Source organism: Rhizobium sp. SVR5-9E (assembly GCF_056755095.1).
This window is the reverse complement of sequence record NZ_JBNDHS010000023.1, coordinates 1-55,005: the sequence shown is the minus strand read 5'-3', so window position 1 is coordinate 55,005 and position 55,005 is coordinate 1. Positions and strand designations below refer to the sequence as shown.

Sequence of the window (55,005 nt, the reverse complement as noted above, 5' to 3'; positions counted from 1 at the left end):
AGGAATTCGGCCTGACGCTGATCTTCATCAGCCATGACCTCTCCGTCGTCCGGTTGATTTCAGACGACGTGCTGGTGCTCTATCTCGGCAAGGTCGTGGAAGCCGGCGATTGCCAGACGGTGTTCGAAAGGCCTGCGCATCCCTATACGCAGGCCTTGTTTTCGGCCGCACCGATCCCCGACCCGAAGCTTGCCCGCCAGCGTACGCGCATCCGCCTGCAAGGCGATCCGCCCTCACCTCTCAACCCGCCGAAAGGTTGTGTCTTCTCGCCGCGCTGCTGGAAGGCGACGGACATCTGCCGCACCGAAATGCCACCGACCGAACAGGTGCGGCCAAATCAAACGGCGGCCTGCTACCACATGGATCGATAGCTACGCGTCTAAATGGCTAGGTCGCTGGCGACATGCGACCTAGGTCCAATGCGCCCTTCCGAGCGGAACAATTTGAGCGCCGGGGCAGTTGTTTTTGCGTAGTGCGCGGGGTCTGGATAGGGCGCGAAAGGAGAACAAAATGCTCAAACTGATTGCCAAGACTGGCCTCGTACTGGCACTCACTCTCAGCGGCGTGGCAGCGCCGATATCCTTTGCTCAGGCTCAGGACCTTCAGTTCCGCATCGGTCCCGATGGCGTCCGTATCTATGATCGCGACCGCGATCGATACGATCGATACGATCGCTACCCTGACTACCGCAGAGGCTGCAGCCCGCGCGAGGCAGTGATGGCCGCTCGTGACTCCGGATTACGCCGTGCGGAGGTCGTTCGTGTTACGGACCGCAGCGTAACGGTTCGTGGCTGGACGCGTTATGGTCCCGACCGTATCGTCTTCGCCAACCGTCGCGGCTGCCCAGAAATCGGCTAAGGTTGCCTCGCCAACAGGCGTGTCAGCGCTTGCCTCCAAACGCCTGTCCGCGTAATCAGCAAACACGGAATTTCAGGAGGCAACTTTGGGCGGACGTTTTCTGTCGATCGGCGAATGCATGGTGGAGCTTTCTCAGGCAGGCCGCGGCCTGCTGAGAAAGGGCTTCGCCGGCGATACCTTCAATACCGCCTGGTACGCGCGTGCCTGCATGCAGCCGTCTTGGAACGTCGACTATTTCACGGCGCTCGGCGACGATGCGATGTCGGAGGAAATGATCGCGTTCTTCAAAGACGCGGGCATCGGCACCGGCTTTATCCGCCGTATCAGGGGCAAGGCGCCGGGTCTCTACATGATCAGCCTGAAGGACGGGGAGCGCTCCTTCAGTTACTGGCGCGACAACTCGGCAGCCAAGCTCCTCGCCGCCGATCCCGATCGCCTGCGCGAAGCCATCGAAGCATCGGACGTGGTGTATTTCTCAGGCATCACGCTGGCGATCCTGCCGCGCGAAGATGCCGACACGCTGCTGGCTGAAACCCGTCGCGCCAAGGCGGCCGGCAAGTTCGTCGTCTTCGATCCGAACATCCGCCCGCGCCTCTGGTCGAGCTACGACGTCATGCACACGACCATCAGCGAAGGCGCCCGCTCCTCCAGCCTCGTCATGCCGAGCTTCGATGACGAAGCCTCGCATTTCGGTGACGATTCCATCGAAGCCACCATCCGCCGCTACCGCGCTCTCGGCGCGCCAAACGTCCTGATCAAGAATGGTGCGGAAGGCGCGACCCTGAACTTCGCTGGCCAGGAAAGCTTCGTGCCCGCCGAAAAGGTCGAGACCGTCGTCGATACAACCAGCGCCGGCGACAGCTTCAACGGCTCCTTCCTTTCAAAATATCTCGATACGAAGGATGCGGTAGCCAGCGCGCATTTTGCGGCGAAAATCGCCGCTCGGGTCATCGGCGAACATGGGGCGCTGGTGGCGAAGGACAAGCTCGGTCTATAGGCAACAGCCGAAAGCCGTCCTGTAATAAATCCATCATGGAAAAGCCTCAAAATAGGCATGCGGGAATCACGTTCCGTATGCCCGCCGGGGTTAAAGCCGCCGCAATCCCATCCGGTGCGGCGTGGATGGAAAACAGGACATGCTGCAACGTCCGTCGAAAAGCTATAGCGGCGAGGCCTGGGCGAATGCTGCGCCGGGAAGCCTGCCGGAGCGGCTGGTGATCGTCACCGACGCATGGCATCCGCAAGTGAACGGCGTCGTACGCTCGATCGAAAACACCAACCGCGAACTTGCGAAACTAGGGGTCGAGGTGTCGATGGTGACGCCCGAGCGCTTCAACAGCTTTCCCTGCCCGACCTATCCGGAAATTCGTCTCTCGATCGCCAATTACAGCCGCGTTGCCCGCGAGATCGAAAACCACAACCCGTCCTATGTGCATATCGCCACCGAAGGCCCGCTCGGCCTGACGGCACGGCGCTGGTGCATCAAGAACCGCATGCCGTTCTCCACGAGCTATCATACGCGTTTTCCAGAATATGTTTCGGCCCGCCTCCCCGTGCCGAAGAGTTGGCTCTATGCCTTCGTGAGATGGTTCCACAATTCCGGCGCCGGCTGCATGGTGGCAACCCCTAGCCTTGCGCGCGAGCTGTCCGAAAAGGGCATCCGCAACTTGATGCCCTGGAGCCGCGGCATCGACGCCACGCAGTTCCGACCGGCGGAGCTGGAAGAGCGGCCGTTCGGCCTGCCACGCCCGATCTTCATGACCGTCGGCCGCGTTGCGCTGGAAAAGAACCTGCCGGCCTTTCTCGACCTCGACCTGCCCGGCTCAAAAGTCGTCGTCGGCGATGGCCCTGCCCGGGTCGAGCTGGAGAAGCGCTATCCCGATGTGCTGTTCACCGGGCTTAAATTCGGCGAACAGCTCGCCAGCATCTACGCACAGGCCGATGTTTTCGTCTTTCCGTCGCAGACCGACACGTTCGGCAACACGATCCTGGAAGCGCTGGCCTGCGGCGTTCCGGTTGCCGCCTACCCCGTCACCGGCCCACTCGACATCATCGGCGAGGATGGTGAAGTCGGCGCGTTGAACGAGGACCTGCGGACCGCCTGCCTCGCCGCCCTTTCGGCGTCGCGTGAAAAGGCGCGTGAACTTTCGCTGCAATATTCCTGGGAAGCGGCAACGCAGCAGTTCATCAACAATATCCGCGCCGCCAATGGCGTCATCACGCCGAAATGGAAAAAGGCCTGGCAGTTTGCCGCCAAGTCGCTTCCGAAAAACAGGAAGCCCGGCGAAACCGCCGGGCCTCTCTCTTCCGGAACCTGAGCCTTCTATTTGTGCAAGGCGCTGCGAAGCGTATCGTTGGCGAGCTTGATCGCGCCACGGACGGCCGGCGTTTCGCTGATGGCATTCAGAAGCACGAAATCATGGATCGTGCCGTTAAAGCGGACCGATGTGACGTTCACGCCGGCCTGCGACAGCTTACGGGCATAGGCCTCGCCTTCGTCGCGCAACACGTCGTTCTCATCGACGATGATGAGTGCCGACGGCAGGCCGTTCAGCTGTTCCAGCGATGCCTGCAGCGGCGATGCCGTCGGCTCCTTGCGCTTGGCTTCGTCCGGCAAATAAGCATTCCAGAACCACTTCATGGCTTCCTTCGTCAGCCAGGGTCCATTGGCAAACTCATTATAGGAGCCGGTCTCGAAGTTGGCGTCGGTAACAGGGTAGAAGAGGATCTGCTGGCCGATCGCGGGACCGCCGCGCTCCTTGGCAAGAAGCGTTACGGCAGCCGTCATGTTGCCGCCGACGCTATCGCCAACGACAGCCAAACGGCTCGTATCGACCTTGAACTCCTTGGCATGCTCCGCGACATATTTGGTGGCGGCATAGGCCTGCTCGATTGCGATCGGATATCGGGCCTCCGGCGAGCGCTCGTAATCGACGAAGACAACCGCCGCATCGGCACCATTGGCAATCTCGCGAACGAGGCGGTCATGCGTATCAGCATCGCCGAGCACCCAGCCGCCGCCATGGAAATACATAACGACAGGCAGCGTACCCTTGGCGTTTTCCGGACGAACGATCCGAAGCTTGATGCTGCCGGTCGGGCCGGCCTTGATGACCTTGTTCTCAATGGACGCCGGAAGCTTCTTCACGTCGATCTTCTGCGCGCCTGCCAGAACGTCGCGAGCATCAGTAGGCGACAGCGTGTAGATCGGCTTGCTGCCGGCAAGCGCATCGATGAATTTCTGCGTCGTCGGTTCGAGCACCGGATCGGCAGCGGCGCCAAGGGTCGAGGCTGCCAGGATGGTTGCTGCTGAAAGTGTGGTCTTGATGGTCGACATCGTCTTGTCCTCTCGGGTTGCGGTTCGTCCTGAACACGCCTATTTATATCGCGAACGATTATTTATTGAGCAACCTATACTTTGGGCATAGCTGCCATGCATACAAAAGCGCTTCCGATTCTTTATCGTACGATGTAAGTTTATGCATTTTCGGAGACAGGCCATGAATGACTACCAGCTGAAACTCGACGGTTCCATCTGTTTCGCCATATACACGGCCGGCCACGCGATGAATCGCGTCTACAAGCCGTTGCTGGACGCGCTTGGCCTAACCTACCCGCAATACCTGGTAATGGTCTCGCTCTGGCAGGAAGACGGACAGACCGTCGGCGGCCTTGGTGAAAAGCTCTTCCTGGAATCGAGCACTCTCACCCCGCTGCTGAAGCGCCTCGAAGCCGCTGGCTATATCCGTCGCGACCGCAGCAAGGTGGATGAACGCGTCGTCATTGCCCGCCTGAGCGACGAAGGGATCAGACTGAAGGAGAAAGCCGCCGCGATCCCGAACTGCATCGCAAATGCTACCGGCCGGGATGCAACCGGTCTTGCGCGCCTGGAAGCCGAGATCGTGGCGCTGCGTGAGGCGCTGAACAAGAGCGCAGTTTGACTACTCGGCGGCAGCTGTCACCAGTTTCGGCTTTTGGATCGAGGCGGATGTTGCCCCGACGGTCCCCTGAGATGGAACTCCCAGGTTCCTGCCAGCACTCTCAATGGAGGAGAACGCCCCGGTCGGCGCTTGGGCCGTCGGGCAGCCGTCCCGCAGTTTCCGCCACGTCAGGACATTCAGGTTCATTTCGCAGCGAGCGAGATAAGACACTTCGCCTACCCTGATGCAGGCGATCTGGCCAAGGGTGTATTTCGAGCCGTCCTTATTGCGGCAGGCGCAACGCACCTCCGGCTCTGCCGCAGTAGCGCTATCGGCAGCCACGGCGGCGGCTGCCAGCAACAACATTGCCACCAGTTTGGCGTGCCGGCGTTCCATTCGCTAAGCATAGCGCAAATTGGAAGCAACGAGAACGCGCGGCGACGGCCATCCTCGCGCCCGCCCTTGTGCAGATCTATTCCAGTTCACTTTATACTTGAGCCTTCAGAACAAGTCCTGCGGTCCATTTCAGTCACCGCGCCTTTGCATCGCCGCTTCCCGCAATAGAGCTGCGCAGAAGGGGTTCCAACTACACAAAATAGCCGCCGGTTATCATCGTGATTGGACTTCCGCGGCGGCAAGAGTCAATCTTACGTCAGGGCAAGAAGTAAGGGGGCGAAGCAGCCATCGTCTGAAACGGAGGCAGAAATGAAACATCAGGCGCTTGACCAACTGCGTACTGTCGCAAATGTCAACCAAGACCATATGCGCGCACCGATGTCGCGTCGGGACCGTCTGCTACGCTGGGCAGAAGTTCTCGAGCAGTTTCCCAACCGGCACCTCTCGACACTTCACCAGACAGAGTATCAGTCAGAAGCCGGACGCGAAATCATGCGCGCCGACAACTCACCGATCACCGTCGCTTTCAAGGATCCTGTGCTGCGTGCGGCCGGGATGGAAAACGACACTTATGGTGAAGCGAAGCGGTTCTTCGAGTTGACCGACAGGGAACTGCACAAGGTCATCTGCTACTGCCACTTCGGCGCCACGGTGAATGCCGCGACGGCCGCCCGGCACATCCGCTCTTTCGCGACTGAAGGAAAGCGGAGCATGTTCGAGCGATTCCGGACGACGTTCCTCGAGTAGGGTCGCCGAGGTTTCGAAGGATCATTGCCGAAGCGGCTCGTGCCGCAAGGACTGTCATGGAATGGACGCTGCTGCTGGCCGTTTGCTCGGCATCAGCAGCTCCAGGCGTTTGCCATGTGCATAGCCTGCGCATGGCATAAACGCACAGCTGCCGAGCCTTAGCGCTTCTTCCTCGACTCGTAGGGATTGTCCGGCGAGCGGTAGTGGATGCGGATTGGCACGCTCGGCATGTCGAAATCCTCGCGCAATCCATTGATCAGGTAGCGCGTGTAGGATTCCGGCAGCGCGTCGGAACGCGTGCAGGAAATCATGAATGCCGGTGGACGGGCTTTCACCTGCGTCATGTACTTCAGTTTGATACGCCGGCCGGAAACAGCCGGAGGCGGATGTTGAACCTGCTGCTGTTCGAGCCACCTATTCAAGCGCGCCGTCGAAATGCGCTTGTTCCAGACCTTGTCTGTATCGATGATCGACTGCATAAGCTTGTCGAGACCACGGCCCGTCTGTCCGGAAATCGGTACGGCGCGGATACCGCGAGCCTGCGGCAGCAGCCGGTCGGTCTTCTCGCGCAGGTCGGCGAGGACCACTTGCGGGTCCTCGATCATATCCCACTTGTTGAAGGCGAGTACCGCAGCGCGGCCTTCGCGCAGCACCAGATCGACGATGTGCAGATCCTGCTTTTCGAAGGGGATCGTTGCGTCGAAAACGATGACGACGAGTTCGGCAAAGCGGATCGCCCGCAAGGTATCGGCAACGGAAAGCTTTTCCAGCTTTTCGATGACCTTCGCCTTGCGGCGCATGCCGGCGGTGTCGAACATCTTGATCGTGCGGCCGCGCCAATCCCATTCGACGGAGATGGAATCGCGCGTGATGCCTGCTTCCGGACCGGTCAGCAGCCGGTCTTCTCCGAGAAAGCGGTTGATGAGCGTCGACTTGCCGGCGTTCGGGCGCCCGACGATCGCAACGCGCAGCGGCTTCGTGTCGTCGTAGACCGGCTCCTCGTCGTCCTCGCTGTCGACGCCCGTCTGCGGCACATCCACGTCGGTGACGGCAACGTCTTCCTTCGGCGGAAAGGCGCGCTCCTCGCCGAGCGCTGCCACGATCGCATCGCGCAAGTCGAGCATGCCCTGCCCGTGCTCGGCGGAAATCGGCGTCGGCTCGCCGAGCCCTAACGAAAAGGCATCGTAGAAGCCGCTGTCCGAGCCCCGCGCTTCGGCTTTATTGGCGACGAGCACGACCGGCTTGCCGCGGCGGCGCAGCATTTCGGCAAGCGCCGTATCGACCGGCGTCAGGCCCGTCTTTGCATCGACGACGAAAAGCGAAAGGTCCGCATCATCGATTGCCGCTTCCGTCTGCGCACGCATGCGGCCTTGAAGGCTTTCGGCGTCCGCCTCTTCCAGACCGGCAGTGTCGACGATCGTGAACTTGAGATCGACGAGCCGCGCATCGCCCGGACGGCGGTCGCGGGTGACGCCCGGCGTATCATCGACGAGCGCCAGCTTCTTTCCAACCAGGCGGTTGAAAAGCGTCGACTTGCCGACATTCGGGCGACCGACGATGGCGACCGTGAAGCTCATTATAGATCCTTAGTTTCAGCCTTGAGCAGCTGGTGCCTTGCCGGATGCGGTGATGTTATCAAGCATCATCTGGGCGCGGTTTGCAACGTTGCGCGGGCTGGCGGCATCGTCGGCGATCGCCTGGAACCACTGACGGGCCTGCGCCATGTTGCCTGCCTTATAGGCAGCAAGGCCGAGCGCTTCGCGCGCCGAGTGACGGAAGGCGCTTGCCGGAATGGCCAACTCTTCGACGGCTGCAGAAACCTGCTCATAGGTGCCGTTGTCGATCAGCAGCCATCCCGCGCGAATCTTCGCGGCATCGCGGACAGCTTCCGGAACGGCCTGATCCTTGCCGATCGCTTCGAAGGCGGCGACGGCGGCGGCGGTGTCGCCCTTCTGTGCCTGGACGGTCGCCGCACGCATGCGCGCGAGAACCGGATAGGCGCCGTGGCCATCCTTTTCCAGTTTTGCGAGAGCGGCAAGCGCTTCGTCGCTCTTGTTCTCGTCGGCAAGCTTCATGGCCGCCAGGAACTGATCGCCGGTGCCGGAAGACTGGTTCTCGTCCCAGTATTCATAGGCCACCTTCGCAGCCGTCCCGAGCACGATCAGAACAGCGGCGGCGATGACATACCGGCCGAACCTGTGCCACGCGCTCTTCATCTGGTCGGAACGAAGTTCCTCGTTGACTTCACGGATGAAGCTGTCGTCGTTGAATACCATTCTCGTCTCCGGCGCGGATAAGCCCAGTCCATGCGTTCCCGCATATTCTGCGGCCTTCTACTCCATTTTGCAGCACTTGTAAGGGGGATGCCAAAGATTCGTCACATAGCGAGCGGCGAAACGCCGATCAGCCACTCGTGCACCCTCCAGATCAACAACGCCCAGGCAATGGCGCCGATGACGATGGCGTAGAGATCGAACTTGCCGGAAACGAAGGGCCGGAGCTTCAGCTCGCCTGCCCGCTGGCGCCGCTTCAGCGAGATACGGAGAATGACGCCCCAGGCAAGGAAGGCACCAAACAGCAGCACCGACGAGGTCTCGCCGTTCGCCAAAAGATGCGCGAATGCCCAGATCTTCACCGACAGCACCATCGGATGCTTTGTCTTGACCGCAATGTGACCCGCGGGGAGCAGCGAGGCGGCAAGACAGATCAGCGCGATCAGCATCAGGGTGATGGCGATATGCGCCATCCACACCGGCGGATTGTACAGCATGCCGGTTACCTGCCGCGCCTGGCCGAACCCGTAGATCAGCACGATCAGCGACAGAATGCTTGCGACCGAGTAGGCGATCCTCCAGCCGTTCTCTCCGAGACTTGCGATCATCGATTGGCGAAATCCGGGCGCGATCACCCTCACCAGATGGAGCCCGAGAAAAAGTATGATGCCGATGATAAGCAATGCCATGGCGCGTCTCCTGTCCGTTTACCGAGGCTTAGCGGCAGCTGTCGAAAAACGCCAGCGAGACCGCAGCTTTGCCGCAATTCTGTAACAGGAAAACCGCAAACAAATTATCACGGTATCCATGCTTCATCCTATTTTTCCTGCCTCGCTGGCGCTTTGCCTTGTCGCTTCCCTCCCCGCGCTGGCCGCTGACCAGCCGCCGAAGCAGCTACTGATCGTTTCCTTCGACGGCGCGCATGACAACGCGCTCTGGCAGAAGAGCCGCGAGATGGCTGCCCGGAACGGCGCCCACTTCACCTATTTTCTCTCCTGCACCTTCCTGATGAATCAGGCTGCGAAGAAAGCTTACCAAGCCCCTCATCAGAAACGCGGAAAATCCAATGTCGGTTTTGCGCAGAGCGACGACGAAATCCGCGAGCGGCTCGGCAACATCTGGCATGCGCATCTCGAGGGTCACGACATTTCCAGCCACGCCTGCGGCCATTTCGACGGCCGCCAATGGAGCGAGGCCGATTGGTCCCAGGAATACGCGACATTCAAGGCGACGCTGAAGAGCGCATGGAAAAGCGTCGACCTCGAAGAGCCGCAAGGCTGGCAGGATCTGGTCGAGCATGGCATCAAGGGTTTTCGCGCTCCCTACCTATCTGCAACGGCGGGCGGCGACATGGTTGCTGCGGAGAGGAAAGCCGGCTTTTCCTATGACGCCAGCCTGGTCACCAAGGGTCCCGCGATGCCGGTGATGGAAGACGGCGTCGTCCGGTTCGGTCTGCCTCTCATTCCCGAGGGACCGAATGACAAGCCGGTCATCGGCATGGACTACAACCTGTTCGTCCGCCAATCCAAAGGCAAGGAAGACAAGGCCGACAGCAAGGCCTTCGAAGAGCGCTCCTATGCCGCGTTCAAGAACGCCTTCGACAAGCAGTATGCCGGAGACCGCATTCCCCTCCAGCTCGGCTTCCACTTCGTGGAAATGAACAGCGGCGCCTATTGGCGGGCGCTCGACCGGCTGGTGAGCGACGTCTGCCACCGCGCGGATGTCGCCTGCGTCAGCTATTCGGAAGCGACCCCGATGATCGAGGCGCGGGTGAAGCTGAAAGAACAGACGCAGACGTCGGGGCTTTAGGTCGTCCTTCTGCACCTATCCCGCGGAATGAAGGGGAGCGGCGAATAACGCCGCTACCCGTCACAAGATCAGCACACTCCGCTTAACCGTCGACGTGGATGATTCCCGCTTCGCGCTCCAGATAGCGCTGGTCGATGTCAGGCAATGGCTCGCCTTCTATCGCGGATTCGAAGGTGCGTAGGCGCTTGTAGATCGACAATAGCTCAACGATCGTCGTCCACGAATTGACCAGATATTGGAACGAACCGCGCACCTGATCGAAAACGTTGTTGATTTGCGTCAGCAGGCCGAGCGTCAGCTTGCCGGCCACGATCGAAGGAACGAGCACGATCAGACTGAAAAGGTTGTCCGCCTGCAGGTAGAAGATGCGGGCGACGTTGAAATACATGTAATGGAAATAGAGACGAAAGTAGTTGCGCCGCACATTGGCGAAGAGCTCCGCCACTGTCGGCGGCGTGGCGCGGTCGGCGTGGTCTTCGCCGTAAACGAGTTCCTTGCGATAAGACGCTTCGACGCGCTGGTTGCGGAATTCGAGTCCCGGCAGCTTGAAGCCGACAAGACCGAGGAAGACCGTTCCAAAGATCGACCAGAAGAGCGCCGCCCAGACAAGCGCATGCGGTACCTCGCCGATCAGCGGCAGTTCGGTGATGCTGGCGCCGATCTTGAAGAGCACCGGCAGAAAGGCGATCAGCGTCATGACCGAGCTGACGAGGCTCACGCCGAGGCTTTCCACCGTGGACGAGAAGCGCATCGTGTCTTCCTGAACACGCTGTGAGGCGCCTTCGATATGACGAAGCTTCGGCCAGTACGACATATAGTATTCGTTCATCGCCGTGCGCCAGCGGAAGATCCAGTGGCTGACGAAGAAGAGATTGAGGACGCCGACGGTGATCGCCACGAAGGCGATGCCGGCGAAACCCAACATGCCGAGATAGAGTTGAGATGCAGTCACCGGCGCCGTCTTCGCGAGAGCCTGCTGGATCAGATCGTAGAACGGTCCGTACCAGGCATTGATGGCCACGCTCACCTGAACCGAGAAATACGTATTGAAGATGATCAGCGCAGAACCGAGCACTGACCACATCTGCCAGCGGTGCGGGCTGTAGGTGAACCAGAAGGCGGCAAAGAGCGCGACCGCCAAAACATAGTAGACGTAAAACCACAGGAACGGTGCCGACCAGAAGACCGAGACGCCGATCGGCGCGTCCTGGCCCGGGGGCAGCGGCGGCAGGCCAATCAGGGATCCGAGTCCGGAACCCACGAAATACCAAACGAGAACGGCCACAAGCGCCCAAGCTACAGCTGAGGTGAAGAAAAGCCTGGGCTTGGGAAAATAGGATACGAACACGGGAGAGCTTGCTTTCCTGAACTGGAGTTTTCGGAGTCTCTAAACAGACCAATTGCGGCGAAAACTACGGCAGTTCGCGAGGTGCGGCAATGGGCTCACCCCATCGTTACGTAATTGTAACGGCCTAGTGCAACCTCTTGATCACCGGCAGCACGAGCGCTGCGCACAGAATGAGAGCCGCTGCGGCGATATAGGTCGGCACCGTGAAGCTGCCGGTTCGCTCGGCGATCCAGCCGGCGACGATGGGGCCGATGATCTGGCCGAGACCGAAGGCCGCGGTCATTGTTGCAAAGATGCGGCGCGCGCTTTCCGGCACCAGCTTGCGGCCGATCTGAAGTCCATAGGCGGTAATGGCGAGGAAGGTTACGCCGAAAAGAGCTCCGCCGATGAGCGGCGCTATCGAGTGCGGCAGAAGCACCGTCGCGAGAACTCCCACCGCCTGCACCAGAAAAGTGGCGACATAAACCCAGCCAAGGCCGAGCGGACGCACCAGCGGTCGCCACGCAAAGAGCGCGACGGCTGCGGTCAGGCCGGCGATGAACCAGCAGAGAAATTCGACCGTCCGCCCTGCGGCATCCATGCGTGCGATGGTGACGAGGAAGGTCGCCGTGATCACGTAGCCGAATCCGAAGATGCCATAAGATAGCGTCAGCAGAACCGTCGGCAGCTTCCAGGCTATCGGCGGCTCCTTGCCTGAATTGCCCGCGCGCACCGGCTCCAATGGCAGCAGGGCCCAAACGGCCACGAGGCTGAGCGCCGAGAACAGCGCGCCGGTAATCCAATCAGCACGCCAGCTGGCCCCGTCGGCAAAGATGAGACCGATCAGCATCACGATGACGGAAGAGAGCGCAATACCCACCCCGGGACCGCCGAAGTGCGCCGCCTGAACGTGATCGTTACCGGCGGCCATGCCGTGGCTCAACACGATCGACGAGGTGAAGATCATCGCAAAGGCGCTTGCCAATCCGGCAAGAAAGCGGATTACCGCGAAGACGAGCACGGAATCGGTCGCGGCCATTGCAGCAAGCAGCAGGGCGTTCGCCAGAAGCGCCAAAAGGGCAATCTTTCGTTCACGCCCTGCGGCCCAGCCGTAGGCGGCGAGCACGGCACCCGCCAGGTAACCGGCAAAATTTGCCGAGGCGATGAACCCTGCATCCGCCGGAGAAAGAGGCACGCCGCTCAACATGCCGGGTAGGATCGGTGTGTAGGAAAACCGTCCGAAACCCATGGCCGCCGACATCGCGATCATGCCGGCAAGCGCCGTCCCGAACAGGCTCACTGATTCATTTCCGCTGCGTGCCAACATGCGTGGCTTTATGGCGCCGCACAACGACAGCGACAAACGAGAAAATCTGATCGATTGATCAATTCCACAAATCCTTGGGTGTCTCTTGAAAGAGTATCTTACGATATATATTTTACGATATAACAAATGATACATCGAACGATAAAGGAGCAAACCATGAGAGGTTTCAAACGCGGCGGCATGTTCGGCGAAGCGATCCGGATGGGAATGGGCCGCAAGTTTTCGGCGGGCGATCTTCAACTCGTGCTGCTGGCGCTGCTCGACGAGCGCCCGCGCCACGGCTACGAGCTGATCAAGACGCTGGAGGAGCGCTCAGGCGGCTTTTACGTTCCGAGCCCCGGCGTCATCTATCCGGCGCTGACTTATCTCGAGGAAATGGAACTGGCCGAGGTGGAAGCCGAGGGCACGAAGAAGCTTTACAAGATTACCGAGCGCGGCAGGCAAAAGGTCGAGGAAAATCGCGCGATGATCATGCAGACACTGAACAGGCTCGAGCGCATCGGCGAGAAGATGGCTTTCGTCAACCGCATGTTCGATGCGGAGCGCCATGGCCGCCACCGCGACGCTGATGATGAAGAGGATTTCATGCGCGACAGCGGCAACATCCGCGACGCCCGCTTGCTGCTGCGCTCGGCACTCCGTGTGCGTTATCCGTGGTCGAAGGCTGAAGCCGCCCGCATCGCCGGCATCCTGGAACGCGCCGCGACGGAAATTCTACAGGGCGGCAAGCCGGAGGAACGCAGCTGAGCGCAAACGCATAGGCAGCATGCGCTGCCTATGCGGCACCATCCGGCAGCGTCAAGATCAGTGGACCGTTCCGGGTTGCGACGACCGTATGCTCGAACTGGACGGTCGGAGCCTGTGGATCGGCATAGAGCGTCCACGCATCGTCGCCGCCTTCTGCCCATGTCGCCCCAAGCGACAGGAACGGTTCGACGGTGAAGACGAGGCCTTCGGTCATCATCCGCTTCTCGGAAGGGTCCGGCCAGGTGGAAAGCTCGCCGGGCTCTTCGTGCAGCGAACGGCCAATACCATGGCTCGCTAGGTTGGCGACCAGCGTGTACCGGTTCTTTGCGGCAAAAGCGCCGACAGCCTTACCGATTTTCGCCAGCGGCTCGCCGGCCTTCACCTGATTGAGACCCACCCAGAGCGCGCGTTTGCCATCGCGGCAGAGCTTCTCGATCTTCGGCTTGACCGGTGGCACGGTAAAGGAGGCGCCGGTATCGGAAAAGAAGCCGTCCTTTTCGGCCGAGACATCGATGTTGATGAGATCGCCCGGACGGATCACCCGCGCACCGGGAATGCCGTGAGCGATTTCCTCGTTGACGCTGATGCAGGTCGCACCCGGAAACTGATAGCAGACTTCCGGCGCCGAACGGGCGCCGGCATCCTCCAGCACCTTGCGCCCAATCTCGTCGAGCTCGAGCGTCGTCATACCGGGTTCCACGGACGCTGCCATCACCTGAATCGCGTTGGCGCAGATGCGACCGATGTCCTTCAGTTTTATCAGTTCGTCGTCGTTTTCGATTACCATCTTTTTTCCCGGCCTGCCGCAAGGCGCAGGCCATCGCGGGGTTCAGGCCGTGGCTTTCGCCCCTTCGCCGGTGTCAGTCAATGCCTTTCTGACAAGCGGAGCCACTTTCGTGCCGTAGAGTTCGATACCCCGCATGATCTGGTCATGCGGCATGAGGCCGATCGCCATCTGCAATAAGAAGCGATCGTTCTTGAAGATCTTGTGGTGTGCGACGATCTTCTCGGCCACCACTTCCGGGTCTCCGACGAAGAGCGCTCCGGAAGGCTCACGCGACATGTCGAAATGCGCCCGGCTCGTCGGTCCCCAGCCCCGCTCGCGACCGATGCGGTTCATCACTTCGGCCTGCGGGCCATAGAATTGGTCGGCTGCCGCATCCGTCGTATCGGCGATAAACCCATGGACATTGATGCTCGTCTTCAGCTTCGACTGATCCTGCCCGGCCCGGCGCGCGGCCTCGCGGTAAAGATCAAACAGCGGCGCAAAGCGGCGCGGCTCGCCGCCGATGATGGCAAGTGCCACGGGCAGGCCGAGCGCGCCGGCGCGTGCCACGGATTGCGGCGTGCCGCCGACGGCGATCCAGAGCGGCAGCGGATCCTGCAGCGGACGCGGATAGACGCCTCGGCCGTTGATCGGCGCACGCAGTTCGCCCTGCCAGTTGACGACCTCGCCTTCGCGCAGCGCCAGCAACAGATCGAGCTTCTCTTCGAAGAGCTGCTCGTAATCTTCGAGGTTATAGCCAAAGAGAGGAAAGGATTCGATGAACGAACCGCGCCCCGCCATGATCTCGGCACGGCCGTTCGAGATGAGATCAAGCGTCGCAAACTGCTGGAAGACGCGCACCGGATCATCGGAGGAAAGCACGGTCACCGCGCTGGTCAGCCGGATATTCTTCGTCTTCACCGCAGCCGCGGCAAGCGCAACAGCAGGCGCCGAAACGGCGTAGTCGGGCCGGTGATGCTCGCCGAGCCCGAACACATCAAGCCCCACCTGGTCGGCAAGCTCGATTTCCTCGATGAGATGCTTGAGCCTCTCGGCTCCTTCAGCGCCCTTGCTGCGCGCCGGATCGGGGTTCACGTCGGCGAAGGTATAAAGACCCAATTCCATGGTCGGCAATCCTGTTGAATGTGCCATGGAGATAAGAATGCCGGCGGCGAAGGACAACCGGAAATTCTGGATCGGATCGTTCGATGCAGTTGATGGGTGACCTACCGTAATGGTTCCCAGGGATTGATGATCTCCACGCCCATACCCTGAAAATCGCGGATGTTGCAGGTCACCAGAGAGAACTTGTGTTCGACGGCAGTCGCTCCAATGAAGGCATCATGCAGAGGGCGGGGATTAGGAACGTTGAACGTCGCGGCGCAGAGCGCAATGCGTTCATCCGCCACCAATATCCGCCCATGGAACGCTTCCTTTACGCCCTCTGTCATCCAACGGCGCAACGCGAGCCCTTGCCGGGGATCGCGGCGTTCCATCTGCAAGACCCCCAGTTCAAGCTCGAAAAGCGTAATTGCGGAAATATAAAACAGCTCCTCCGGAAACGATGCGATCCAGGTCACGACATTGATGTTTTCCTTGCCGCTACCGGCCTTTCTCACTTCGGAGATGACATTTGTATCAAGGAGATACATCAGGAAAAATCGACAGGCTTGAGACCAAAATCCTCGATGCGGGGCGGATCAAATTCGATATCCTCCGCGCCAGGCATGGCAAGCAGATCAACGATGCTGCGGCCCTTATTCGTAAGCGCGGTATATTCCTCGATCGTCAGCAATACATGCGACGGCTTGCCGCGATCGGTAATGAATACCGGCCCCTTCGCGGCCGCTTTCTTTGCACCGCTGCTGTCCTGATTGAACTCCCTGCTGGTCATAACTGTCATGGCAGCCACCTCAATGTAGAAACGTTACTACATATATGAGGCTTTGCCAATCCGAATCCAAAATCAAAGGGTTGCGGGCGCTGGCGGATTCTGGATCGAAACCGCTTCAGCACCCGCTTGAACTGCTTTGAGCGTCAGAGGCGCGCGAGAAGCTCGGCGAGCTGATCGGCCGCCTTCCCCCAGCCTTCATGGAAGCCCATCTTTTCGTGCGCTTCCTTGTCTTCGGCGCGCCAATGCACCACCTTGGCTGTGTACTTGGTTCGGCCGTTACCCAGGTCTTCGAGAAGGACCATGGCGGTCATGAAGGGCTTTTCGGAGGGAACCCAGGCGCTGGTATAGGCATCCGTGAAAACGAGCTTCTCGTTTTCGACGACCTCCAGGTAGACGCCGCGATTTGGAAATTCCTGACCTTCCGGACTGCGCATGACGACAAGGCTCGAACCGCCCGGGCGGACGTCGCTCTCGACCTTTGAGATGGTCCAGGGGCGCGGGACGAACCATTCCTTCATCAGTTCAGGATCCGTCCAGGCCTTGAAGATCTTCTCGCGCGGAGCATCGAATTCGCGGACGAGAACGAGTTCATGTGTTGCTTCGGCAGTCATTTTCGGCATTCCTCCTGTTGAGCGAAACCTGTTTTCCGTCAGGTTGTTGCAAGGACGTTCCGGCAATCGCCGTCCCGACATCACTAGTCATTCTTCTTGAAATTTATTTCGCAGCCGGATGCGCTGGCTCGCTCTGCAGTTTGTCGATCTGCAGGCGGATGTGAGCCGCTTCGGCAGCGGAATTCGCAAGCGCGATCGCGTGATCGAAGGCTTCGCGCGCCTCTTTCACCCGCCCCATCTGCTTCAACAGCCCGCCGCGCAGGCCATGATAGTAAAAGTAACCGTTAAGCTTTTCGACGAGCGTTTCGACGAGCTGCAATGCCTCCTCCGGCCCCTTGAGCTTCGAGACCGCGACAGCGCGATTGAGCGTGACGACCGGAGACGGATGAACGCGCTCGAGCACGCTGTAGAGCAGATCGATCTCTGCCCAGTCCGTATCTTCTACGCGCTTCGCCCGCGAATGGAGGGCTGCAATCGCCGCCTGCAGCTGGTAGGGACCAGGCTGCCGGTGACGGATCGCCTTGTCGAGCAGGTTCAGCGCTTCGTTGATCAGTGCATGGTTCCAGCGCAAGCGGTCCTGATCCTCGAGCAGGACTAGTTCGCCATTGGCATCGAAGCGCGCCTCGCGCCGCGATATCTGCAGCAGCATCAACGCCAAGAGACCCATGATCTCGGGCTCACCCGGAAAAATGCGGAGCATCAGGCGTCCGAGCCGGATCGCCTCGTCGCTGAAGGCAGCCGCCTCGCATTTCGGATCGCCCTGCGAGTAACCCTCGTTGAAGATCAGATAGATCATCGTCGAGACGATCGACAGCCGCTCCGCCCGTTCCTCAGGCCCCGGCGTTTCGAAAGGCACGCCAGTTTTGGCGACACGCGCCTTGGCGCGGGTGATCCGCTGCTCCATGGCGCTTTCGCCGACGAGAAAGGCGCGCGCGATCTGCTGTACGGAAAGCCCGGAAACGATGCGCAACGCCAGCGCAATCTGCTGCGTCGCCGGCAGGTCCGGATGGCAGCAGATGAAAAGCAGCCGCAGGATATCGTCGCGATAGTTGGAGTCGTCCAACCGGTCAGCGAGTTCGCCTTCGGTATCCTCCTTGTCGGAAATCAGGTCCTCGTCGGGCAGCGCTTGGGTCTTCGACTGCTTGCGCACGGCATCGATACCGCTGTTGCGGCCGACGAAGATCAGCCAGGCGGTCGGGTCACGCGGCGGGCCCTTGTCCGGCCAGGTACGGATCGCGCGCAGGCATGCCTCCTGAAACGCTTCTTCCGCAATGTCGAGATTGCGGAAGTAACGCAGCAGCGCGCCCAGAGCCTTCGGCCGGGCAGCAGTCAGCGCAACGTCGATCCAGGCAATATCTGTCATGCCGCTGCTTCTCCAGGCCGGAAGACATAGAACGGCCGAATTTCATAGGATGTCGAGCCGGGATTGACCGCCGAGAGCTCCTTCGAGAAGGCGATCGCCTCATCCAGGGTCTCGAAATCGACGACGTAGAAACCGAGCAGCGCTTCCTTGGTTTCGGCAAAGGGACCGTCGAGTACGAGCGGTTCTTCCTTGCCCTTGCGCACGGTGGTCGCAGCCGTCGTCGGCATCAGCCTTCCGACCGGACCAAGCTTTCCGGCCCTGGCAACCGGTGCCTGCACTGCATGGAGTTTCGCCATGACGGCGTCTTCCTCCTCCTTGGACCAGGAGAAGACCGTCTCTTCGTTGGCATAGCAAAGGATCGCGTAGAGCATCTGTTATTCCTCCTCTCAATGACGAAGGAGTAACCCGGCTTCCGACACGGTGCAGCAAAAATTATCGACGGGAAAGGAGCAGCCTAACGAGAGGGCCGCTACCTGCTGGCAGCGGCCCATGTCTCTCGTCAGCTTGCCCAATGCGAGCAGCGGATGACGCTGCAGAAATTGCCGCGGTGGAAATGCGGATCCTTGTCCGCGAGAACGTCAGCCTTGACGTTGCCGAACGTCGTTTCCGGCTTGTGCTTTATGCCGTCATAGAAGGTCTGGATAATGTTTTCCTTGAAGTGATCGCCGCGCGGATGGGCGTGCACCACCGCCTCGCGCTCGGCATCGCTGTAGTCCTTGTAGGCCAGCCCCAGCACGTCCATTTCGACGCCGGCCGTCACCAGTGCCACGACCGGATGCATGTGCTGCGGTATGCCGGGCGTGGTGTGCAGGGCAATTGCCGTCCAGACGGTATCGATATCGGCCTGCGAAATGCCGTGGCTCTTGAGAAAATCGCGGGCGGCATTGGCGCCGTCGACCTCGAAACGCTCATGTGCGCTGCTGTGCTGGTGGGTCAGCCCCATGTCGTGAAACATGGCGCCGGCATAGAGCAGCTCCGGATCGAAGCTCAGGCCGCGACGTTTCCCGGCGAGCGCCGCGAAATAGTAGACGCGGCTGGAATGGTGGAAAAGCAGCGGCGATTCCGTATCGCGAACCAGCGCGGTTATCTCTCGAGCAAGCCTGCTGTCGGGGATGCTGATGCCATCGATCGAAAGTGTCATGGTTTATCTCCTTGCGGTTGGACAAGGTCGAGAGTAAAAGCGGCAGGAGTTGTCCTCAATCGACGCAACACGTCATTTACTGCCAAAAGCTGGCCGGAGCGGACGCTGCCGTGACAAACAAACCGAAGACCATCGCCATCCTCGCCGTTCCGGGCGTACAGCTCCTCGACGTCTCGGGCCCGCTCGACGTCTTCGCCGAGGCCAATGTGCAAGCGGGCAAGGAGATCTACCGGCTGCTGGTGATCGCGGTGGAGCACGGCCATATCCGCAGTTCCTCGGGCGCGCGGCTTGTCACGGACTACGTCGTGGGCGACGATATCCCCGAGATCGATACCTTGCTCGTCGCCGGATGTCCCAATGCGGCGGAGATTGCACCCGGCGCAAAGATGATTGCCTGGCTGCGCCAGGCAGCCCCGAAGGCGAGGCGCTACGGTTCGGTCTGCAGCGGCGCCTTCATCCTGGCTGCGGCCGGCCTTCTTGACGGGCGCCGGATCACCACGCACTGGGCGGTGGCTGACACGCTCGCCAAAACCTATCCCTCCGTGACCGTCGAGGCCGATGCCATCCATGTCCGGGACGGACCGTTGCGAACCGCTGCCGGCGTTACCGCCGGGCTCGATCTGGCGCTCGCCCTCGTCGAGGAGGATTTAGGACGCGATGTCGCGATGAGGGTCGCGGGCCAGCTCGTCATGTTCTTCAAGCGGCCGGGCGGGCAGATGCAGTTCAGCCGGAAGGGCGAAGCCGCGCCCGCCGGCCGGTCCGCATTGCAGGAGGCGCAGCGCTGGATTGCCGCCAATCCGGCCGCAGACCACAGCGTTGCCGCGCTGGCGCACCGGATGGAACTCAGCCCGCGCCACTTCGCGCGGCTGTTCCGCGATGAGGTCGGCACGACACCGGCCGCCTGGGTGGAGGCTGCCCGTATCGCGGCGGCGCGAACCCTGCTGGAAGAGGGCCACGCACCGAAGCAGGTCGCTTCCGAATGCGGCTTTGCCGATGCCGATACGCTGCGACGGGCTTTCACGCGGCAAGTCGGCGTGACACCGGCTGAGTATCGACGACAATATGCGAAGCTCGGCGCATCGCGTTAACCTGTCGAGGCGGCCGTGATTAACCACAGTGCGCCCGGCACGTCTGCCATGGAACCGCCTGCTTTCGTGTGGATGGCTCGCTGGCCGCCGAGGCAATCCATATCCAATCGATTTTTAGGAAGCCAATGAAGCCAAGCGCCCTTTCCACATTTGCCGTCATCTGCATGAGCGCCACTGCCGCATGGGCCGCGCCGCAGAACTTCATCTATACCAGCTCCGGAAATCTCGAAGCCGCCAAAGCCCTGCTCCAGCGGCCGGATATCGGCGGCGCGCAGGTCGTCTATAATTGGAAGATGCTGGAAGCGGCTAAAGGCGAACACGACTTCTCTGCAATCGAGAGAGATCTCGCCATCACCGACGGTCTTCACAAGAAGCTCTTCATCCAGGTGCAGGACCGCTTCTTCAATCCGAAGGCCCGCAATATCCCCGACTACATGCTCACCGGCACCAAATATGGCGGTGGCCTTGCGCCGCAGTTCGACAATCCGGGCGAGAACAAGGGCATCGGTTCCGGTTGGGCGGCGCAACAATGGAACCCGGCGGTTCGCGAGCGCTACCAGGCGCTTATCGGCGCGCTGGCGGCAAAATTCGACGGCCGCGTCTACGGCATCAACCTCCCCGAAACGTCGATCGATCTCGACCCGAAGAACGAGCCGAAGGATTTCTCCTGCGACGCCTATTTCTCCGGCGAAATGGAAAACCTCAGGTTCGCGCGCAAGGCCTTCGCAAAGTCCATGGTCGTTCAATATGTGAACTTCTGGCCCTGCGAATGGGAGAATGACCACAGGTACATGAGCCGCCTCTTCGATTTCGCGGCAAAGAACAATATCGGGCTGGGCGGACCGGACATCGTGCCCAACCGCAAGGCGCAGATGAAGAACTCCTATCCCTTCTTCAACCAGTACAAGGGTAAGCTCGCCTATGTGGGCATGGCCGTGCAGGAGCCGACGCTGACCTACAAGAATCCGAAGACGAAGAAGCCGTTCACCAAGGAAGAGTTCACAGCCTTCGCCGACGACTATCTCGGTGCCAGCGTCATTTTCTGGAGCGTGAGGAGCCCCTGGCTCAAGCCGTGACACTCAATCGCTTCGCCATCTGATCGAGCGCGCGTTTGAACAACGACTTGTCATCAAGGGCGCGCGACAATACCAGCGCGCCTTGTATTCCTACCACGGCATCTTCAGCCGCCGCCCTCGCCTCGCCTACCGCGCGGCCGCTGCGAACAAGGGCATCGGCAAGCGCATCGATCCAGCGTTGGAAATAGCCATTGATAGTGGTGGCAAAGCGCTCACGGGTCTCGTCCAGCGCAAAGGCGCCGACCAGGCAGATGCGCCCTCCGGAGCGGAAATACTCGTCGACGTTCCGCCACATCGCGCCGATTGCCGCAGCAGGCTCGTCCCGGCGCAGCGGCTCATAGACGAAATCCTCGAACCAGCGATTGACCTCCGCAAGCACCGCACCCGCCATCTCTTCCTTCCCGCCGGGAAAGAAGTGATAGAGGCTGCCTTTGCCGATGCCGGTGCGCTCGGTGATCCGGCTGAGCGTCGTGCCCTCGAAACCCAGCTCGCGAAAAGTTTCAGCAAGCAGCGGTACCACATCGGCGCGTTCGTAGAGCGTTTTCAGAGCGGGTGCCTTTCCTCAGAGGCCAAGGTCCGAGAGGCCCGGATGATCATCCGGCCGGCGGCCGAGGGGCCAGTGGAATTTGCGGTCCGATTCCTTGATGGGAAGATCGTTGATGCAGGCGAAACGCCGCTGCATCAAGCCCGCTTCATCGTATTCCCAATTCTCGTTGCCATAGGAGCGAAACCAGTTGTTGCTGTCGTCGTGCCACTCATAGGCGTAGCGCACGGCAATACGGTTCCCGCCGAAGGTCCACAGCTCCTTGATCAGCCGATAATCCAGCTCCTTGGCCCATTTGCGGGTAAGGAATGCAACGATCTCGGCGCGGCCGTTGACGAATTCGGCCCGGTTCCGCCAGCGGCTGTCGGGCGTATAGGCCAGCGAGACTTTTTCCGGATTGCGGCTGTTCCAGCCGTCTTCGGCGAGGCGAACTTTCTGAATGGCGGTTTCAAGCGTGAATGGCGGAACGAGAGCAGACATGACATTTCTCCTGTACTGATCTTCATGGTCTATACCGATCAGTACAGGATTTGAAAAAACGGCACAAGTCGTTTTGCATGTCGCCGAACGAGCCCTGCTATTTGTCTTTTCTTCCGAGCACTGTCGTGCTTTCGGCATGCCGAACCTGCGATCCGGCTACCACCGCAGACTTCGGAGCGCTCTTGTCCTTCTTGGGTTTGCGTATCTCGCGGTTGCTGCGCAGCTGTCCCTTGGCCATGGCACCTTCCCTCCGTAAATCACATCGAGGAAACGAGGATTGGCGATCGGGAAAGTCGAGACCCGATAATCCAACCCAGCGCCATTCTATCACAACTTCAATGCTGATTGAGGATGCTGTGCCGACGGCTGCTGTCGGGGATACCCGCTTTCGCGGAAGCAACGCGCCTTATGCTTCGCTCAACGTCCGCTTCACGGCGCTGCGCCAGCCCTTGAGCTTGGCCGCCCGCGTCTTGTCGTCCATATCAGGCTCGAAGCGCCGGTCGCGTTTCCACTTGGCGGAAAAGCCCTTGCGGTCGGGCCACACCCCTGCCCGGCTTCCGGCAAGCCAGGCAGCGCCGAGTGCTGTGGTTTCGAGGATGGCCGGGCGATCGACGGGGGCTTCAAGCAGGTCGGAAAGGCGTTGCATCGTCCAGTCGGACGCGACCATGCCGCCGTCGACGCGCAGCACCGTGTCCTCCTTGCCGTTCTTCCAGTCCTTCTGCATGGCTTCGAGCAGATCGCGTGTCTGATAGCAGACGGCTTCGAGCACCGCGCGGGCGAATTCGGCGGGACCGGTATTGCGCGTCAGGCCGAAGATTGCGCCGCGTGCCTTCGGATCCCAATGCGGCGCGCCGAGACCGGTGAAGGCCGGGACGAGATAGACCTCCTGCGTCGGGTCGGCCAGTTCGGCGAGCTCCCCGGTTTTCGCAGCGGTGTCGATGATACCGAGGCCGTCGCGCAACCACTGCACGGCCGCACCCGCGATGAAGATCGAGCCTTCGAGCGCATAGGTCGTTTCACCGTTCAAGCGATAAGCGATGGTAGTGAGCAGCCGGTTTTTGGAGCGCACGATGTCAGCGCCGGTGTTCAGCAGCGCAAAGCAGCCCGTGCCGTAGGTTGATTTCAACATGCCGGGCTCGAAGCAGGCTTGGCCGATCGTCGCGGCCTGCTGGTCGCCGGCAACGCCGAGAATCGGGATAGCGACGCCGAAGATAGAGGCATCGGTAACACCGAAATCGGCGGCACAGTCCTTGACCTCCGGCAACATGGCAGCCGGGACGCGTAGGATTTCGAGCAACTCCTCGTCCCATCTGTTCTCGACAATGTTGTACATCAGCGTGCGTGACGCATTGGTGGCATCGGTGACGAAGCTCTTGCCGCCGGTCAGCCGCCAGATGAGGAAGCTGTCGATAGTACCGAAGCATAGGTCGCCCCTGGCCGCGCGCGCTCGCGCGCCCTTCACGTTGGCCAGCATCCAGGAAAGCTTGGTGCCGGAGAAATAGGGATCGAGAATGAGCCCCGTCTTCTTCGTGAATGTCTTCTCGAGACCCTGGCGCTTGAGATTGTCGCAGTAAGTCGCCGTGCGGCGATCCTGCCAGACGATGGCGTTCTGAATCGGCTTGCCGGTTTCGCGCTCCCACACGACGACGGTCTCGCGCTGATTGGTGATGCCAAGCGCTGCGATATCCTTGGCTTTGATCTTCGCTTCCCTGAGCGCCATCTTGATGGTCGAAACCACCGAAGCCCAGATTTCTTCGGGATCGTGCTCGACCCAGCCCGAGCGCGGATAGATCTGCGTGAACTCCTTCTGGCCCGCTCCGGCGATCTTCATCTCGCCATCGAAGATGATCGCTCGTGTCGACGTCGTGCCCTGATCGATCGCCAAAACATATCCGCTCACGCTGTCCCTCCCATGCGCATCGCTTCTATCGGTGAAAATCATTAAGGCACCAAAGCGAACGTGAAAAGAAAATAAAGCGAAATAACAAGCAGCTACTCGCCCGGCCATCTTCGCCACTCGCTTCAATTGCAAATCCATGTCGCGCGCGATTGCCAGAAGCGCCGCTTTGCGCATACCTTCCGGGTAGTGCGTCGGGAACAAGCCACAAGGAGAAGAGCATGAAGAGAACCGTTGTCGTCACCGGATCCACCAGTGGCATCGGCCTTGCGATTGCCACCGCCTTTGCCGGAAAGGGTGACAACGTCGTCATCAACGGCTTCGGAAACGCCGATGAAATCAAGGCGATAGTGGAGCGGCTTGAATCGCTCTCGAAGGCCGGCGTGCTCTACCATCCGGCCGATATGACGAAGCCCGCCGAGATCGCCGATCTTATCGATACAGCGGCAAAGACCTTCGGCACGGTCGACGTGCTCGTCAACAATGCCGGCGTTCAGCACGTCGAGAAGATCGAGGATTTTCCGATCGAGAAATGGGACCAGATCATCGCCATCAACCTGTCGAGTTCGTTTCACACGATGCGCGCCGCAATCCCGCTGATGAAGGCGAAGAAGCATGGCCGCATCATCAACATCGCCTCGGCGCACGCGCTCGTCGCCTCGCCGTTCAAATCCGCCTATGTGGCCGCAAAGCATGGTATATTGGGCCTGACGAAGACGGCGGCGCTCGAACTTGCCGAGTTCGGCGTGACGGTGAATGCCATCTGCCCCGGCTATGTCCTGACGCCGCTCGTCGAAAAGCAGATACCGGATACCGCCAAGGCTCGCGGCATGACCGAGGAACAGGTGAAGACCGAGGTGATCCTCAAGGCCCAACCGACGCACGAATTCGTCAAGGCCGAGGAGATCGGTGCCCTGGCGCTCTATCTGGCGAGCGACGACGCGCGGCAGGTGACCGGCACCCACATCTCGATTGACGGGGGCTGGACCGCGGCATAACCATTTAAAAAACAAGAATAAGGGGTACCATGAAAGACTGCATCCGCTTCATCCTCAATGGCGAGGACATCGCCCTCAACGATGTCCAGCCCACCGAGACGCTGCTCGATTTCCTGCGGCTGAGGCGCCGGTTGACCGGGACGAAGGAGGGATGCGCCGAAGGCGATTGCGGCGCCTGCACGGTGCTCGTCGGCCGGCTTGTCGACGGCAAGCTGTTTTACGAGACGGTCAATGCCTGCATCCGCTTTCTGGGCTCGATGAACGCCACGCATGTCGTGACGGTGGAGCACCTTGCCGCCAGAGACGGCACGCTGCACCCGGTGCAGCAGGCGATGGTGGATTACCACGGCTCGCAATGCGGTTTCTGCACGCCCGGTTTTGTGATGTCTCTTTACGGTCTCTGGCTTGCGAACGAAAAGCCCGGCCGGGCCGAGATCGAAAAGGCGCTGCAGGGCAATCTCTGTCGCTGCACCGGCTACGAACCGATCGTCAAGGCCGCCGAGGCCGTCAGCCGCGCGCGGCCGAGCGCGCTGTTCGATCCGCTGGAAAAGACGCGCTCGGATATTGTCGCCCGGCTTTGGGCGATGCAGACGCGCGAGACGATCACCATCACATCCGGCGAAGAGCGGCTGATCGTCCCCGGTTCCGTCGAGGCGCTCGCGCGCATTCTGGCCGATGAACCGCAAGCGACCGTCGTCGCCGGTTCGACGGATGTCGGCCTCTGGGTGACGAAGCAGATGCGCACGCTGAACCCCGCCGTCTTCATCAATCACCTGAATGAATTGCAGACGGTCAAGGCGACCGACGGCGGCGTCACGATCGGGGCTGGCGTGACCTACACGAAGGCTTTCGACGTTCTCGCCGCGAAGGTGCCCACGCTCGGCAATCTCATCAACCGCATTGGCGGCGAGCAGGTGCGAAACATGGGCACGATCGGCGGCAATATCGCCAATGGCTCGCCGATCGGCGACAGCCCGCCGCCGCTGATCGCACTCGGCGCCACGCTGAAACTGCGTTCGGCAGCCGGCACGCGCATGTTGCGGCTGGAGGACTTTTTCATCGACTACGGCAAGCAGGACCGCAAGCCCGGCGAATTCGTCGAGAGCGTCTTCATGCCCTACCCGGCCGAGGGTAGCCGGTTCGCGGTCTACAAGATCACCAAGCGCCGCGACGAGGATATCACAGCGGTGCTCGGTGCCTTCTATCTGACGCTCGATGACGCAGGCGACGTCAATGACATTCGCATTGCCTTCGGCGGTATGGCAGGAATCCCGAAACGCGCCCGCACGGTGGAGGCAGATCTCATCGGTAAGCCATGGAACGAGGAAACCGTCGACAAGGCGCGCGACGCCTTCGACGCCGATTTCCAGCCGCTGACCGACTGGCGCGCAACCGCCGAATACCGGCAATTGACGGCGAAGAACCTGCTGAAGCGCTTCTACCTGGAAACAATGAGTGCGCCGGCGGAATTGAAGCGGTTCGAGGGAGTGGCGTGATGGATCGCTTGACTGTTTGCCTCAACAAGCCCCCTCATCCGGCTGCCGCCACCTTCTCCCCGAGGGGAGAAGGGATGTGCCGCACCGTCTCGTTCCCCCTTCTCCCCAGCGGGGAGAAGGTGCCCGGAGGGCGGATGAGGGGGTGGCTCGCTCCGCATATCATGACGGAGCCTCACCATGGATAAATCCACCTTCGATAACGCCAAGGCGATGATCTCAGGTCCGATGCACAGTTCGCTGAAACATGATTCAGCCCATAAGCATGTGACCGGAACCGCTGATTATATCGACGATATTCCAGAACCCGCAGGCCTGCTGCATGGCGCGCTTGGCACGTCCGACCGCGCCCATGCGGACATCCTCAGCATGGACCTTTCCGAGGTCCGGCAGCATCCGGGCGTCGTCTGGGTCTTCACCGGCAAGGACGTACCGGGCGTCAATGACGTTTCCTCCAACGGCAGCCACGACGAGCCGCTGCTGGCAGAAGCCAGGGTCGAATTCCACGGTCAGCCGATCTTTGCCGTGATCGCCGAAACCCGCGATGCCGCCCGCAAGGCCGCGCGCAAGGCCAGGATCGAATATCGCGACCTGCCGCACTGGAGCGATATCGACGGCGCGCTCGAGAACGGCGGCCCGCTGGTCATCACCCCGATGACGCTGCGGCGCGGCGACGCCAAGGCCGAAATGGACAAAGCTCCTCGCCGGCTGAAAGGCCAGATGCGCATCGGCGGTCAGGAGCATTTCTACCTCGAGGGCCATATCGCCATGGCGATCCCCGGCGAGGACGACGAAGTCACGGTCTGGTCTTCGACACAGCATCCGAGCGAAATCCAGCATATCGTCGGGCATGCGCTGAACATTCCCTCGAATGCGGTGACGGTGAACGTGCGACGCATGGGCGGCGGCTTCGGCGGCAAGGAAACGCAGGGCAACCAGTTCGCCGCTCTGGCCGCGATCGCCGCAAAGAAACTCAAGCGTGCCGTCAAGTTCCGTCCCGACCGCGACGAGGACATGACCGCGACCGGCAAGCGCCACGACTTCCTGGTGGACTACGAACTCGGCTTCGACGACGAAGGCCGGATCCACGCGGTGGACGCGACCTATGCCGCGCGCTGCGGCTTCTCCTCCGACCTTTCCGGACCGGTCACAGACCGGGCGCTCTTCCACGCCGATTCCAGCTATTTCTATCCGCATGTGCACCTGCAGTCGAAGCCGCTCAAGACCCATACGGTCTCGAACACCGCCTTCCGCGGTTTCGGCGGGCCGCAGGGCATGCTTGGAGCCGAGCGCTTCATCGAGGAGATCGCCTACGCCACCGGCAAGGACCCGCTCGAAATCCGCAAGCTGAACTTCTACGGCCAGCCGGGCTCGGGGCGTACGCTGACGCCCTACCATCAGGAGGTCGAAGACAGCATCCTCGAACGTATCGTCGGCGAGCTGGAGGAGAGCGCCGACTATCAGGCGCGCCGCAATGCCATCATCGGCTTCAATCGCGACAGCCGGTATATCCGCAAGGGCATTGCCCTGACGCCGGTGAAGTTCGGCATTTCCTTTACGATGACTGCCTTCAACCAAGCGGGCGCCCTCGTGCATGTCTATCAGGACGGCTCTATCCACCTGAACCATGGCGGCACGGAGATGGGCCAGGGCCTCTATACGAAGGTGGCGCAAGTTCTGGCGGACAGCTTCCAGGTCGATATCGACCGCGTGAAGATCACCGCGACCACCACCGGCAAGGTCCCGAACACCTCGGCGACGGCCGCCTCCTCCGGCTCCGACCTGAACGGCATGGCCGCCTTCGACGCCGCCCGGCAGATCAAGGAGCGGCTCGTCGCCTTCGCCGCCGAAAAATGGAGCGTCGATCCCGCCGAAGTCATCTTCTTGCCGAACCGCGTGAAGATCGGCGATAGCGAAATCCCCTTTCCGGACCTCATCAAGCAGGCCTATTTCGCCCGCGTGCAACTGTCGGCGGCCGGCTTCTACAAGACGCCGAAGATCCACTGGGACAGGCAGGCAGGCCGTGGCACGCCGTTTTATTACTTCGCCTATGGCGCCGCCTGCTCGGAAGTGTCGATCGACACGCTCACCGGCGAATATCTGGTCGACCGCACCGACATCCTGCACGACGTCGGCCGTTCACTGAACCCGGCGATCGACATCGGACAGGTCGAAGGCGGCTTCGTCCAAGGCATGGGATGGCTGACGACGGAAGAGCTCTGGTGGGACGAGAAAGGCCGGCTGCGCACGCACGCACCCTCCACCTACAAGATCCCGCTCGCCTCGGACCGACCGAAAATCTTCAACGTCCGGCTGGCGGAATGGTCGGAAAACACCGAGGCCACCATCGGCCGCTCCAAGGCCGTCGGCGAACCGCCGCTGATGCTGGCAATTTCCGTGTTTGAAGCGCTCTCGATGGCGGTGGCGAGCGTCGCCGATTACAAGGTCTGCCCGCGGCTCGACGCGCCGGCAACGCCGGAGCGGGTGCTGATGGCAGTGGAGCGGCTGCGACGGGTGTGACGATGGCGAAACGTCCCTTCTCTTCGTCGAAAGAAAGAACGGATGGCGGACTTTCTCCTAACCGAGAGGACATAACAAAGAGACGAGCTGGCAAGACCGAACAGGCACGCAGACTGCGCCGAAGTGACACCGAAGAAGAATACCGGCTTTGGGGTGAACTTCGAAATCGGCGGCTGAACGGTCACAAATTTATGCGCCAAGTGCCGCTTGGACCCTACATCGTCGATTTTCTTTGCCGAGAGATGCGGTTGATTGTTGAGGTCGATGGCTTTCAGCATGCCGCCGATCCCGCTGATGCCACGCGGACGCATTGGCTAAATGGCAATGGATATTCGATTCTTCGATTTTGGAATCACGAGATCACACGGGAAAGGCGGACGGTTCTGGAGACAATCCTAGCTGTGCTTGAAGGACAGATATTTCAGCGGGATGACACTCTGCGCTTTTATCCTGCGATCGTGCGCCCGAGGAATATTGATAGATGACGCGCCCGAACCAAGCCCCCTCATCCGGCCCTTCGGGCCACCTTCTCCCCGCTGGGGAGAAGAGGGAGAATACGGCACTCGCCGCGAGTCTCTTCTCCCCAGAGGGGAGAAGGTGCCGGCAGGCGGATGAGGGGGTAGCGCGGCATACTCAGCCTCCGCTGTACGACATGGATTGGTTTCCATGAGAGATTTATTTCGATTCCTCACCGCCCACCCCGTTTCCATCCTGGTCGACATCACCGGCACGCAAGGCTCGACCCCGCGGGAAGCTGGCGCTTTCATGCTTGTCTCCGAAAGCGCCAGTTGGGGCACGATCGGTGGTGGGCAGCTTGAATTCATGGCAATCGCAAACGCCCGTGAGCTCCTGAAGGGCGGCGGCCGCGAGACCATGGATATTCCGCTGGGGCCGGCGATCGGACAATGCTGCGGCGGGCGCACGCAGCTGCGGTTCCGGAAGATCACGGATGAACTGGTGGCGGAACTGGAGGCCAGGCAGGCGGACGAAGCGGCGCATCTGCCGGACGTCTATCTCTTCGGTGCTGGCCATGTTGGCCATGCGCTGGCAGCCGCGCTCGCGCCCCTGCCGCTTTCCGTCACCGTCGTTGAGACGCGCCAGGAGGAACTCGCAAACCTGTCGCCAGAGACGAAGACACGGCTTACGCCAATGCCGGAAGAGCTGGTGAAGGCCATGCGGGCGGGTTCTGCCGTCGTGATCCTGACGCATGACCATGCGCTCGATTTCATGATCGCGCGCGAGGCGCTGGCGAGAACCGATCTGTCCTATGTTGGCATGATCGGCTCCGCGACGAAGCGCGCCACCTTCGCAAGCTGGTTATCGCAGGAGGGCGGCGAGCGACGATGGCTCGACCGCCTCCTACTGCCGATCGGCGGGTCGGCGGTCAGGGACAAGCGGCCCGAAGTGATCGCCGCCATGACCGCCGCGGAAATATTGGCAGCACTTTTCGCCTACCGTCAAAACTCGTCCTCGTAACGCGGGTCTCGCCCATCCAGGAAGCCGAGATCGCGCTTTACGCGGTCCGGCATGCTGTCGAGGTCGATCCGCGACGGGTGGAACAGCTTGGCACGGACCCAGTCCGCGACACTGGAAACAAGCGCTGAACTCGAGAGACTGACGGGCCTTGCGCTCTCTTCGATAGCATTGCAGTCCATGACATCACCTTTGTTCATTTGATGCTATGGCTTGCAGTCTGCCGAAAGAAATGCTGCAATTCCAATCGAACAACCGTCTGCATGCATAAAGAGAACTTATCCATGAAGCTGTCGAAGCAATTTCCGCTGAATGCGCTGCGCGTCTTCGAGGCCGTTGCCCGGCTCGGCAGCTTCACCAAGGCGGGCGAAGAGCTCGGCATGACGCAGACCGCCGTCAGCTATCAGGTGAAACTGCTGGAGGAAAATATCGGCGAGCCGCTTTTCCTGCGGCGCCCGCGCCAGATAAGCCTGACGGAAACCGGCGAAAGGCTGGCGCCGCAGGTCACCGAGGCCTTCGAGATGCTGCAGCTCGCCATGGCCGAGGCACGCGGCGAGACGGAGGTGACGCTGCAGATCACCTGTCTCGCGACCTTCGCGTCGCAATGGCTCGCTCGCAGACTCGGCATTTTCCAGCTCGCCCATCCGAATATCGCCGTGCGGATCAACACGTCAGATACACTGGTCGATTTTGCCCGTGAGGCATTCGATGTCGGAATCCGCTCGGGCACGGGAGATTGGCCGGGCCTGCGCGCCGAAAAACTGATGGACGTCTATTTCACGCCGATGCTGAGCCCGGCACTTGCCGACAGCATCGGTGGCATCCATGAACCGGCAGACCTATTGAAGCTCCGGATTTTCGACCCCACAGACCCGTGGTGGCACCAGTGGCTCGAAGCGGCGGGCGTGCCCACGACGAGCCTGAAGACAAGGGCCACGAGCTTTTATGGCGCGCAGGCCTATGAGGCAGCTGCTGCGGTCGCCGGCCAGGGCGTCGCGATCCTGACGCCCGACTTCTACCCGGAAGAGCTGGCAAGCGGAAAGCTGATCCGTCCCTTCGAGCTTGCCTGCACCGATGGCCGTGGCTACTGGCTCGCCTATCCTGAAAGCCGTCGCAACGTTCCGAAGATCAAGGCATTTCGCAACTGGATATTGGAGGAAATGCACGGCAAGGAGGCTCGCTCTCAATAGCCCATTTCCGGCGCGTAGAAGCAGCGCGGTGTGTCCTCGTTCGGGAACAGGCAAAGGTGATAGTCGCCGTCGCCCGATTGCATCGCCTTCGTCATCGGCAGCATGAAGACATGCGCCCGCGTCACCAGCCGATGGTCGCCAGGCAGCAACGTTACGCGGTATCCCCTGGGAGTAACCTGGACGCTTTTCGAAGGGATCATCTGGCAATCGCCATTTTGGCTATCGCCGTTGCAACAAAAGGGATCGTAAGACCAACCTGATGGCGCGTCGTGGGCACTCACGCTCGACGCAAACGCAATCATCACACCTGCCAGAATGCTGCGCATGGGCTATTCTCCGTCGATGAATGCCCCGCCTCAAATGCGGTTTCCACCTCATCCCGGCGGCCTTCAATGGAAACTGTAGCCTAATCTTGACATTTCAATGATCACAAAATTGTGCAGCGCAGCATATTCACATGGGCGTGCTTGTGGATGTTGTTCAAGTAACAATCGCCACAAGCGGCGTGCTGTAGCCCCACCTGCGCCAGCGCGACGAAGGGAGCGATCGTGTCTTTGCATGGTGCCGGCCAAGCAAATCGACAGTCATCTTTGCCCCTTCCCTCTCGCGTCAACATTCTGCAATGTGGCGAGTCGGAGGAAGACAGGGGAACTCAATGTATGAATATGCCATAGCGTGGGAATGGCTGGCCTTCGCGGCGCGCTGGTTTCATGTCATTACCGCGATCGCCTGGATCGGCTCGTCGTTCTATTTCATCGCGCTCGACCTTGGCCTGGTGAAACGTCCGCATCTTCCGCCCGGTGCCTACGGCGAAGAATGGCAGGTGCATGGCGGCGGCTTTTACCACATTCAGAAATATCTGGTGGCACCCGCCCAGATGCCCGAGCACCTGACCTGGTTCAAGTATGAGAGCTATTTTACCTGGCTCTCCGGCTTCCTGATGCTCTGCATCGTCTATTACGGCGGTGCTGATCTCTTTCTGATCGACCGCCATGTGCTGGACATCAGCCCGGTCACCGCCATCCTGATTTCGCTGGCCTCGCTGGCCGGCGGCTGGCTCGTCTACGATCTTCTCTGCAAGTCCCCGCTCGGCAAGAACACCTGGGGGCTGATGATAGTGCTCTACGCGGTCCTGGTATTCATGGCCTGGGGCTATACGCAGGTCTTCACCGGCCGCGCCGCCTTCCTGCATCTCGGCGCCTTCACGGCGACGATCATGTCGGCCAATGTCTTCATGATCATCATCCCCAATCAGAAGATCGTCGTCGCCGACCTGATCGCCGGCCGCACCCCCGATGCGAAATACGGGCAGATTGCCAAGCAGCGTTCGCTGCACAACAACTACCTGACGCTGCCCGTCATCTTCTTCATGCTGTCGAACCACTATCCGCTGGCCTTCGGCACCGCATTCAACTGGGTCATCGCCGCTCTCGTCTTCCTGATGGGCGTGACCATCCGCCATTGGTTCAACACCACGCATGCGCGGAAGGGCCGGCCGACCTGGACCTGGATCGCGACCGTGATCCTCTTCATCCTCATCATGTGGCTTTCCACCGTGCCGAAACTGCTGACCGGCGAAAGCGATACTGCTGCCGTCGCGCCCGCTTTCCAGCAATTTGCCGGTGACCCTCATTTTCCGGCCGTCAAGCAGCTTATCTCGACGCGCTGCACGATGTGCCATGCCGCCGAGCCCGTCTATGAGGGTCTTGCCCGCCCGCCGAACGGCGTGATCCTCGACAATGACGCGGACATCGCCGCCCACGCGCGCGAAATCTATATACAGGCGGGCCGCAGCCATGCCATGCCTCCCGGCAATCTGACGGATATCACGCCGGACGAGCGCAAGCTGCTCGTCGCCTGGTTCGAAAGCGCAGTCGAAGGCAAACAGCAATGACGACGAAACTCCTGCGCGGGCGCCTGCTCTCGTTCAAGCGCGCCCCGCAAAGCCTGACCGATACGGACAGCTACAGCTACGAGACCGACGGCGGCCTGTTGATCGAAGGTGGCAAGATCGCCGCGACCGGCGCCTATGCTGAGATCAGGGCCAAGGCACCTGAGGGGACGGAAGAAATCGATCACCGCCCGCACCTGATCATGCCGGGCTTCATCGACACGCACCTGCATTTCCCGCAGATGCAGGTGATCGCCTCCTACGCCGCCGACCTGCTCGAATGGCTGAATACCTATACCTTCCCGGAAGAATGCCGTTTCGTCGAAAGCGCGCATGCGCAGAAGATCGCCACGCGCTTCTACGATGAGCTCGTCCGCCACGGCACGACGACGGCGGTCGCCTATTGCTCCGTGCACAAGACCTCCGCCGATGCTTTCTTCGCAGAGGCCATGCGTCGCAACATGTGCATGGTTGGCGGCAAGGTGATGATGGACCGCAATGCGCCGCAGGGCCTGCTCGATACCCCGGAGATGAGCTATGATGAAACGAGGCAGGTGATTGCCGACTGGCACGGCAAGGGCCGCAACCACGTGGCGATCACGCCGCGCTTTGCAATCACCTCGACGCCTGAGCAGATGGAAGCCGCAGCCACGCTTGCCCGCGAGTTTCCCGATCTGCACATCCAGACGCATCTCTCGGAAAACCACGACGAGATCAAGTTCACCTGCGGCCTCTATCCGGAAGCGACCGACTACACCGATATCTACGCCCGCTACGGCCTGCTCGGCGAAAAGAGCCTCTTTGGCCACTGCATTCATCTTTCGGACCGCGAAGCGGATGCGATGAGCGAGGCGGGTTCAATTGCCGTGCACTGCCCGACGTCCAACCTCTTCCTCGGCTCCGGCCTCTTTCCGCTGAAGACACTGGCGCGCCGCCAGAAGTCCGTGCGCATCGGCGTCGCGACCGACATCGGCGGCGGCTCCAGCTATTCCATGCTGCGCACGATGGATGAGGCCTACAAGATCCAGCAGTTGCTCGGCGAACGCCTCAACCCACTAGAGAGCTATTACTACATGACGCTCGGCAACGCGGAAGCGCTCTCGCTTGCAGACAGCATCGGCACCCTGGAGCCGGGTACGGAGGCCGACCTCGTCGTGCTCAATGCTGCGGCAACGCCTGCCATGGCGCTTAAGATGGAGGTCGTGAAGACGCTGCCGGAGGAGCTCTTCCTGCTGCAGACAATGGGCGACGACCGTGCAATCGTGGAGACTTACGTGGCTGGCGCTGCGGCGAAGACGGCGCTTCCCGCCGCATAAAGCCTTCCAGGGATACGCTTCCGGTGGAACCGGTGCTTCGCTCACGAGTTGCGGCTGCAACCCGCTGAAACGGAGTATCCTGTCATGGAGTTGTTTTTCCAGGTCCTGGCCGGGCTTCTGGCCGCCGTCGCCATGAGTTTCGCGTTGGCGCATGCGGCCGAACTGCCTGGCAAAATGCGGCTCGGCCAGGAGCAGTATTTCATCGTGCAGTCGATCTATTACCCGGGTTTCACGATCGGCGGCATTTTCGAAGCCGTAAGCATCCTCGCGACCCTCGTCCTCCTGCTCATGACCCCGGTGGAAACGGCGGCATTCTGGCTCGTCGCCGGTGCGCTTGCCGCCCTTGCCGTCATGCAGCTTGTCTTCTGGCTGGTGACGCAGCCCGTGAACAAGCTCTGGCTCAAGGACACGAAACTCTCCGGATCCGCCCGGCGCTTCTTCGAAACCGGCGCCTCGGAAATCGACCCGGCGACGGATTGGACGGTCTTGCGCGACCGTTGGGAGCGGTCGCATGTTCTTCGCGCGGTAGCTTCGATGCTGGCGCTGATCCTGATCTTGATCGCAATCGCGCTTTGAGCAGACCGGGCGCGGGGGGCACAACTTTGGATATCCCCGGCTTCCTGTACGCGCATCAATTGCTGTCTGCCGAAACCTTCTTCACAGACAGGACCGGCCGCTGCGGCCACCGCTTCCACAGTGACCGCCGGTTACTTGAGACATCATGCGTTGCCGGCCGGCGTTAGGTCGAGCGCCTCGATGACCCGCGTGTATGGAATTGCCGCATCTCGATTGACATCCTCGACCGTGGATGCGTCGGGCGCTTCGAAGAGACACATCGATCGCTCTTCTCCGGGAATATACATCGTCCGGATATATCGAACATCCTGACCAGTCTCAGAGAACTTCTTTGAAGACGCTATTGCGCGCTTCTGGGCGGCCGCGAGCTGGTCCATGGTGATACCTTTGAGATCCCGCTCGACTGCATATACTGGCATGACCGAACTCCCTTGATCGATTGACTGCTAAACTCCCATTCTACGCCGTACCGATTATAAGACATAACGAATTTACGCTTTGATCCTCGGGTGCGTTCATCAGCCGATTTTGGACTGAGGGGCGCTCCGAGAGCGGCCTGCAGGGCATGAAATTTCTCATAACAGTTCCTTGGAAATCATGTTATGGGCGGTGGCATTCTCCTGATGTGAAAGTCCTATGCATGGCCACTCCGCTCACGATCGCCGACCTCAAGAAAATGGCACAACGCCGCGTACCGAAGATGTTCTTCGACTATGCGGATTCCGGCGCCTGGACGGAGTCGACCTATCAGGCGAACGAGAGCGATTTTTCCAAGATCAAGCTACGCCAGCGGGTGATGGTCGACATGACCAACCGCACGCTGGAAACGACGATGATCGGCCAGAGGGTCTCGATGCCGGTGGCACTTGCACCGACCGGCATGACCGGCATGCAGCACGCCGACGGCGAGATGCTGGCAGCGCGCGCCGCCGAAGAGGCAGGCGTTCCCTTCACGCTCTCGACCATGAGCATCTGCTCGATCGAGGACGTCGCCTCGGTCACGACGCGTCCCTTCTGGTTCCAGCTCTACGTGATGAAGGACAAGGACTTCGTCATGAACCTCATCAACCGCGCCAAGGCGGCAAAATGCTCGGCACTGGTTCTGACGGCCGACCTGCAGATCCTCGGCCAACGGCACAAGGACCTGCGCAACGGTCTGTCGGCCCCGCCGAAATTCACGCCGAAGCATATCTGGCAGATGGCGACCCGGCCCTTCTGGTGCCTCGACATGCTCAAGACGAAACACCGCACCTTCGGCAATATCGTCGGCCACGCCAAGAATGTTTCCGACCTCTCGTCGCTCTCTTCCTGGACGGCGGAGCAGTTCGACCCGCGGCTTTCCTGGGCCGACGTCGCCTGGATCAAGGAAAAGTGGGGCGGCCCGCTGATCATCAAGGGCATTCTGGACGTCGAAGACGCAAAGGCGGCAGCCGAAACCGGTGCCGATGCGATCATCGTCTCCAATCACGGCGGCCGTCAGCTGGATGGCGCCCCCTCCTCGATCAGCATGCTCCCGCAAATCGTCGACGCTGTCGGCCATAAGATCGAGGTCCATCTCGATGGCGGCATCCGTTCCGGCCAGGACGTGCTGAAAGCCATGGCGCTCGGCGCCAAGGGCACCTATATCGGCCGCCCGTTCCTCTATGGCCTCGGCGCCATGGGCAAGGAAGGTGTGACGCTCGCTCTCGGCATCATCCGCAAGGAAATGGATATCACCATGGCGCTCTGCGGCAAGCGCGACATCAACGACGTGAATTCGTCGATCATTGCCGGACGGCAGTAACTCTACGGCATTCTGCCCGACGCCAGCGCAGCCGCCCAGTCCGGGCGGCCGTTTGCCTTTGCAAGTCGCGACATCGCCATGTGATTATAGGGGACCGTGCGAAACTCGACGGTCCAGCCGGATGCGGGCTTTTCCAGGATTGCGTAGCATGCCATGGCATGGCCCGTCTCCACCTTGTGGGGATAGGGCCGGTCGTCGTTGTAAGCCGGGCAGCCGACGCTACCGGGATTGACCACAAGACGGCCACCGGAAAGTTGTACCACACGCGGCAGATGCGTGTGGCCGCAAAGGATAAGCGGCAGGCCGACCCCTTCGGCAAATCGCTCGATGTCGACCTGCGGCCTCAGGCAGACCTGCCCCTCCGGCGTTACTGTCTCCAGCCAATAGAGATCGTCGGCGGCGGGCGTTGCATGGCAGAGATAGGCTTCATCCTTGGAGACAAGACTTGTCGGTAGCCGTCGCAGCCATTCGAGATGCGATGGGCTGAGTTGATCATAGGCTGCGGCGTCCGAGGCATGCATGTCTTCGCGCGCCTGCGTGATCAGATAGCGGTCGTGGTTGCCGCGGACCGTCGGTATACCGAGCGGGATAAGCAGATCGGCGGTTTTGCCTGCTTGCAGCGGACCGCTGAAGCAATCGCCGAGATTGACGATGTCACTGATACCTTGAGCCGCGATATCCGCAAGCACCGCCTCCAGCGCCAGCGCATTGCCATGGATATCCGCTATAGCCGCAAAGCGCATCGTCTAGCTGCCGCGATAGGTCGAGTAGCCGTAGGGCGAGATCAAAAGCGGCACGTGATAGTGCGCTCGGGAATCGGCGATGCCGAAGCGGATCGGCACAAGATCGAGAAAGGCCGGATTCGGCAACGGCGTGCCCAATGCACGCAGATAGTCGCCCGCATGAAAAAGCAGCTCGTAGGTTCCGGTTTTGAAGCTGTCGCCGGAAAGGATCGGGCCGCCATCGACGCGGCCGTCAGCATTGGTTTCCACCGTCTTGATATGCCGGCGAACGTCGCCGTTGATCTGGAAAAGGTCGATCCTCAGGCCCTGCGCAGGCTTGCCCGAGGCGGTGTCGAGAACATGGGTCGTCAGTCCGGTCATAGGGCTGGATCTCTGATGTTAAAGGGTGTGTCGAAGAAGAATTCTTCAAGATTGTTGCCCGGTCCGTCACGATCGACGACGACAAACGTGCTCGGCTCGTCAAGGGCCATCAAAGGATGGTGCCAGACGTTGCGGCGATAATTCACGCCCTGCCCTCCGCTGGCGAGAAACACCTGTGGCCGGCCCGGCTTGCCGCCCTCGTCTTCGGAAACGACGACAAGGAACGGCCGATCGACAAGAGGCGAAAAGCTCTGGCTGCCGAGCGGGTGCCGCTCCATCATCCCGACCTCATAGGGAAAGCTGCGCGGCTGGCCGCGGAAAAGGTTGACGATCACGCGCGCTCCCTCGCCTGCCGCCTCTGCCACAGCCAGCGCATGGAAGCGTTCGGTATTGCCGCCGTTGATGTAGCGCATCGTCGCGGGATCGAACTCGATCACGTCCCCGAAGGGTGCGAAGGCGGATTTGGTCAGGGGGTGTATGTCGAGGAAGCGGGACATCGGCTATTCGCCTTGCGCGCGCCAGTGGCGGACGAGATCTAGCCTGTCCAGCAGATCGGGAACGTCGTCTTTGGCAGTGGCCCAGACCTTCTCAAGATCGATATCGAAATAGCTGTGAGCAATACGGTTTCGCATACCGCGCATTGCCCCCCAGGGAAATTCCGGATGCTCAACCTCGAATTCGGGAAAAGCCTTGATCAATTGCGCAGCAGTTTCCGATGCCATCAGAAGACTCATACCAACAGCGCGCTGCAGGATAATATCCTGCAGAAAATGTTGCTTGCTGACATTCGAAATCATCGAATGTGCATCCGCTGCGGCAGAGCGAATGCGCTCCAGCATATAGGGGACGCGACTGTCGTTCATACAGGCTTGGCCTCGGAAAGAACCCGCACGCGGATCGATTCCGGGAAATCGCCCGGCGTGAGCAGGTGGATTGGTGTGCCGATCATCATTTGCTCCAAGGCATCCTGTAGTCCGCCGAGGCTCAGCAATGTGCTGCCCGGCAGTGCATCCACCAGAATATCCAGATCGCTGCCCGCCCGGTCCTCACCGCGGGCCACGGAACCGAAGACGCGCGGGTTCGCCGCGTTGAACCGCTTCGTCGCGTCGCGGATCGCCTGCCTATTCTTTTCCAGCACTTCCGACGGCTTCATCGAGGCCTCACTCCTGATGCCTCAAATATAGGCGAGCCACGGTAAAGAGGAAAGAACTCACCCTTTTACCCCAAAAAGCCGCAGCCGCATGATGCCGCCGTCCGGATGCATGGCAATACGGACATGCGTCACCGGCCCGATATCGACGATGGCGTCCGCGCCGTATTCGTGGATGTGGTCCATCTGCAGCTTGCTGCGCGGCAGGATCGGCTCCCAGCTTTCGGAAGCGGCGATCTCGGCCTCGCTCAGCGTTTCGCCGAGTTTGGGCAGATAGGCGCCGAGAAGTTCGCAGCTATCGGGAAAATTGCCCTTGAAGAAGGCCGTGTCGACAATCACGCGCTTGATCGTGCCCGGATGGCCGAGACGGATGATTGCCCAATCATGGCCCGGACCACGCCGGCGCTTGGTTTCCCAGCCGTCGCCCATGTTGATGCCCCGGCCCGGTCCGAGCATCTTGTCCGGATGGCCATAGTGGGCATCCGACCAGGCGAGCGACTTCGCGCCGTTGAAGATATAGGCGAGATCGATTTCCTCCGCGCTTCCGACCTTCGACCAGTCGAAATAGGCCGAACCATAGACCCGCAGGCGCGCGACGCCGCCGTCGGGGTAGATGTGCAGGCGCAGATGCGTCCAGATCTTCTGCTTGTCGGCATTTTCGAAGAAATGGTGCGCGCTTGGGCCAAGCGGCGACTGCGGCAGGATCTCGGTCCAGACCGTCGCGTCGCCCGGATCGCCGTTCTCGACGAAGGCGGCCTCGATCGAGCAATGCGGCGGATAGTTGCCCGTGAAATAGCTGGTGTCGACGTCGAAGCCGAAGATGCGGCCCGGCATGGCGAGCTTGATGATTGCCCAGTCATGGCCAGGCACGCGCTTGCGCCGGCTCTCCCAGCCATCCATCCACTTGCCGTTGTCGTCATAAAGGTTGGGATCCCAGAAGGCATCCGTATCGGCCAGCATACGTTCCAGCGGCGCGAAGAATTCGTCCGTTGCGTAAAGTCCCTTGGCGCCGAGCCGAGCGGAAGCAAGATTGATCGCGCCGGCAGCGAAGGGGGGCAAGCTGGTCGTGCTATTCTCGGTCATTCATTTCTCCAGCATGGATGTGAGGCGCAGGAGCGCGATTTTTTCGACCTGCTCGGCTGCGGTCTTGAATTCCTCGTCGCGGCTGTTGTTGATGCGCGTTTCGAAAGCCGCGAGAATGTCGTCTTTGTTCAGCCCCTTCACGGCGATGATGAAGGGAAAGCCGAATTTTTTGGTATAGGCCGCGTTGAGTTCGGTGAAACGGGCATGCTCCTCGGCGCTCAGCCGGTCGAGACCGGCGCCTGCCTGCTCCTTCTTGCTGTCCTCCGTCAGGTCGCCGGCGATCGCCAGACGCCCGGCAAGATCGGGATGGGCGCGAAGCACGCCAAGCCGCTCTTCGGGGCTCGCGGCCCGGAAGATTGCGACGAGTTCTGTGTGAACCCGGTCGACGGTCAAGACATCGCTCACGAAACCGTCGTCATAGGCGCGCTCCGCGATGAAGGGCGAATGTTCGAAGACACCGCCGAAGCGTGATACGAATTCGTCCCGCTTGATCATCAGATTGTTTCCTGCTTGTGGTGCTTGTGCCAATGTTCGGCAATTTCGATGCGGCGCGGAATCCAGACCTTGTCGTGCTTCAGCACATATTCGATGAACCGCTTCAGGGAAGCGGCGCGGCCCGGGCGGCCAACAAGGCGGCAATGCAGGCCGACCGACATCATTTTCGGGCTGCCGGCTTTGCCCTCTTCATAGAGGGTATCGAAGGCATCCTTGAGATAGGCGAAGAACTGGTCGCCGGAGTTGAAGCCTTGCGGCGTGGCGAACCGCATATCGTTGGTTTCCAGCGTATAGGGAATGATCAGGAACGGCTTGTCGTCCACACCCTTCACCCAATAGGGCAGATCGTCGGCATAAGAGTCTGATGAATAGAGGAAGCCGCCCTCCTCCTGCACCAGCCGCAGCGTATTGTCCGAAGGCTTGCCCTGGTACATGCCGTAGGGCCGCTCGCCGGTGATCTCGGTGTGGAGACGCACGGCTTCGAGAATGTGCTTGCGCTCGAGGTCTTCCGGAAAATCCTTGTATTCCAGCCAACGGTAGCCGTGGCTGGCGATCTCCCAGCCGGCTTCCTTCATTGCTGCGACGGCTTCCGGGTTGCGGGCCATGGCGAGCGTCACGCCGTAGACCGTCGCCTGAACCTTGAGTTCGGTGAACATGCGCCACAGCCGCCAGAAACCGGCGCGCGAGCCGTATTCATAGATCGATTCCATGTTGAGGTTGCGCTGGCCGGGCCAAGGCTGCGCGCCTACGATTTCCGACAAGAGGTTCTCGGAGGCCGGATCGCCATCCAGAATCGAGCTCTCGCCGCCTTCCTCGTAATTGATGACGAACTGCACGGCCAGGTGGGCGCCGTCCGGCCATTTCGGATCGGGAATATTGCGACCGTAGCCGACGAGATTGCGCGGATAGGTATCGGATGCCATCAGATCACCTTTTGAGAGACAGGCGAGACGGTAGCATCCGGAGATAGAATGTCGAGACGGAAATGCGAAGCCGACTTTGGGGCGCTACGGCACAAGCGCAGTATCTGATCAGGCGATCTTGCGCGCGCTTACCTTACCCATCGGATGCAGCGAATGAACGCGGAACGGCCCGCCGGTGCCTTCCTCGATCATCAGCGCGATGTTGGAGACAGTGATCGGCTCGGCGAGAACCGGCTCGAAGACCGAGCGGAGTGCCTGCTCGATGCGCGGCATGTCGATTGAATTGACCGGACCGGTTACCGGCATATGGAAGCGGAACTCGTCCATCACATAGGGATTGCCCCAGCGGTGCAGGTTGGCGAACTGCGCAGCCGACAACCCGTCCGGATCGCTCCGCTCGATGTCAGCCTCGGAGAGCGGCGCACGGAACCGGTCGAAATGCTGGACGACTGCCGATGCCAGATGTTGGACATGGTCACAGGGGATCGACGGGACCAGACTGTAGTAGCTGCCGAGGCGTGCGACCTCGATACACGGAATCCGGAAAGGGTGGAGGCTACCGGAGAAACGCATCAGATCGCGCATGAGTTGCGTTTCCGAGACATCGCTCGCGAGATGGAATGGAGCCTTCAACACGCCATGGAAACCGTAACGGCGCGGCACGGCCGTGTGGAAGGCAATCTCGTGGATGCCGATACCGCGGATTGCCGGAGGCTCGACCATTTCGCCTGAAAACACGTTCCTGCCAAGCCAGCTCGCCGCCACATGGCTGAGCGGATCGCTCGGCGAAGGCGTAAAGCAAATGGCGTAGCGCATGCAATTTCCTCCGTTCCAGGAAGGCGTCGCGGGCGATTCCGCGCCTTCAATGCGCAAGCAGATAGGTGATTTGCATGACAGAATAACGAAAGAGATAACCTTCTAATTCACGTCTAGCGTGAACTCGCCGTCATGTGACTCGAAAGCGCAAAGCTTTCCGGCAGTGCAAAGGCGGCAGACCGGCCGACAGCGATATGGACGGCAGCTTCGGCCAGACGGTGTGCGAGACCGAAGCTGACCTTGAAACCGCCGGTCAGCGCGATGAGCCGCGGATGCGCCGGGTGCGGACCCACCATGGGATCACGGTCGATCGCCTTGGGGCGAAGACCGGCCCAACGCTCGACCACCGGGGCGTTGCGAAGCACGGGCGCCATTTCGCGCGCGGCTTCGATCAGCGCGTCGAGTTGGGCATCGGTCGAGACTGGATCGTCGAAATTGTTCTCGCTGGTGCTGCCGATGGCGGCGTGGCCGCCCTCGTGCGCCACGATGTAAAGCCCATCGCGGAAGATGGTCGGGAAGGCCGGATCGATATCGGCCTTCAGCATCGCCGCCTGCCCCTTGACCGGCTGGCCGAGCGGCTTGCCCAAGCCCGGCGTGAACTGCTGCAGCAAAGGAAATGACTGGTGCCCCGCCGCGATGATGCAGCGGCCGAAGCGTACCGGCTTTCCGCCGACCTCGGCAGTGCCGCGTTCCGGTTCGAGGGCTCCGACGGCCGCGTTCTCGACGATATGTATATGTTTTGCCTGCCGGAGAAACGCGGCAAGCGCGGCAACCAGCGCGCGGGGCGCAACGCGGGCAGCGAGCGTATCGTGAACGAAGCCGCTCTCTCCTGCGGCCGGATCGATCCAGCCAGCGACTGGCGCAGCATCCCCGACATGCCAATGGAAGCAGCGACCGCCTTGATGCCAATGCGTTTCGGCGTCGGCGGAATGGCGAAGCGCGATCTTGCGCAGATGCGGCTTCGGCAGCGGAATGACGCGGCCGGAACGGTGATAACCAGCGGAAAGACCGGTCGCGGCTTCTATCGCGGCGATCTCGGCTTCGAGCGAAACCAGCGCATCGAACTGGAACTGTTTCTTGGCATTCCATTTGTCCGGCATATGCGGCATCAGGGCGCCGAGCAGCCCGCCGCTGGCACCCTGCCCCAGTTCGCCTGCATCGGCGAGCAGGGTATCGATGCCAAGGCGCTCGGCGTAAACCGCCGCCCACAGCCCCATGATGCCGCCGCCCGCAATCAGCAGGCTGACAGACGATTGACCAGAGGAGAAGGCCGCACTATCGGCTTTATGCATGACAGAGATTGATCCCGATCAGAGTGGCAGCACGAGCCTGCCGCTCGAATGGCGCGACGGCGATATGCCCTATTCGGCTGCCGTTGGCGACCATTTTTATTGCCAGACGGATGGGCGGCTCGAATGCGGCCACGTCTTTCTGGCAGGCAACGGCCTGCCGGAACGCTGGGCCGGAAAAGACAAATTCCTGATTGGAGAACTGGGGTTCGGGACCGGGCTGAACTTCGTCGAGACATGGCGGCAATGGAAAGCACACCGCACAGACGGTCAGCATCTCGTCTTCATGTCTTTCGAGCTCTACCCGATGCGCGCTGAGGATATCGATCGCGCGCTGTCGCGCTGGCCGGAAATCGACGCCGAGCGGCAGGCGCTGACAAAAATGTGGCCGGGCGAACCACAAGGCACCGTGACGCTGGCATTGGACGGCCAGACGAGGCTGAACGTCGTCTGCGGCCCGGCACTCGAAGGCGTTGCGGCGGCCGAACCCGGCTTCGACGCCTGGTATCTCGACGGCTTCGCGCCATCGCGAAACGGCGACATGTGGTCTGAGGATCTGATGCGTCTCGTCTTTGAAAGGACAGTTCCCGGCGGCAGCTTCGCGACCTATGCCGCGGCAGGTTTTGTCCGGCGCAATCTGATCGCTGCCGGCTTTGCAGTCGAGCGGCGCAAGGGCTATGCCGGCAAGCGGGAGATGCTCTGCGGCATCAAGCCTTAAGGCCGGGACGCTCAGCGCTCATGCCGAGCCAGAGCTGAATTTTCTCTTCCAGCAGTTCGGGACTAATCGGCTTGGACATATAGTCGTCCATCCCGGCGGCAAGGCAGAGTTCGCGGTCGGCTTCCAGCGCGTGGGCCGTTACCCCGATGATCGGTACGCGGTGCCCCTGCCCGCGCTCACGCTCGCGGATCGCGCGCGTCGCATCGTAGGCGCTCATGACCGGCATCGTCAGGTCCATCATAATGATGCGCGGCAAATGCGTCTGCCATGCATTGACCGCTTCCTGACCGCTATTGACCACCATGAAGCTGAGGCCGGTGCCCTGCAGTATCTGCGTGAAGACGATCTGGTTCACCTCGTTGTCCTCGGCGACGAGTACATCGATGAACTCTGGTTCCTGAGCACTCGAATCGAGGTACGCCGGCTTGCCGACGATGTCAGCGGCCGGTCCTCGCTTCACGCGGCTTGCGCGCACGACCTCGATGATCGTACTGCGAAGAATATTGGCCGGCACCGGTTTCATATGATGCGCATGGCCGTTGAGGCCCGCGAATTCGTTCTCCGTGCCGGAGCTGTCCATCGAGGTCAAAAAGATGATGGGCAAGCTCTCGAAACGGGCATCGGCCATCAGGATGCGGGCAATCTCCGCGCCGTTCGGCATGTGATGGTCGAGTATGACGGCATCGACATTGACACCCATGTCGCCCGCCGCTTCGAGGATCGCAACTCCGGTTCTGCCATCTTCGGCCGCCGCCCCGTCGAACCCCCAGAACGCCAACTGCTCGCGGAGTATCTGGTGATTCACCTCGTTGCCGTCGATCACGAGTACACGCGCCCCCCGCACATCGATGGGTAGCGGCTCGGGATCGGCGTCCATCTTCGAAACATCGGGAATGTCATTGATGGTCTTCAAAAGCGCGTTGCCGGATTTGACGATGCTATCGACAAAGGCTCTCTGCTGCGGCTCGAGATCGGTCTTTGCCAAAAGCCCGGCCATGCCGAGCACCTCGTTCGCGGGCCCGCGGAGTTCGTGGCTCATATGGGCAAGGAATTCGGACTTGGCGCGATCGAGCAGAGGCTGAAGCTCGTCCTCGCGCTGCTCCAACCGGCGGCCGTTGTCCGCGAAGATACCGAGCACATAAGCCCTTTCTTCCGACGGCATGAAGCTTTCGATCTGGATGCGCGCATGCACAGTTTCCGCAGCATCGAAACAGATGGCGTTTTCTTCGGTTCCGAAGACGAGTGCGCGGCGCTCCTTGTCTTCACGCTCCTCTTCTTCAGGACGGTCGAGAATTTCGCGTGTGCGGTGGCCGATGAAATCCGAAATCTCCCCGCCGAAGAAACGCGCGTAGGCTTCGTTGACGGCAACGTACCGAAGTTCGCTGTTCTTGACATAGGCCGGGATTTCCAGATCTGCGATCCGGCTGCATGCCAGCTCCAGAAGGTTTCCCGCAGACATCAAAAAGCACGCACTCCCGCAAAAGACTGAAAATTCATCAGGACACCATAATCCCAGGCCGCTTAACAATGCTTTAACCATAAGGGTCGAAGCCGACGGCCGAGCAAGACGACCGACTTAAGGTTGAATCTGAACGGAAGCATCAAGGCGCCATCGCATTGATCCCGCACGATTTTCAACGCTCGGAAGCACCGGAAACTCAGCGGTGGGCCTGCGGAGACATTCGCTCTTGGGGCGTTTCGCGACGGCGATACCGCCGAAAACGAAACGCAAGTATAGTCGAGAAGATTTGATTTGCGGCACCGCTTTTTTCCATCAACTTGCCGTGATTGAAGCGGATTCTACCGTCGCTCAAAGAACAAGCGTCGTCGATGAAAGGAAACGACCATGTCCGTTCTTCATAAAATGGCGACGGGCCTGATTGCATTGACCCTGACTGCCAGCTCACTCACAACAGCAACGCCTGCACACGCCGTCTCGGATGACTTCTGGGGCGGTGTCGCCGCCGGCGCCGTTGGCGGCATCCTGCTCTCGACGGCGGTGCGCCCCGGATATTATCCAGCCTACGGCGGCTACCCAGTTTACGGCGGCTATGGCGGTTACGGAGTTTACGGCGGCTATGGAGGCTACTACCGTCCTTATTATTACCGGCCGTATGCGTACAATCGGCCATACTACCGGCCCTACTACAACTCCTATTATCGGCCCTATTACTACCGGCCTTATCATCGTCCTTACTATCGCTCCTACTATCGACCTTATGGGGGCTATTACCGCAATTACGGCTATTGCGGTGTGGAGCGCCGCTACGATCATCGGTCGGACGTGTGGGTCAACGTTCGGGTCTGCCCTCGCTACTGAGGAGCCTATCTGCGTCGCGCCGCTGCTCATTGAGGCGGCGCCCGCTACACCTTTCTCTCGCGTGTCGGCTTGACTTTCAACGCAAACTAGCCCAAATGCGGCATAGCTTTCACCTTCCGGCCGCCGCGTGAGCGTGCCCCTGCCAGCAAATAGGATGCAGGAAGAAGGACAAAAGCGCATTTCATACAGGCCGCATCCCAAGACGCGGCAGAAGCGCTGGAAAGCTTTTTCCAACAAGACAAGTTCCCACTTCACGCGGGGTGCTTGACGCCAGAATGACACCGGGCCGCACTCTGCGATCCGGCGATATTGTTTTGGCGCGCCCTAAAAAGGTTATGACTTGACCAATTTTGAATCGCTTGGTGTTTCCAAGCCGATCGTCGCCACACTTTTCCAGCTCGGCATCGAAACGCCGACTCCCATCCAAGAAAAGGCGATCCCGCTTCTCCTCGAAGGCCGTGACCTGATCGGCCTCGCCCAGACCGGCACCGGCAAGACGGCCGCCTTCGGCCTGCCGCTCATCGAAAAGCTCATCCCTGAAGAACGGCGTCCGGACAATCGCACCACGCGCACGCTGATCCTCGCCCCGACCCGCGAACTGGTGAACCAGATCGCCACGAACCTGAAGAACTTCCTGCGCAAGTCGCACCTGCGCATCAACGTTGTCGTCGGCGGCGTGTCGATCAACAAGCAGCAGCTGCAGCTTGAAAAGGGCACCGACATCCTCGTTGCGACGCCCGGTCGCCTGCTCGATCTCGTCAACCGTCGTGCCATCGGCCTGACTGCCGTGCGCTACCTCGTTCTCGACGAAGCCGACCAGATGCTCGATCTCGGCTTCGTGCACGACCTGCGCAAGATCGCCAAGATGGTGCCGAAGAAGCGCCAGACCATGCTGTTCTCGGCCACCATGCCGAAGTCGATCGCCGATCTCGCCGGCGAGTACCTGACGAACCCGGTTACGGTCGAAGTCACGCCCCCGGGCAAGGCTGCCGACAAGGTCGAGCAGTACGTCCATTTCGTCAACGGCAAGAACGACAAGACGGATCTCCTGAAGAAGTCGCTCACCGAAAACCCGGATGGCCGCGCCATCGTGTTCCTGCGCACCAAGCATGGTGCGGAGAAGCTGATGAAGCACCTCGAGCACGTAGGCTATTCCGTTGCCTCCATCCACGGCAACAAGAGCCAGGGGCAGCGCGAGCGTGCCCTCAAGGCCTTCCGTGACGGCGATATCAAGACGCTGATCGCCACCGACGTTGCCGCCCGCGGCATCGACATCCCGGCTGTCAGCCACGTCTACAACTACGACCTGCCTGAAGTTGCCGAAGCCTATGTCCACCGCATCGGCCGTACGGCCCGTGCCGGCCGCGACGGCATCGCGATCGCCTTCTGCGCGCCCGACGAGTCGCGTTTGCTGCGCGACATCGAGCGCCTGATGAGCATCAACATCACCGTTGCCAGCGGTGAAGCACCGGCCAACATGAACGCGGCGCCTCGCCGCGGCAATGGCAACGGCAATGGCGGCAACCGCGGCCAGGGTCGTGGTGGTGAGGGTCGTGGCGGCGAAGGCCGTGGTGAACAGAACCGCTCCGGCGGCCGTCCGGAACGTCGTCCGCGCCGCGAAGGCGAAGGCGGCGAAGTGCGCGCCAACAACGAGGAACGTCGCGAGCGTCGCCCCCGTCCGGAGCGCCAGACCGCCCGCAATGAGGACTTCCGCGGCCAGCGCCGTGGCGAGCCCACGCCTGCCGTCGGTCCGGACAACGATCTGGCCACGACCTCGGATTTCCGCCCGGCCAACAAGCCACAGCGCACGCATCCTCACGGGAACCGCGGCAGTGGCGAGAATAATCGTCATCATCCCGGCAGTGCCCGCCAGGCCCACGGCCGCCCGGCACACAAGCACGGCGAAGATCGCGGCGCGCAGGCCCATGGCGGCGGCGAGCGCCAGGACGGCAGCGGCGGCATGCGCCGAAAAGGCCCCCGCAACGGCGGCGGCCAGCGCCGCGAACGGGCTTGAATAGAGAATTCAGAAAGAGGCCGGTATCTTCCGGCCTTTTTTTGCTTTACGTCTGTTTGTATGGCTTTCACCGGCGGATCTCCTTGTAAGAGAACGCGCCGGTGACATATTTAATAGTATCGTGATCAGCATTGCTTTTTGCCGGACTACCCTGCCGATCATAACAGTCCGCTTGCATGCCCGCGCCGGCAAGGCGATGGTTCTCATTTAGTGCCTTCGATTTCAGAGAGAGAGACTCAGACTTTGCGATCACCTGTAGCGACCAGCGGCCGCCGTTTTCAGCTCATTCTCCTCAAGCCGTCGCACTATGACGACGACGGCTACGTGATCCGCTGGTGGCGGGCGATGATTCCCTCGAACTCGCTGGCGGCTCTTTTTGGTATTGCCGCAGACTGCGCGGAACGCGAAGTGCTCGGCCCGGACGTCGCCATCGACATCAAGGTGATCGACGAAACCAATACCCGCGTGAATATTCCCGAGCTGCTTGCGTTGCTGAAGAAGCACGGCAATTTCGGCATGGTCGCACTGGTCGGCGTTCAGTCGAACCAGTATCCGCGAGCCCTCGACATCGCCCGCCCGTTTCGCGCGGCAGGCATTCCTGTTTCGATGGGCGGCTTTCACGTCTCCGGCTGCCTTTCCATGCTTGATGGCAAGGCGGTCGAGCTTGACGCCTGCCGCGAGATGGGCATTTCGATGTTCGCCGGTGAGGCCGAAGGGAGGCTCGACAAGGTTTTGCATGACGCGGCCTATGGCGAACTTGAGCCGGTCTACAATTTCATGAATGACCTTCCGGGAATCGGCGGTACGCCGGTGCCCTTCCTGCCGAAGAAAAATATCGAACACACCCTCGGTCTCAGCAGCAGTTTCGACGCAGGCCGCGGCTGCCCCTACCAGTGCTCATTCTGCACCATCATCAATGTGCAGGGCCGCAAATCGCGCTTCCGGTCGGCCGACGACATCGAGAAGCTGGTGCGCATGAACTGGGCGCAGGGCATCCACAAATTCTTCATCACCGACGACAATTTCGCCCGCAACAAGGACTGGGAAGCCATCTTCGACAGGCTGATCGAGCTTAAGGAAAGAGACGGCATCCCGCTTGGCCTGATGATCCAGGTTGATACGCTCTGCCACAAGATCCCGAATTTCATCGAGAAGGCGAAGCGCGCTGGCGTCACGCGTGTCTTCATCGGTCTGGAAAACGTCAATCCGGACAACCTGACGGCCGCCAAGAAGAACCAGAACAAGATCACCGAATACCGAAAGATGCTGTTGGCCTGGAAGGCGCAGGGCATCATGACGCTGGCCGGCTATATCCTCGGCTTCCCTTCTGACACGCCGGAAACCATTCGCCGCGACATTCAGATCATTCAGCACGAACTGCCGCTGGATGTCATCGAGTTCTTCGTCCTGACGCCGCTGCCCGGCTCGGAGGACCACCAGACGCTTTGGCGCAAGGGCGTCGAAATGGACGCCGACCTGAACACCTATGACGTCGAGCACGTCTGCACTGCCCACGAAAAGATGAGCAGACAGGAATGGGAAAGCATCTATCTCGAGGCCTGGTCGCTCTATTACTCGCCGGAACATGTGAAGACGCTGCTCCGCCGCGCCGTTGCAACGGGCGTTCCGCTTGCAAGCCTTGTCAAGGTTCTGGTGTCCTTTGCAACGACTGTGCCGCTGGAGAAAGTGCACCCCCTGCAAAGCGGCCTGCTGCGGCTGAAGCATCCCTCGGAGCGGCGTCCAGGCTTGCCACGGCCGCACCCTCTCGTCTTCTGGCCGCATTTCGTGTGGGAAACCGTGGCCAAGCACGTTAAGCTGGCCGGCGTTATCCTGCGCATGAGCGCCGCCGCCTTCTTCATCAAAAGGGATCCGGCCTCAAAGAGCTACATGGATCAGGCATTGACCCCGGTCGATGACGGCGAGGAAGAGAAACTGGATCTGTTCACCAAGACAGCGGGCGGTGCCGCGGCTGTCACGCATGTGAGAAAGATTCACCAACTGACCCATGCCGACCCGGCAGCCTGACTAGGCCGTAGCCTCATTACGCCTGGATGCGGCCTGCGACTACGGCGGCGAGGTAGTTCGCCGGGTCCTTGTAGTAGCGCGTGGCGATGCCACAGGATGCCGTTCAAAACCCGAGGGTCATCGACACGCGGCACGCCGCGAGGCTTGCTGGGCGGCAGCGGAGCAATGATCGACCATTCCCGGTCGGTCAGTTCGTAACGGCGTCGCCTCATCAAAGATCTCCTCGTCAAGCACCCTTGGATCAGTCGCGCTATCAATTGCCAACGACATTTGTGATTATACGGCCTAGCACAAGCCCGCTATATTAACCGCCCGGCGGTCTGCCGTGATCGGTTGCGCAAGGCGCAAGCCAATTCCGAGTTCGGCGGCGCGTGCCATCCCGCGGGAGCCGGCGGCTTCGAGACCAAAGCGGTCGACAGGAGGCAAACATGAGCTTGGACAACACCCCACACCCCCCGGTCAAACACTGCGCCGACAAGGTGAACGCGAGGTACATCCACGGTAGACCGGAGCACGAGTTGGTTCCGTCGCGCTATGCGCTGAAGGTCGGCACGATTGACGTCATGGTGGTCAGCGATGGGGTACTATCGCTGCCAGGCGCGATGTTGGGCCACAACGTCGACCCGGCTGTCCGGGCGGCCTGGCTGGAGGACATGTTCCTGCCGCCGGACGTGCTCGAGTGGGCGCTGAACGCGGTCGTTGTGCGCAGCGGCGGCCGGACCATACTCATCGACGCTGGGATCGGGGGCGAGTTCCCGGATTTGCCGCGGGCCGGGCAGTGGGCCCAGCGACTGGAGGCGGCGGGCATCGATCTCGCATCCGTGACCGACGTGGTGCTCACCCACCTGCACATGGACCACATTGGCGGGCTGCTCGCCGATGGGGTGAAAGAGCGGCTGCGTCCTGACCTGCGGGTCCACGTGGCGACCGCCGAGGCCGAGTTCTGGGAGTCGCCCGATTTCTCCCGCGTCTCCATGCCGCCGGGGTTCCCGGACGCGCTTCGGCGGACGGGAAAGCGATTCTTGGAAGAGTACCACAGCCTGTTGCGGACGTTCGAAAACGAGCACGAGGTGGCGCCGGGGGTGCTCGTCCAACGCACCGGCGGCCACACCCCCGGGCACAGCGTGGTGCGCCTGGCGTCCAGCGGCGACCGGCTGACGTTCGCCGGAGATGCCGTGTTCCAGGTCGGGTTCGAGCACCCCGACTGGTACAACGGTTTCGAACACGATCCCGAGGAGGCGGCCCGCGTCCGGGTCCGTCTTCTGCGGGAGTTGGCGGCAAACCGCGAGTCGCTGGTGGCGACGCACCTGTCATTCCCGTCCGTCTGCCATGTGGCGGTCGCCGGCGACGTCTTTCGTTGGGTACCAGGCCCCTGGGAGTACTGACCGCCTGTCGGGTCAGGGCCGAACTGGACGACCGCATGCGTTTGAACGAAACGGATAGCCGGCGGTAGGGAGGTGATCATCATGGATGTATATGAGGCAGTCACAAGCCGACGGTCGGTGCGCGGATTCAAAGACGAGCCCGTGCCGAGGGAGGTGCTTGAGCGCGTGCTGACCGCCGCAGCTTGGGCGCCGTCCGGATCGAACATCCAGCCGTGGAACACCTACGTACTGACCGGCACGCCGCTGGCCGAGCTCAAGACATGCGCCGTCGAGCGCGTGGCCCACGGCGACCCCTGGGACGAGCGGCAGTACGAGATGTACCCGTCCGTGCTGAAGTCCCCGTACGCGGAGCGCCGATCCGCCTTCGGCAAGGAGCGCTACAGCGCTCTCGGCATTGCGCGCGAGGACTGGGAGGCGCGCCAGCGGGCAGCCATCGCCAACTGGAACTGTTTCGGCGCGCCAGCGGCCCTGTTCTGCTACATCGACCGCGACCTGGGCCGGCCCCAATGGGCCGACGTCGGCATGTATCTGCAGACCATCATGCTGCTGCTCCGCGCCGAGGGGTTGCACAGTTGCCCGCAGATGGCGTGGTCGCAGGTTCGCGAGACGGTCGCGGAGGTCCTGTCACCCCCGGACGGGCTCATCCTCTTCTGCGGCATGTCGATCGGGTACGAGGACCCCACCGTAAGTTACCCCCGGACAGGCCGCGTCCCGCTCGACGAGACGGTCACGTTCGTCGGCGATTAGTACTTGCGCCCGGAGGACAAGAGACCCCTTCCATGATTCTTGCGCATGATAACGTCCTTTTGCGGGAGGTGGCGTCCGACCGGCACGCTAGATACGAAAGCGACGATCATGCCAACGAGTTATCAGTATAGGGTGCACTGGTTCGTCGCCACCGCACCGAATGTCACTCTACCGGCATGAGAACCGGAGCATCCTTGTTCTTAAGCAGCACGACGATAAACTTCGCCGGTTCAGTCGTGCTCGCATTGCGGCTGACCAAGTGTATGTCGGAAGGACCTTCGTAGAAGGTCTCTCCCGGCGACAAGGTGACTTCTTTTTCTCCCTTGACCTGCATCACGATCGAGCCCTCCAGAACATAGACGAATGCATTTGCGTCATGTTTGTGAATAGGATCGGAACCTCCCGGCCCATACTCGACCGATATCATCAGCCCCTCCTTGCCAGGATAATTTGGGAGGTCCTTTTTTATGAGTGGTGTGACGGTTGCAGCGTTGTCAGCGGCCACCGCCAAAGTGCCAAGGAGGCTGACTGTTGCTGACACAAAGAGCGTTAACAAAGCTGAATTCATTGTCGTAATCCCTCTGCTTGTTGAATGCGGATGTGGGTTTGCATGAATGCATTTAGAGGTCGAAAACTCCCGAGCAAAAGATCACTTGGCCCAGTTGTTTGATGCCTTGGACTTACTTCGGCTGCTAGGACTGTCGAAACCGCTATTCCGCGCGTGCTCTAAAACGCATACTCGTCATCATCGATGCTATCGGAGCCGTCTACTGCCAGGACAAGCGCGATGTCCGAGCAGCGCCTGCCTGAGCCGCCGTGCAGGCTCATCGACAGCAAACAGACAAAGAAGCTTATCATGAGCGACGATGAAACCGTAGGCGTATGCAGCCATTCCGCTCCACACCGCATGGAGACGCGTCGCGCATTAAGGGCCGTGCCAACTCTTCCAGCGGCCGCTTATGGCGCACAGTTGCCCTAGGGCTCCGCGGTCGATGGCATTTGATACCCAACGCGCCTCGTCCGGCTCCGTCGATTTATGAGTACGCGACTAGGGTTAGGGCCTAGGCTTCAGCCACCCGGACGGCGCTCTTCCGGTTGGTCAGATAGACGCCGGTGACGACGACGATCGTTCCGCTGATCAACGGCAAGGTCAGCGGCTCGCCGAAGGCTATGAATGCCTCGATGGCGACCGTCGGCGGCATCAGGTAGATCAGCGACGCGGCGCGGGAGACCTGCCCCCTGCGGATCAGGTAGAGAAGCAACCCGACCCCGCCCATCGACAGGCCGAAGACCGACCAGGCCAGCGCCGCAAACGCTTGCGCCGTACCGTCGAAATGCAGCCGCTCGAACGCGAGCGCCAGAGGGACAGTCACGATGAGCGCGCCCACATACTGCAGCGTCGCGATCGTCTTGAGGTCGCCGCTGTGCAGGTG

General features: G+C 60.9%; 60 protein-coding genes and 2 pseudogenes (1 of these 62 only partly in view). 26 read left to right on the top strand and 36 right to left on the bottom strand.

The genetic code is table 11. The annotated features are described in order from the left end of the window. The 4 genes from ACPYOJ_RS13560 to ACPYOJ_RS13545 form a co-directional block, all read left to right on the top strand. Window positions 1-371, top strand: the 3' end of a protein-coding gene (locus ACPYOJ_RS13560) for an ABC transporter ATP-binding protein (RefSeq protein ID WP_168830421.1). It extends 613 nt beyond the left edge of the window; only the last 371 of its 984 coding nucleotides appear in the window; the start codon falls outside the window, past its left edge; its stop codon occupies window positions 369-371. Between the two features lie 139 nt (window positions 372-510). Next, window positions 511-858: a hypothetical protein gene (locus ACPYOJ_RS13555; RefSeq protein ID WP_481416709.1), complete on the top strand. Its 348-nt coding sequence runs from the start codon at window positions 511-513 to the stop codon at window positions 856-858. Window positions 859-943: 85 nt separating this feature from the next. Then, window positions 944-1,855, top strand: a complete 912-nt coding sequence (locus ACPYOJ_RS13550) for a sugar kinase (protein ID WP_481416708.1) — start codon at window positions 944-946, stop codon at window positions 1,853-1,855. Window positions 1,856-1,994: 139 nt separating this feature from the next. After that, a complete protein-coding gene (locus ACPYOJ_RS13545) occupies window positions 1,995-3,176 on the top strand; it encodes a glycosyltransferase family 4 protein (RefSeq protein WP_481416707.1) in 1,182 nt (393 codons plus the stop codon). A 5-nt stretch (window positions 3,177-3,181) separates the two neighbouring features. Here the strand turns inward: ACPYOJ_RS13545 and ACPYOJ_RS13540 are convergent, their stop codons facing one another. Further along, the gene (locus ACPYOJ_RS13540; protein WP_481416706.1) at window positions 3,182-4,195 is read right to left on the bottom strand and encodes an alpha/beta hydrolase; all 1,014 of its coding nucleotides are present in this window, start codon (window positions 4,193-4,195) and stop codon (window positions 3,182-3,184) included. Window positions 4,196-4,358: 163 nt separating this feature from the next. On the opposite strand from ACPYOJ_RS13540, the gene ACPYOJ_RS13535 reads away from it, so the two are divergent. After that, window positions 4,359-4,799, top strand: a complete 441-nt coding sequence (locus tag ACPYOJ_RS13535; RefSeq protein WP_481416705.1) for a MarR family winged helix-turn-helix transcriptional regulator — start codon at window positions 4,359-4,361, stop codon at window positions 4,797-4,799. A gap of 132 nt (window positions 4,800-4,931) precedes the next feature. Here the strand turns inward: ACPYOJ_RS13535 and ACPYOJ_RS13530 are convergent. Then, window positions 4,932-5,174, bottom strand: a pseudogene (locus ACPYOJ_RS13530) (hypothetical protein); the annotation flags it as partial. 309 nt (window positions 5,175-5,483) lie between these two features. Between ACPYOJ_RS13530 and ACPYOJ_RS13525 the strand changes: the two are divergent. Further along, window positions 5,484-5,921 (top strand): hypothetical protein, encoded by a 438-nt coding sequence (locus tag ACPYOJ_RS13525; RefSeq protein ID WP_168830415.1) that lies wholly within the window; start codon window positions 5,484-5,486, stop codon window positions 5,919-5,921. A gap of 158 nt (window positions 5,922-6,079) precedes the next feature. On the opposite strand, the gene der is transcribed toward ACPYOJ_RS13525, so the two are convergent. From der to ACPYOJ_RS13510, 3 genes are all read right to left on the bottom strand, one after another. Beyond that, window positions 6,080-7,498, bottom strand: a complete 1,419-nt coding sequence (der, locus tag ACPYOJ_RS13520; RefSeq protein ID WP_481416704.1) for a ribosome biogenesis GTPase Der — start codon at window positions 7,496-7,498, stop codon at window positions 6,080-6,082. 15 nt (window positions 7,499-7,513) lie between these two features. Beyond that, the gene (locus ACPYOJ_RS13515; protein WP_481416703.1) at window positions 7,514-8,197 is read right to left on the bottom strand and encodes a tetratricopeptide repeat protein; all 684 of its coding nucleotides are present in this window, start codon (window positions 8,195-8,197) and stop codon (window positions 7,514-7,516) included. 101 nt (window positions 8,198-8,298) lie between these two features. After that, complete coding sequence (locus ACPYOJ_RS13510; RefSeq protein WP_481416702.1) at window positions 8,299-8,883, bottom strand: NnrU family protein; 585 nt, start codon at window positions 8,881-8,883, stop codon at window positions 8,299-8,301. Between the two features lie 118 nt (window positions 8,884-9,001). Between ACPYOJ_RS13510 and ACPYOJ_RS13505 the strand changes: the two genes are divergently transcribed. Then, window positions 9,002-10,003, top strand: a complete 1,002-nt coding sequence (locus ACPYOJ_RS13505; protein WP_481416701.1) for a polysaccharide deacetylase family protein — start codon at window positions 9,002-9,004, stop codon at window positions 10,001-10,003. 82 nt (window positions 10,004-10,085) lie between these two features. Here the strand turns inward: ACPYOJ_RS13505 and bacA are convergent, their stop codons facing one another. Together bacA and ACPYOJ_RS13495 are read right to left on the bottom strand one after the other, a co-directional pair. Continuing rightward, window positions 10,086-11,351 (bottom strand): bacteroid development protein BacA, encoded by a 1,266-nt coding sequence (gene bacA / locus ACPYOJ_RS13500; RefSeq protein ID WP_168830410.1) that lies wholly within the window; start codon window positions 11,349-11,351, stop codon window positions 10,086-10,088. Between the two features lie 124 nt (window positions 11,352-11,475). After that, window positions 11,476-12,657: a YbfB/YjiJ family MFS transporter gene (locus tag ACPYOJ_RS13495; protein WP_481416700.1), complete on the bottom strand. Its 1,182-nt coding sequence runs from the start codon at window positions 12,655-12,657 to the stop codon at window positions 11,476-11,478. A gap of 156 nt (window positions 12,658-12,813) precedes the next feature. On the opposite strand from ACPYOJ_RS13495, the gene ACPYOJ_RS13490 reads away from it, so the two are divergent. After that, entirely contained in the window at window positions 12,814-13,404 is a 591-nt protein-coding gene (locus ACPYOJ_RS13490; protein ID WP_481416699.1) for a PadR family transcriptional regulator, read from the top strand. 28 nt (window positions 13,405-13,432) lie between these two features. On the opposite strand, the gene map is transcribed toward ACPYOJ_RS13490, so the two are convergent. From map to ACPYOJ_RS13450, 8 genes are all read right to left on the bottom strand, one after another. Further along, complete coding sequence (gene map / locus ACPYOJ_RS13485; protein ID WP_481416698.1) at window positions 13,433-14,191, bottom strand: type I methionyl aminopeptidase; 759 nt, start codon at window positions 14,189-14,191, stop codon at window positions 13,433-13,435. A gap of 42 nt (window positions 14,192-14,233) precedes the next feature. Then, entirely contained in the window at window positions 14,234-15,295 is a 1,062-nt protein-coding gene (locus tag ACPYOJ_RS13480) for an LLM class flavin-dependent oxidoreductase (RefSeq protein WP_481416697.1), read from the bottom strand. Between the two features lie 101 nt (window positions 15,296-15,396). Further along, complete coding sequence (locus ACPYOJ_RS13475) at window positions 15,397-15,822, bottom strand: PIN domain-containing protein (protein WP_481416696.1); 426 nt, start codon at window positions 15,820-15,822, stop codon at window positions 15,397-15,399. Further along, window positions 15,822-16,073 carry a type II toxin-antitoxin system prevent-host-death family antitoxin gene (locus ACPYOJ_RS13470; protein ID WP_481416695.1) on the bottom strand — a complete coding sequence of 84 codons (252 nt, stop codon included), beginning with the start codon at window positions 16,071-16,073 and terminating at the stop codon, window positions 15,822-15,824. The genes ACPYOJ_RS13475 and ACPYOJ_RS13470 overlap by 1 nt, the downstream gene beginning before the upstream one ends. Before the next feature lie 134 nt (window positions 16,074-16,207). Further along, entirely contained in the window at window positions 16,208-16,675 is a 468-nt protein-coding gene (locus ACPYOJ_RS13465; RefSeq protein ID WP_481416694.1) for an SRPBCC family protein, read from the bottom strand. Window positions 16,676-16,778: 103 nt separating this feature from the next. Continuing rightward, window positions 16,779-18,038 (bottom strand): RNA polymerase sigma factor, encoded by a 1,260-nt coding sequence (locus tag ACPYOJ_RS13460; protein ID WP_481416693.1) that lies wholly within the window; start codon window positions 18,036-18,038, stop codon window positions 16,779-16,781. After that, a complete protein-coding gene (locus tag ACPYOJ_RS13455; protein WP_168830400.1) occupies window positions 18,035-18,409 on the bottom strand; it encodes a YciI family protein in 375 nt (124 codons plus the stop codon). Before ACPYOJ_RS13455 ends, ACPYOJ_RS13460 begins: the two co-directional genes overlap by 4 nt. Before the next feature lie 128 nt (window positions 18,410-18,537). Further along, on the bottom strand, window positions 18,538-19,179 hold the full coding sequence (locus ACPYOJ_RS13450; RefSeq protein ID WP_481416692.1) for an HD domain-containing protein: 642 nt from the start codon (window positions 19,177-19,179) through the stop codon (window positions 18,538-18,540). A 110-nt stretch (window positions 19,180-19,289) separates the two neighbouring features. Here ACPYOJ_RS13450 and ACPYOJ_RS13445 point away from each other — a divergent pair, with 110 nt between their 5' ends. Together ACPYOJ_RS13445 and ACPYOJ_RS13440 are read left to right on the top strand one after the other, a co-directional pair. Then, complete coding sequence (locus ACPYOJ_RS13445) at window positions 19,290-20,267, top strand: GlxA family transcriptional regulator (RefSeq protein WP_481416691.1); 978 nt, start codon at window positions 19,290-19,292, stop codon at window positions 20,265-20,267. 125 nt (window positions 20,268-20,392) lie between these two features. Beyond that, window positions 20,393-21,343: a hypothetical protein gene (locus tag ACPYOJ_RS13440; protein ID WP_481416690.1), complete on the top strand. Its 951-nt coding sequence runs from the start codon at window positions 20,393-20,395 to the stop codon at window positions 21,341-21,343. On the opposite strand, the gene ACPYOJ_RS13435 is transcribed toward ACPYOJ_RS13440, so the two are convergent. From ACPYOJ_RS13435 to glpK, 4 genes are all read right to left on the bottom strand, one after another. Continuing rightward, window positions 21,333-21,890 carry a TetR/AcrR family transcriptional regulator gene (locus ACPYOJ_RS13435; protein WP_481416723.1) on the bottom strand — a complete coding sequence of 186 codons (558 nt, stop codon included), beginning with the start codon at window positions 21,888-21,890 and terminating at the stop codon, window positions 21,333-21,335. The two genes, ACPYOJ_RS13440 and ACPYOJ_RS13435, sit on opposite strands and share 11 nt — an antisense overlap. A 15-nt stretch (window positions 21,891-21,905) precedes the next feature. Then, window positions 21,906-22,367: a nuclear transport factor 2 family protein gene (locus tag ACPYOJ_RS13430; RefSeq protein WP_481416689.1), complete on the bottom strand. Its 462-nt coding sequence runs from the start codon at window positions 22,365-22,367 to the stop codon at window positions 21,906-21,908. Between the two features lie 97 nt (window positions 22,368-22,464). Then, window positions 22,465-22,605, bottom strand: coding sequence for a hypothetical protein (locus tag ACPYOJ_RS13425; RefSeq protein ID WP_168830395.1), 141 nt, complete (start codon window positions 22,603-22,605; stop codon window positions 22,465-22,467). A 168-nt stretch (window positions 22,606-22,773) separates the two neighbouring features. Beyond that, window positions 22,774-24,267, bottom strand: coding sequence for a glycerol kinase GlpK (gene glpK, locus ACPYOJ_RS13420; RefSeq protein ID WP_481416688.1), 1,494 nt, complete (start codon window positions 24,265-24,267; stop codon window positions 22,774-22,776). Window positions 24,268-24,485: 218 nt separating this feature from the next. Between glpK and ACPYOJ_RS13415 the strand changes: the two genes are divergently transcribed. From ACPYOJ_RS13415 to xdhC, 5 genes are all read left to right on the top strand, one after another. Beyond that, window positions 24,486-25,262, top strand: a complete 777-nt coding sequence (locus ACPYOJ_RS13415) for a 3-hydroxybutyrate dehydrogenase (RefSeq protein ID WP_481416687.1) — start codon at window positions 24,486-24,488, stop codon at window positions 25,260-25,262. Between the two features lie 29 nt (window positions 25,263-25,291). After that, complete coding sequence (gene xdhA, locus ACPYOJ_RS13410) at window positions 25,292-26,758, top strand: xanthine dehydrogenase small subunit (protein ID WP_481416686.1); 1,467 nt, start codon at window positions 25,292-25,294, stop codon at window positions 26,756-26,758. A gap of 177 nt (window positions 26,759-26,935) precedes the next feature. Further along, window positions 26,936-29,275 (top strand): xanthine dehydrogenase molybdopterin binding subunit, encoded by a 2,340-nt coding sequence (gene xdhB, locus ACPYOJ_RS13405; RefSeq protein ID WP_481416685.1) that lies wholly within the window; start codon window positions 26,936-26,938, stop codon window positions 29,273-29,275. Continuing rightward, a complete protein-coding gene (locus ACPYOJ_RS13400) occupies window positions 29,203-29,760 on the top strand; it encodes an endonuclease domain-containing protein (protein ID WP_481416722.1) in 558 nt (185 codons plus the stop codon). Before xdhB ends, ACPYOJ_RS13400 begins: the two co-directional genes overlap by 73 nt. Window positions 29,761-29,941: 181 nt before the next feature. Further along, complete coding sequence (gene xdhC / locus ACPYOJ_RS13395) at window positions 29,942-30,751, top strand: xanthine dehydrogenase accessory protein XdhC (protein ID WP_481416684.1); 810 nt, start codon at window positions 29,942-29,944, stop codon at window positions 30,749-30,751. On the opposite strand, the gene ACPYOJ_RS13390 is transcribed toward xdhC, so the two are convergent. Beyond that, the gene (locus ACPYOJ_RS13390; RefSeq protein ID WP_481416683.1) at window positions 30,733-30,930 is read right to left on the bottom strand and encodes a hypothetical protein; all 198 of its coding nucleotides are present in this window, start codon (window positions 30,928-30,930) and stop codon (window positions 30,733-30,735) included. The two genes, xdhC and ACPYOJ_RS13390, sit on opposite strands and share 19 nt — an antisense overlap. Window positions 30,931-31,032: 102 nt before the next feature. Between ACPYOJ_RS13390 and ACPYOJ_RS13385 the strand changes: the two genes are divergently transcribed. Beyond that, complete coding sequence (locus ACPYOJ_RS13385) at window positions 31,033-31,938, top strand: LysR substrate-binding domain-containing protein (protein ID WP_481416682.1); 906 nt, start codon at window positions 31,033-31,035, stop codon at window positions 31,936-31,938. Here the strand turns inward: ACPYOJ_RS13385 and ACPYOJ_RS13380 are convergent. Next, on the bottom strand, window positions 31,932-32,264 hold the full coding sequence (locus tag ACPYOJ_RS13380) for a hypothetical protein (RefSeq protein ID WP_168830387.1): 333 nt from the start codon (window positions 32,262-32,264) through the stop codon (window positions 31,932-31,934). The two genes, ACPYOJ_RS13385 and ACPYOJ_RS13380, sit on opposite strands and share 7 nt — an antisense overlap. Window positions 32,265-32,593: 329 nt before the next feature. Here ACPYOJ_RS13380 and puuD point away from each other — a divergent pair, with 329 nt between their 5' ends. The 3 genes from puuD to ACPYOJ_RS13365 all read left to right on the top strand — a co-directional run bounded on the left by puuD (window position 32,594) and on the right by ACPYOJ_RS13365 (window position 35,721). Continuing rightward, window positions 32,594-33,832: a urate hydroxylase PuuD gene (gene puuD, locus ACPYOJ_RS13375; protein ID WP_481416681.1), complete on the top strand. Its 1,239-nt coding sequence runs from the start codon at window positions 32,594-32,596 to the stop codon at window positions 33,830-33,832. Further along, window positions 33,829-35,145: a guanine deaminase gene (gene guaD, locus ACPYOJ_RS13370; RefSeq protein ID WP_481416680.1), complete on the top strand. Its 1,317-nt coding sequence runs from the start codon at window positions 33,829-33,831 to the stop codon at window positions 35,143-35,145. The genes puuD and guaD overlap by 4 nt, the downstream gene beginning before the upstream one ends. A gap of 84 nt (window positions 35,146-35,229) precedes the next feature. Continuing rightward, complete coding sequence (locus ACPYOJ_RS13365) at window positions 35,230-35,721, top strand: anthrone oxygenase family protein (RefSeq protein WP_481416679.1); 492 nt, start codon at window positions 35,230-35,232, stop codon at window positions 35,719-35,721. Between the two features lie 143 nt (window positions 35,722-35,864). Here the strand turns inward: ACPYOJ_RS13365 and ACPYOJ_RS13360 are convergent, their stop codons facing one another. Then, window positions 35,865-36,140: a DUF4242 domain-containing protein gene (locus ACPYOJ_RS13360; protein WP_481416678.1), complete on the bottom strand. Its 276-nt coding sequence runs from the start codon at window positions 36,138-36,140 to the stop codon at window positions 35,865-35,867. A 221-nt stretch (window positions 36,141-36,361) separates the two neighbouring features. On the opposite strand from ACPYOJ_RS13360, the gene ACPYOJ_RS13355 reads away from it, so the two are divergent. After that, window positions 36,362-37,504, top strand: coding sequence for an alpha-hydroxy acid oxidase (locus ACPYOJ_RS13355; RefSeq protein WP_481416677.1), 1,143 nt, complete (start codon window positions 36,362-36,364; stop codon window positions 37,502-37,504). 2 nt (window positions 37,505-37,506) lie between these two features. Here the strand turns inward: ACPYOJ_RS13355 and ACPYOJ_RS13350 are convergent, their stop codons facing one another. From ACPYOJ_RS13350 to ACPYOJ_RS13305, 10 genes are all read right to left on the bottom strand, one after another. Continuing rightward, window positions 37,507-38,247 carry a metallophosphoesterase family protein gene (locus tag ACPYOJ_RS13350; RefSeq protein ID WP_481416676.1) on the bottom strand — a complete coding sequence of 247 codons (741 nt, stop codon included), beginning with the start codon at window positions 38,245-38,247 and terminating at the stop codon, window positions 37,507-37,509. A 3-nt stretch (window positions 38,248-38,250) separates the two neighbouring features. Then, window positions 38,251-38,607, bottom strand: coding sequence for a hydroxyisourate hydrolase (uraH, locus tag ACPYOJ_RS13345; RefSeq protein ID WP_481416675.1), 357 nt, complete (start codon window positions 38,605-38,607; stop codon window positions 38,251-38,253). Next, on the bottom strand, window positions 38,604-39,104 hold the full coding sequence (locus tag ACPYOJ_RS13340; RefSeq protein WP_481416674.1) for an ureidoglycolate lyase: 501 nt from the start codon (window positions 39,102-39,104) through the stop codon (window positions 38,604-38,606). Before ACPYOJ_RS13340 ends, uraH begins: the two co-directional genes overlap by 4 nt. A 3-nt stretch (window positions 39,105-39,107) precedes the next feature. Next, window positions 39,108-39,470 carry a HepT-like ribonuclease domain-containing protein gene (locus ACPYOJ_RS13335; RefSeq protein ID WP_168830378.1) on the bottom strand — a complete coding sequence of 121 codons (363 nt, stop codon included), beginning with the start codon at window positions 39,468-39,470 and terminating at the stop codon, window positions 39,108-39,110. Next, entirely contained in the window at window positions 39,467-39,760 is a 294-nt protein-coding gene (locus ACPYOJ_RS13330) for a nucleotidyltransferase family protein (RefSeq protein ID WP_481416673.1), read from the bottom strand. Before ACPYOJ_RS13330 ends, ACPYOJ_RS13335 begins: the two co-directional genes overlap by 4 nt. Before the next feature lie 57 nt (window positions 39,761-39,817). Next, a complete protein-coding gene (alc, locus tag ACPYOJ_RS13325; protein WP_481416672.1) occupies window positions 39,818-40,840 on the bottom strand; it encodes an allantoicase in 1,023 nt (340 codons plus the stop codon). After that, window positions 40,841-41,335, bottom strand: coding sequence for a 2-oxo-4-hydroxy-4-carboxy-5-ureidoimidazoline decarboxylase (gene uraD / locus ACPYOJ_RS13320; protein WP_168830375.1), 495 nt, complete (start codon window positions 41,333-41,335; stop codon window positions 40,841-40,843). Next, window positions 41,335-42,258: an allantoinase PuuE gene (gene puuE, locus ACPYOJ_RS13315; protein WP_481416671.1), complete on the bottom strand. Its 924-nt coding sequence runs from the start codon at window positions 42,256-42,258 to the stop codon at window positions 41,335-41,337. The genes uraD and puuE overlap by 1 nt, the downstream gene beginning before the upstream one ends. A 108-nt stretch (window positions 42,259-42,366) precedes the next feature. Then, window positions 42,367-43,074, bottom strand: a complete 708-nt coding sequence (locus ACPYOJ_RS13310) for a DUF1045 domain-containing protein (protein WP_481416670.1) — start codon at window positions 43,072-43,074, stop codon at window positions 42,367-42,369. A gap of 113 nt (window positions 43,075-43,187) precedes the next feature. Beyond that, window positions 43,188-44,366, bottom strand: a complete 1,179-nt coding sequence (locus ACPYOJ_RS13305; protein WP_481416669.1) for an NAD(P)/FAD-dependent oxidoreductase — start codon at window positions 44,364-44,366, stop codon at window positions 43,188-43,190. Between ACPYOJ_RS13305 and mnmC2 the strand changes: the two genes are divergently transcribed. Further along, a complete protein-coding gene (mnmC2, locus tag ACPYOJ_RS13300) occupies window positions 44,365-45,081 on the top strand; it encodes a tRNA (5-methylaminomethyl-2-thiouridine)(34)-methyltransferase MnmC2 (RefSeq protein WP_481416668.1) in 717 nt (238 codons plus the stop codon). The genes ACPYOJ_RS13305 and mnmC2 overlap by 2 nt on opposite strands. Here the strand turns inward: mnmC2 and ACPYOJ_RS13295 are convergent. Then, window positions 45,071-46,543: a hybrid sensor histidine kinase/response regulator gene (locus ACPYOJ_RS13295; RefSeq protein WP_481416667.1), complete on the bottom strand. Its 1,473-nt coding sequence runs from the start codon at window positions 46,541-46,543 to the stop codon at window positions 45,071-45,073. The genes mnmC2 and ACPYOJ_RS13295 overlap by 11 nt on opposite strands. 384 nt (window positions 46,544-46,927) lie before the next feature. On the opposite strand from ACPYOJ_RS13295, the gene ACPYOJ_RS13290 reads away from it, so the two are divergent. The 3 genes from ACPYOJ_RS13290 to ACPYOJ_RS13280 all read left to right on the top strand — a co-directional run bounded on the left by ACPYOJ_RS13290 (window position 46,928) and on the right by ACPYOJ_RS13280 (window position 51,440). Then, the gene (locus ACPYOJ_RS13290; RefSeq protein WP_481416666.1) at window positions 46,928-47,401 is read left to right on the top strand and encodes a hypothetical protein; all 474 of its coding nucleotides are present in this window, start codon (window positions 46,928-46,930) and stop codon (window positions 47,399-47,401) included. 340 nt (window positions 47,402-47,741) lie between these two features. Continuing rightward, window positions 47,742-49,415 carry a DEAD/DEAH box helicase gene (locus tag ACPYOJ_RS13285; RefSeq protein WP_168830369.1) on the top strand — a complete coding sequence of 558 codons (1,674 nt, stop codon included), beginning with the start codon at window positions 47,742-47,744 and terminating at the stop codon, window positions 49,413-49,415. A 243-nt stretch (window positions 49,416-49,658) separates the two neighbouring features. Continuing rightward, on the top strand, window positions 49,659-51,440 hold the full coding sequence (locus tag ACPYOJ_RS13280) for a B12-binding domain-containing radical SAM protein (RefSeq protein ID WP_481416665.1): 1,782 nt from the start codon (window positions 49,659-49,661) through the stop codon (window positions 51,438-51,440). 89 nt (window positions 51,441-51,529) lie between these two features. On the opposite strand, the pseudogene ACPYOJ_RS13275 reads toward ACPYOJ_RS13280, so the two are convergent. Next, window positions 51,530-51,652: pseudogene (locus ACPYOJ_RS13275) on the bottom strand (transposase); the annotation flags it as partial. 216 nt (window positions 51,653-51,868) lie between these two features. Here ACPYOJ_RS13275 and ACPYOJ_RS13270 point away from each other — a divergent pair. Both ACPYOJ_RS13270 and ACPYOJ_RS13265 read left to right on the top strand, forming a co-directional pair. Then, a complete protein-coding gene (locus ACPYOJ_RS13270) occupies window positions 51,869-52,825 on the top strand; it encodes an MBL fold metallo-hydrolase (RefSeq protein ID WP_481416664.1) in 957 nt (318 codons plus the stop codon). A gap of 81 nt (window positions 52,826-52,906) precedes the next feature. Next, window positions 52,907-53,572, top strand: a complete 666-nt coding sequence (locus ACPYOJ_RS13265; RefSeq protein WP_481416663.1) for a nitroreductase — start codon at window positions 52,907-52,909, stop codon at window positions 53,570-53,572. Window positions 53,573-53,735: 163 nt separating this feature from the next. On the opposite strand, the gene ACPYOJ_RS13260 is transcribed toward ACPYOJ_RS13265, so the two are convergent. Together ACPYOJ_RS13260 and ACPYOJ_RS13255 are read right to left on the bottom strand one after the other, a co-directional pair. Then, window positions 53,736-54,140 (bottom strand): cupin domain-containing protein, encoded by a 405-nt coding sequence (locus ACPYOJ_RS13260; RefSeq protein ID WP_481416662.1) that lies wholly within the window; start codon window positions 54,138-54,140, stop codon window positions 53,736-53,738. Between the two features lie 493 nt (window positions 54,141-54,633). After that, window positions 54,634-55,005 (bottom strand): EamA family transporter (locus tag ACPYOJ_RS13255; RefSeq protein ID WP_481416661.1); only part of this gene is annotated, 372 nt, incomplete at its 5' end.

Coding starts and splice junctions, on each gene's coding strand:
- ACPYOJ_RS13305 (WP_481416669.1), bottom strand. CDS start 44,366: ATGCATAAAGCCGATAGTGCGGCCTTCTCCTCTGGTCAATCGTCTGTC.
- puuD (WP_481416681.1), top strand. CDS start 32,594: ATGTATGAATATGCCATAGCGTGGGAATGGCTGGCCTTCGCGGCGCGC.
- ACPYOJ_RS13270 (WP_481416664.1), top strand. CDS start 51,869: ATGAGCTTGGACAACACCCCACACCCCCCGGTCAAACACTGCGCCGAC.
- ACPYOJ_RS13390 (WP_481416683.1), bottom strand. CDS start 30,930: ATGGACTGCAATGCTATCGAAGAGAGCGCAAGGCCCGTCAGTCTCTCG.
- uraD (WP_168830375.1), bottom strand. CDS start 41,335: ATGATCAAGCGGGACGAATTCGTATCACGCTTCGGCGGTGTCTTCGAA.
- ACPYOJ_RS13535 (WP_481416705.1), top strand. CDS start 4,359: ATGAATGACTACCAGCTGAAACTCGACGGTTCCATCTGTTTCGCCATA.
- mnmC2 (WP_481416668.1), top strand. CDS start 44,365: ATGACAGAGATTGATCCCGATCAGAGTGGCAGCACGAGCCTGCCGCTC.
- guaD (WP_481416680.1), top strand. CDS start 33,829: ATGACGACGAAACTCCTGCGCGGGCGCCTGCTCTCGTTCAAGCGCGCC.
- ACPYOJ_RS13480 (WP_481416697.1), bottom strand. CDS start 15,295: ATGGAATTGGGTCTTTATACCTTCGCCGACGTGAACCCCGATCCGGCG.
- ACPYOJ_RS13475 (WP_481416696.1), bottom strand. CDS start 15,822: ATGTATCTCCTTGATACAAATGTCATCTCCGAAGTGAGAAAGGCCGGT.
- puuE (WP_481416671.1), bottom strand. CDS start 42,258: ATGGCATCCGATACCTATCCGCGCAATCTCGTCGGCTACGGTCGCAAT.
- ACPYOJ_RS13510 (WP_481416702.1), bottom strand. CDS start 8,883: ATGGCATTGCTTATCATCGGCATCATACTTTTTCTCGGGCTCCATCTG.
- ACPYOJ_RS13310 (WP_481416670.1), bottom strand. CDS start 43,074: ATGCGCTACGCCATTTGCTTTACGCCTTCGCCGAGCGATCCGCTCAGC.
- ACPYOJ_RS13455 (WP_168830400.1), bottom strand. CDS start 18,409: ATGCTCTACGCGATCCTTTGCTATGCCAACGAAGAGACGGTCTTCTCC.
- ACPYOJ_RS13265 (WP_481416663.1), top strand. CDS start 52,907: ATGGATGTATATGAGGCAGTCACAAGCCGACGGTCGGTGCGCGGATTC.
- ACPYOJ_RS13440 (WP_481416690.1), top strand. CDS start 20,393: ATGAAGCCAAGCGCCCTTTCCACATTTGCCGTCATCTGCATGAGCGCC.
- ACPYOJ_RS13540 (WP_481416706.1), bottom strand. CDS start 4,195: ATGTCGACCATCAAGACCACACTTTCAGCAGCAACCATCCTGGCAGCC.
- ACPYOJ_RS13350 (WP_481416676.1), bottom strand. CDS start 38,247: ATGCGCTTTGCGGCTATAGCGGATATCCATGGCAATGCGCTGGCGCTG.
- ACPYOJ_RS13415 (WP_481416687.1), top strand. CDS start 24,486: ATGAAGAGAACCGTTGTCGTCACCGGATCCACCAGTGGCATCGGCCTT.
- ACPYOJ_RS13425 (WP_168830395.1), bottom strand. CDS start 22,605: ATGGCCAAGGGACAGCTGCGCAGCAACCGCGAGATACGCAAACCCAAG.
- ACPYOJ_RS13490 (WP_481416699.1), top strand. CDS start 12,814: ATGAGAGGTTTCAAACGCGGCGGCATGTTCGGCGAAGCGATCCGGATG.
- ACPYOJ_RS13460 (WP_481416693.1), bottom strand. CDS start 18,038: ATGACAGATATTGCCTGGATCGACGTTGCGCTGACTGCTGCCCGGCCG.
- ACPYOJ_RS13380 (WP_168830387.1), bottom strand. CDS start 32,264: ATGCGCAGCATTCTGGCAGGTGTGATGATTGCGTTTGCGTCGAGCGTG.
- ACPYOJ_RS13290 (WP_481416666.1), top strand. CDS start 46,928: ATGTCCGTTCTTCATAAAATGGCGACGGGCCTGATTGCATTGACCCTG.
- ACPYOJ_RS13365 (WP_481416679.1), top strand. CDS start 35,230: ATGGAGTTGTTTTTCCAGGTCCTGGCCGGGCTTCTGGCCGCCGTCGCC.
- ACPYOJ_RS13545 (WP_481416707.1), top strand. CDS start 1,995: ATGCTGCAACGTCCGTCGAAAAGCTATAGCGGCGAGGCCTGGGCGAAT.
- ACPYOJ_RS13330 (WP_481416673.1), bottom strand. CDS start 39,760: ATGAAGCCGTCGGAAGTGCTGGAAAAGAATAGGCAGGCGATCCGCGAC.
- ACPYOJ_RS13495 (WP_481416700.1), bottom strand. CDS start 12,657: ATGTTGGCACGCAGCGGAAATGAATCAGTGAGCCTGTTCGGGACGGCG.
- ACPYOJ_RS13450 (WP_481416692.1), bottom strand. CDS start 19,179: ATGACACTTTCGATCGATGGCATCAGCATCCCCGACAGCAGGCTTGCT.
- map (WP_481416698.1), bottom strand. CDS start 14,191: ATGGTAATCGAAAACGACGACGAACTGATAAAACTGAAGGACATCGGT.
- ACPYOJ_RS13515 (WP_481416703.1), bottom strand. CDS start 8,197: ATGGTATTCAACGACGACAGCTTCATCCGTGAAGTCAACGAGGAACTT.
- ACPYOJ_RS13525 (WP_168830415.1), top strand. CDS start 5,484: ATGAAACATCAGGCGCTTGACCAACTGCGTACTGTCGCAAATGTCAAC.
- ACPYOJ_RS13355 (WP_481416677.1), top strand. CDS start 36,362: ATGGCCACTCCGCTCACGATCGCCGACCTCAAGAAAATGGCACAACGC.
- ACPYOJ_RS13335 (WP_168830378.1), bottom strand. CDS start 39,470: ATGAACGACAGTCGCGTCCCCTATATGCTGGAGCGCATTCGCTCTGCC.
- ACPYOJ_RS13360 (WP_481416678.1), bottom strand. CDS start 36,140: ATGCCAGTATATGCAGTCGAGCGGGATCTCAAAGGTATCACCATGGAC.
- ACPYOJ_RS13430 (WP_481416689.1), bottom strand. CDS start 22,367: ATGTCTGCTCTCGTTCCGCCATTCACGCTTGAAACCGCCATTCAGAAA.
- ACPYOJ_RS13555 (WP_481416709.1), top strand. CDS start 511: ATGCTCAAACTGATTGCCAAGACTGGCCTCGTACTGGCACTCACTCTC.
- ACPYOJ_RS13470 (WP_481416695.1), bottom strand. CDS start 16,073: ATGACAGTTATGACCAGCAGGGAGTTCAATCAGGACAGCAGCGGTGCA.
- ACPYOJ_RS13465 (WP_481416694.1), bottom strand. CDS start 16,675: ATGACTGCCGAAGCAACACATGAACTCGTTCTCGTCCGCGAATTCGAT.
- ACPYOJ_RS13260 (WP_481416662.1), bottom strand. CDS start 54,140: ATGAATTCAGCTTTGTTAACGCTCTTTGTGTCAGCAACAGTCAGCCTC.
- ACPYOJ_RS13385 (WP_481416682.1), top strand. CDS start 31,033: ATGAAGCTGTCGAAGCAATTTCCGCTGAATGCGCTGCGCGTCTTCGAG.
- uraH (WP_481416675.1), bottom strand. CDS start 38,607: ATGACCGGACTGACGACCCATGTTCTCGACACCGCCTCGGGCAAGCCT.
- ACPYOJ_RS13505 (WP_481416701.1), top strand. CDS start 9,002: ATGCTTCATCCTATTTTTCCTGCCTCGCTGGCGCTTTGCCTTGTCGCT.
- xdhA (WP_481416686.1), top strand. CDS start 25,292: ATGAAAGACTGCATCCGCTTCATCCTCAATGGCGAGGACATCGCCCTC.
- der (WP_481416704.1), bottom strand. CDS start 7,498: ATGAGCTTCACGGTCGCCATCGTCGGTCGCCCGAATGTCGGCAAGTCG.
- xdhC (WP_481416684.1), top strand. CDS start 29,942: ATGAGAGATTTATTTCGATTCCTCACCGCCCACCCCGTTTCCATCCTG.
- xdhB (WP_481416685.1), top strand. CDS start 26,936: ATGGATAAATCCACCTTCGATAACGCCAAGGCGATGATCTCAGGTCCG.
- alc (WP_481416672.1), bottom strand. CDS start 40,840: ATGACCGAGAATAGCACGACCAGCTTGCCCCCCTTCGCTGCCGGCGCG.
- ACPYOJ_RS13340 (WP_481416674.1), bottom strand. CDS start 39,104: ATGTCCCGCTTCCTCGACATACACCCCCTGACCAAATCCGCCTTCGCA.